The sequence below is a fragment of the Cupriavidus sp. GW821-FHT07C08 genome (assembly GCF_059419025.1).
Map to the genome: position 1 here is coordinate 1 of NZ_JBWKQZ010000019.1, position 56,535 is coordinate 56,535.

50 protein-coding genes (1 of these 50 only partly in view) are annotated in these 56,535 nt (G+C 67.2%); 21 read left to right on the forward strand and 29 right to left on the reverse strand.

The window, feature by feature from the left end; genetic code table 11:
• Positions 1-80 precede the first annotated feature (80 nt).
• Complete coding sequence (locus AC07UK_RS22525; RefSeq protein WP_114136464.1) at positions 81-554, reverse strand: Lrp/AsnC family transcriptional regulator; 474 nt, start codon at positions 552-554, stop codon at positions 81-83.
• A 231-nt stretch (positions 555-785) separates the two neighbouring features.
• Between AC07UK_RS22525 and hppD the strand changes: the two genes are divergently transcribed.
• The 8 genes from hppD (at position 786) to AC07UK_RS22565 (ending at position 10,931) form a co-directional block, all read left to right on the forward strand.
• On the forward strand, positions 786-1,865 hold the full coding sequence (hppD, locus tag AC07UK_RS22530; RefSeq protein ID WP_013952717.1) for a 4-hydroxyphenylpyruvate dioxygenase: 1,080 nt from the start codon (positions 786-788) through the stop codon (positions 1,863-1,865).
• 187 nt (positions 1,866-2,052) lie between these two features.
• Complete coding sequence (locus AC07UK_RS22535; RefSeq protein ID WP_013952716.1) at positions 2,053-3,447, forward strand: amino acid permease; 1,395 nt, start codon at positions 2,053-2,055, stop codon at positions 3,445-3,447.
• Positions 3,448-3,555: 108 nt separating this feature from the next.
• The gene (locus AC07UK_RS22540; protein ID WP_436223624.1) at positions 3,556-4,752 is read left to right on the forward strand and encodes an amino acid aminotransferase; all 1,197 of its coding nucleotides are present in this window, start codon (positions 3,556-3,558) and stop codon (positions 4,750-4,752) included.
• 239 nt (positions 4,753-4,991) lie between these two features.
• A complete protein-coding gene (locus AC07UK_RS22545) occupies positions 4,992-5,564 on the forward strand; it encodes a 2Fe-2S iron-sulfur cluster-binding protein (RefSeq protein WP_436223625.1) in 573 nt (190 codons plus the stop codon).
• Positions 5,565-5,573: 9 nt separating this feature from the next.
• The gene (locus AC07UK_RS22550; protein WP_436223626.1) at positions 5,574-6,572 is read left to right on the forward strand and encodes an FAD binding domain-containing protein; all 999 of its coding nucleotides are present in this window, start codon (positions 5,574-5,576) and stop codon (positions 6,570-6,572) included.
• Positions 6,569-8,782, forward strand: a complete 2,214-nt coding sequence (locus AC07UK_RS22555; RefSeq protein WP_494686299.1) for a xanthine dehydrogenase family protein molybdopterin-binding subunit — start codon at positions 6,569-6,571, stop codon at positions 8,780-8,782. The genes AC07UK_RS22550 and AC07UK_RS22555 overlap by 4 nt, the downstream gene beginning before the upstream one ends.
• Positions 8,783-8,860: 78 nt before the next feature.
• Positions 8,861-9,754, forward strand: coding sequence for a MipA/OmpV family protein (locus tag AC07UK_RS22560; RefSeq protein ID WP_436225312.1), 894 nt, complete (start codon positions 8,861-8,863; stop codon positions 9,752-9,754).
• A gap of 175 nt (positions 9,755-9,929) precedes the next feature.
• Entirely contained in the window at positions 9,930-10,931 is a 1,002-nt protein-coding gene (locus tag AC07UK_RS22565; RefSeq protein WP_436223628.1) for a Bug family tripartite tricarboxylate transporter substrate binding protein, read from the forward strand.
• 129 nt (positions 10,932-11,060) lie between these two features.
• Here the strand turns inward: AC07UK_RS22565 and AC07UK_RS22570 are convergent, their stop codons facing one another.
• The 4 genes from AC07UK_RS22570 to AC07UK_RS22585 form a co-directional block, all read right to left on the reverse strand.
• Complete coding sequence (locus AC07UK_RS22570) at positions 11,061-11,855, reverse strand: SDR family oxidoreductase (protein ID WP_494686300.1); 795 nt, start codon at positions 11,853-11,855, stop codon at positions 11,061-11,063.
• A gap of 229 nt (positions 11,856-12,084) precedes the next feature.
• Positions 12,085-13,227: a 3-deoxy-7-phosphoheptulonate synthase gene (locus tag AC07UK_RS22575; RefSeq protein WP_436223631.1), complete on the reverse strand. Its 1,143-nt coding sequence runs from the start codon at positions 13,225-13,227 to the stop codon at positions 12,085-12,087.
• A 502-nt stretch (positions 13,228-13,729) separates the two neighbouring features.
• Positions 13,730-14,500 (reverse strand): SDR family NAD(P)-dependent oxidoreductase, encoded by a 771-nt coding sequence (locus AC07UK_RS22580; protein WP_436223632.1) that lies wholly within the window; start codon positions 14,498-14,500, stop codon positions 13,730-13,732.
• A 424-nt stretch (positions 14,501-14,924) separates the two neighbouring features.
• The gene (locus AC07UK_RS22585) at positions 14,925-15,299 is read right to left on the reverse strand and encodes a heavy metal-responsive transcriptional regulator (protein ID WP_436223633.1); all 375 of its coding nucleotides are present in this window, start codon (positions 15,297-15,299) and stop codon (positions 14,925-14,927) included.
• Positions 15,300-15,398: 99 nt separating this feature from the next.
• On the opposite strand from AC07UK_RS22585, the gene AC07UK_RS22590 reads away from it, so the two are divergent.
• Together AC07UK_RS22590 and AC07UK_RS22595 are read left to right on the forward strand one after the other, a co-directional pair.
• Entirely contained in the window at positions 15,399-16,226 is an 828-nt protein-coding gene (locus AC07UK_RS22590) for an SDR family NAD(P)-dependent oxidoreductase (protein ID WP_494686301.1), read from the forward strand.
• 471 nt (positions 16,227-16,697) lie between these two features.
• Positions 16,698-17,027 carry a DUF1484 domain-containing protein gene (locus tag AC07UK_RS22595; protein ID WP_436223635.1) on the forward strand — a complete coding sequence of 110 codons (330 nt, stop codon included), beginning with the start codon at positions 16,698-16,700 and terminating at the stop codon, positions 17,025-17,027.
• A 244-nt stretch (positions 17,028-17,271) separates the two neighbouring features.
• On the opposite strand, the gene AC07UK_RS22600 is transcribed toward AC07UK_RS22595, so the two are convergent.
• The 6 genes from AC07UK_RS22600 to imuA form a co-directional block, all read right to left on the reverse strand.
• Positions 17,272-19,452 (reverse strand): phosphocholine-specific phospholipase C, encoded by a 2,181-nt coding sequence (locus AC07UK_RS22600; protein WP_436223636.1) that lies wholly within the window; start codon positions 19,450-19,452, stop codon positions 17,272-17,274.
• Positions 19,453-19,500: 48 nt separating this feature from the next.
• Positions 19,501-19,686 (reverse strand): hypothetical protein, encoded by a 186-nt coding sequence (locus AC07UK_RS22605; RefSeq protein ID WP_436223637.1) that lies wholly within the window; start codon positions 19,684-19,686, stop codon positions 19,501-19,503.
• Between the two features lie 228 nt (positions 19,687-19,914).
• Positions 19,915-20,874 carry a MurR/RpiR family transcriptional regulator gene (locus tag AC07UK_RS22610; RefSeq protein WP_494686302.1) on the reverse strand — a complete coding sequence of 320 codons (960 nt, stop codon included), beginning with the start codon at positions 20,872-20,874 and terminating at the stop codon, positions 19,915-19,917.
• A gap of 238 nt (positions 20,875-21,112) precedes the next feature.
• Complete coding sequence (locus tag AC07UK_RS22615; protein ID WP_436223639.1) at positions 21,113-24,523, reverse strand: error-prone DNA polymerase; 3,411 nt, start codon at positions 24,521-24,523, stop codon at positions 21,113-21,115.
• Positions 24,520-26,091 carry a Y-family DNA polymerase gene (locus AC07UK_RS22620; RefSeq protein ID WP_436223640.1) on the reverse strand — a complete coding sequence of 524 codons (1,572 nt, stop codon included), beginning with the start codon at positions 26,089-26,091 and terminating at the stop codon, positions 24,520-24,522. The genes AC07UK_RS22615 and AC07UK_RS22620 overlap by 4 nt, the downstream gene beginning before the upstream one ends.
• Complete coding sequence (gene imuA, locus AC07UK_RS22625; RefSeq protein WP_436223641.1) at positions 26,024-26,923, reverse strand: translesion DNA synthesis-associated protein ImuA; 900 nt, start codon at positions 26,921-26,923, stop codon at positions 26,024-26,026. The genes AC07UK_RS22620 and imuA overlap by 68 nt, the downstream gene beginning before the upstream one ends.
• A gap of 346 nt (positions 26,924-27,269) precedes the next feature.
• On the opposite strand from imuA, the gene AC07UK_RS22630 reads away from it, so the two are divergent.
• Positions 27,270-27,530: a helix-turn-helix domain-containing protein gene (locus AC07UK_RS22630; RefSeq protein WP_013952696.1), complete on the forward strand. Its 261-nt coding sequence runs from the start codon at positions 27,270-27,272 to the stop codon at positions 27,528-27,530.
• Complete coding sequence (locus AC07UK_RS22635; protein ID WP_436223642.1) at positions 27,527-28,846, forward strand: type II toxin-antitoxin system HipA family toxin; 1,320 nt, start codon at positions 27,527-27,529, stop codon at positions 28,844-28,846. Before AC07UK_RS22630 ends, AC07UK_RS22635 begins: the two co-directional genes overlap by 4 nt.
• 18 nt (positions 28,847-28,864) lie before the next feature.
• Here AC07UK_RS22635 and AC07UK_RS22640 read toward each other — a convergent pair whose 3' ends face one another.
• On the reverse strand, positions 28,865-29,773 hold the full coding sequence (locus AC07UK_RS22640; RefSeq protein ID WP_436223643.1) for a substrate-binding periplasmic protein: 909 nt from the start codon (positions 29,771-29,773) through the stop codon (positions 28,865-28,867).
• Positions 29,774-29,855: 82 nt separating this feature from the next.
• Positions 29,856-30,335, reverse strand: coding sequence for a cytochrome c-550 PedF (gene pedF / locus AC07UK_RS22645; protein ID WP_436223644.1), 480 nt, complete (start codon positions 30,333-30,335; stop codon positions 29,856-29,858).
• A gap of 276 nt (positions 30,336-30,611) precedes the next feature.
• Here pedF and AC07UK_RS22650 point away from each other — a divergent pair, with 276 nt between their 5' ends.
• Positions 30,612-32,600 carry a sigma-54-dependent Fis family transcriptional regulator gene (locus AC07UK_RS22650; protein ID WP_436223645.1) on the forward strand — a complete coding sequence of 663 codons (1,989 nt, stop codon included), beginning with the start codon at positions 30,612-30,614 and terminating at the stop codon, positions 32,598-32,600.
• A gap of 30 nt (positions 32,601-32,630) precedes the next feature.
• Here AC07UK_RS22650 and AC07UK_RS22655 read toward each other — a convergent pair whose 3' ends face one another.
• Together AC07UK_RS22655 and AC07UK_RS22660 are read right to left on the reverse strand one after the other, a co-directional pair.
• Complete coding sequence (locus AC07UK_RS22655) at positions 32,631-33,593, reverse strand: MBL fold metallo-hydrolase (RefSeq protein WP_436223646.1); 963 nt, start codon at positions 33,591-33,593, stop codon at positions 32,631-32,633.
• On the reverse strand, positions 33,593-34,552 hold the full coding sequence (locus AC07UK_RS22660; RefSeq protein WP_436223647.1) for an alpha/beta fold hydrolase: 960 nt from the start codon (positions 34,550-34,552) through the stop codon (positions 33,593-33,595). The genes AC07UK_RS22655 and AC07UK_RS22660 overlap by 1 nt, the downstream gene beginning before the upstream one ends.
• 92 nt (positions 34,553-34,644) lie before the next feature.
• On the opposite strand from AC07UK_RS22660, the gene pqqA reads away from it, so the two are divergent.
• From pqqA to pqqE, 5 genes are all read left to right on the forward strand, one after another.
• Positions 34,645-34,719: a pyrroloquinoline quinone precursor peptide PqqA gene (gene pqqA, locus AC07UK_RS22665; protein WP_010809778.1), complete on the forward strand. Its 75-nt coding sequence runs from the start codon at positions 34,645-34,647 to the stop codon at positions 34,717-34,719.
• 132 nt (positions 34,720-34,851) lie between these two features.
• Positions 34,852-35,769, forward strand: coding sequence for a pyrroloquinoline quinone biosynthesis protein PqqB (gene pqqB, locus AC07UK_RS22670; protein WP_436223648.1), 918 nt, complete (start codon positions 34,852-34,854; stop codon positions 35,767-35,769).
• Positions 35,766-36,476 (forward strand): pyrroloquinoline-quinone synthase PqqC, encoded by a 711-nt coding sequence (pqqC, locus tag AC07UK_RS22675; protein ID WP_436223649.1) that lies wholly within the window; start codon positions 35,766-35,768, stop codon positions 36,474-36,476. Before pqqB ends, pqqC begins: the two co-directional genes overlap by 4 nt.
• Positions 36,473-36,745, forward strand: coding sequence for a pyrroloquinoline quinone biosynthesis peptide chaperone PqqD (gene pqqD, locus AC07UK_RS22680; protein ID WP_436223650.1), 273 nt, complete (start codon positions 36,473-36,475; stop codon positions 36,743-36,745). The genes pqqC and pqqD overlap by 4 nt, the downstream gene beginning before the upstream one ends.
• Positions 36,717-37,868: a pyrroloquinoline quinone biosynthesis protein PqqE gene (pqqE, locus tag AC07UK_RS22685; protein WP_436225313.1), complete on the forward strand. Its 1,152-nt coding sequence runs from the start codon at positions 36,717-36,719 to the stop codon at positions 37,866-37,868. Before pqqD ends, pqqE begins: the two co-directional genes overlap by 29 nt.
• A gap of 80 nt (positions 37,869-37,948) precedes the next feature.
• Here pqqE and AC07UK_RS22690 read toward each other — a convergent pair whose 3' ends face one another.
• From AC07UK_RS22690 to AC07UK_RS22730, 9 genes are all read right to left on the reverse strand, one after another.
• A complete protein-coding gene (locus AC07UK_RS22690) occupies positions 37,949-38,272 on the reverse strand; it encodes a c-type cytochrome (RefSeq protein ID WP_013952685.1) in 324 nt (107 codons plus the stop codon).
• A gap of 120 nt (positions 38,273-38,392) precedes the next feature.
• On the reverse strand, positions 38,393-40,135 hold the full coding sequence (locus AC07UK_RS22695) for a PQQ-dependent methanol/ethanol family dehydrogenase (protein WP_436223651.1): 1,743 nt from the start codon (positions 40,133-40,135) through the stop codon (positions 38,393-38,395).
• 201 nt (positions 40,136-40,336) lie between these two features.
• The gene (locus AC07UK_RS22700; RefSeq protein ID WP_436223652.1) at positions 40,337-41,308 is read right to left on the reverse strand and encodes a quinoprotein relay system zinc metallohydrolase 1; all 972 of its coding nucleotides are present in this window, start codon (positions 41,306-41,308) and stop codon (positions 40,337-40,339) included.
• Positions 41,305-42,084, reverse strand: coding sequence for a quinoprotein dehydrogenase-associated SoxYZ-like carrier (locus AC07UK_RS22705; protein ID WP_436223653.1), 780 nt, complete (start codon positions 42,082-42,084; stop codon positions 41,305-41,307). Before AC07UK_RS22705 ends, AC07UK_RS22700 begins: the two co-directional genes overlap by 4 nt.
• 17 nt (positions 42,085-42,101) lie before the next feature.
• Positions 42,102-42,914 (reverse strand): ABC transporter permease, encoded by an 813-nt coding sequence (locus AC07UK_RS22710; RefSeq protein WP_436223654.1) that lies wholly within the window; start codon positions 42,912-42,914, stop codon positions 42,102-42,104.
• A gap of 7 nt (positions 42,915-42,921) precedes the next feature.
• Positions 42,922-44,127 (reverse strand): type 1 periplasmic-binding domain-containing protein, encoded by a 1,206-nt coding sequence (locus AC07UK_RS22715; protein ID WP_436223655.1) that lies wholly within the window; start codon positions 44,125-44,127, stop codon positions 42,922-42,924.
• Complete coding sequence (locus AC07UK_RS22720) at positions 44,120-45,148, reverse strand: PQQ-dependent catabolism-associated beta-propeller protein (protein ID WP_436223656.1); 1,029 nt, start codon at positions 45,146-45,148, stop codon at positions 44,120-44,122. Before AC07UK_RS22720 ends, AC07UK_RS22715 begins: the two co-directional genes overlap by 8 nt.
• Entirely contained in the window at positions 45,145-45,921 is a 777-nt protein-coding gene (locus AC07UK_RS22725; protein ID WP_436223657.1) for an ABC transporter ATP-binding protein, read from the reverse strand. Before AC07UK_RS22725 ends, AC07UK_RS22720 begins: the two co-directional genes overlap by 4 nt.
• Entirely contained in the window at positions 45,921-46,916 is a 996-nt protein-coding gene (locus tag AC07UK_RS22730) for a tripartite tricarboxylate transporter substrate binding protein (protein WP_436223658.1), read from the reverse strand. Before AC07UK_RS22730 ends, AC07UK_RS22725 begins: the two co-directional genes overlap by 1 nt.
• Before the next feature lie 374 nt (positions 46,917-47,290).
• Here AC07UK_RS22730 and AC07UK_RS22735 point away from each other — a divergent pair, with 374 nt between their 5' ends.
• Positions 47,291-49,735 (forward strand): TonB-dependent receptor, encoded by a 2,445-nt coding sequence (locus AC07UK_RS22735; RefSeq protein WP_436223659.1) that lies wholly within the window; start codon positions 47,291-47,293, stop codon positions 49,733-49,735.
• A gap of 138 nt (positions 49,736-49,873) precedes the next feature.
• Positions 49,874-50,206, forward strand: a complete 333-nt coding sequence (locus AC07UK_RS22740; RefSeq protein WP_436223660.1) for a hypothetical protein — start codon at positions 49,874-49,876, stop codon at positions 50,204-50,206.
• Positions 50,207-50,243: 37 nt separating this feature from the next.
• Here AC07UK_RS22740 and AC07UK_RS22745 read toward each other — a convergent pair whose 3' ends face one another.
• Both AC07UK_RS22745 and AC07UK_RS22750 read right to left on the reverse strand, forming a co-directional pair.
• The gene (locus tag AC07UK_RS22745) at positions 50,244-51,017 is read right to left on the reverse strand and encodes a GntR family transcriptional regulator (RefSeq protein ID WP_436223661.1); all 774 of its coding nucleotides are present in this window, start codon (positions 51,015-51,017) and stop codon (positions 50,244-50,246) included.
• 179 nt (positions 51,018-51,196) lie between these two features.
• Entirely contained in the window at positions 51,197-52,222 is a 1,026-nt protein-coding gene (locus tag AC07UK_RS22750) for an AraC family transcriptional regulator (RefSeq protein ID WP_436223662.1), read from the reverse strand.
• Between the two features lie 127 nt (positions 52,223-52,349).
• On the opposite strand from AC07UK_RS22750, the gene AC07UK_RS22755 reads away from it, so the two are divergent.
• On the forward strand, positions 52,350-53,261 hold the full coding sequence (locus tag AC07UK_RS22755; protein WP_436223663.1) for a TauD/TfdA dioxygenase family protein: 912 nt from the start codon (positions 52,350-52,352) through the stop codon (positions 53,259-53,261).
• A 159-nt stretch (positions 53,262-53,420) separates the two neighbouring features.
• Here AC07UK_RS22755 and AC07UK_RS22760 read toward each other — a convergent pair whose 3' ends face one another.
• The 3 genes from AC07UK_RS22760 to AC07UK_RS22770 form a co-directional block, all read right to left on the reverse strand.
• Positions 53,421-54,416 carry a Bug family tripartite tricarboxylate transporter substrate binding protein gene (locus AC07UK_RS22760; RefSeq protein WP_494686303.1) on the reverse strand — a complete coding sequence of 332 codons (996 nt, stop codon included), beginning with the start codon at positions 54,414-54,416 and terminating at the stop codon, positions 53,421-53,423.
• 258 nt (positions 54,417-54,674) lie between these two features.
• A complete protein-coding gene (locus AC07UK_RS22765) occupies positions 54,675-55,736 on the reverse strand; it encodes a beta-keto acid cleavage family enzyme (RefSeq protein WP_010809758.1) in 1,062 nt (353 codons plus the stop codon).
• Positions 55,737-55,807: 71 nt separating this feature from the next.
• Positions 55,808-56,535, reverse strand: the 3' portion of a protein-coding gene (locus tag AC07UK_RS22770; protein WP_436223665.1) for a quinone oxidoreductase family protein. 253 nt of this gene lie beyond the right edge of the window; only the last 728 of its 981 coding nucleotides appear in the window; the start codon falls outside the window, past its right edge; its stop codon occupies positions 55,808-55,810.

The following is a 56,535-nucleotide window of genomic DNA, read 5'->3' on the forward strand; positions in this document are numbered from 1 at the left end:
TTCGAAAAACGGGTTATCCGAATCCTCGTTTTACTCCAGGGGCTTACTTGGGCCAGCCCTTCCATAGTATCTAAGCCCGCTCAGGCCTCCAGCGGCACCGCGCTGGTGCACTTGATCTCATCCAGGCACACGCTGGACTTCACGCCGCTGACACCCGGGATACGCATCAGCGTATCGAGCAGGAAGTCAGACAGCGACTTCAGGTCCTTGGCGACCACCTTGAGCACGTAGTCGATATCCCCGGTCACCGAGAAGCATTCCTGGATCTGTGCCAGCTCCGCCACCAGGCGCTTGAAGTTGGACAGGTCGCGGATATGCCCGCGCTCCATCGTCACATGGATAAAGGCCACCACGCCAAAGCCCAGCGCCGCCGCGTCCAGCCGCGCCTCGTAGCGCTTGACCAGCCCGGCCTCTTCCAGGCGGCGGTGGCGCCGCATAGTCTGCGCCGGCGACAGGGCAATGGCCTCGGCCAGCTCCAGGTTGGAAGCCCGCCCCTGCTCCTGCAACACCCCCAGCAAGCGGCGATCGGTACGGTCCAGTTCGATCGTTTGCACTTTGATTTCCCCATATCAGCCAAGTACGAAACAAGATTTCATAATCTAGGGTTTCCCTGCGTGTTTTACGAAATCCAATTTTGTCGTCCGGAATATACACTGCATCCCAAGCAAGCGCACTCCTGGCCCATCTCGCAAAAGGTTTCCGCCGAGCCGACCCAGCTCCGGCGCGACCCCGCCGCCAAGTGCCGCCGCCACAATATTATTTCCCGCCCCTTTAGTGAGAAAGCCATGGCCGACCTGTTTGACAACCCGATGCAGCTGATGGGCTTCGAATTCGTGGAATTCGCCTCGCCCACCCCCAACGTGCTTGAGCCGCTGTTCGAGCAGATGGGCTTTACGCTGGTGGCAAAGCACCGCTCCAAGGACGTGGTGCTGTACCGCCAGGGCGAAGTGAACTTCATCGTCAACCGCGAGCCGCACAGCCACGCCGCCTACTTTGCCGCCGAGCACGGCCCGAGCGCCTGCGGCATGGCTTTTCGCGTCAAGGATTCGCACAAGGCCTACGCCCGCGCGCTGGAACTGGGTGCACAGCCGGTGGAGATCCCGACCGGCCCGATGGAACTGCGCCTGCCCGCGATCAAGGGCATCGGCGGCGCGCCGCTGTACCTGATCGACCGTTTCGAGGAAGGCAAGTCGATCTATGACATCGACTTCGAGTTCATCGAAGGCGTCGACCGCCATCCGGTCGGCCACGGCCTCAAGCTGATCGACCACCTGACCCACAACGTCTACCGTGGCCGCATGGCTTATTGGGCCAATTTCTACGAAAAGCTGTTCAATTTCCGCGAAATCCGCTACTTCGACATCCAGGGCGAATACACCGGCCTGACCTCAAAGGCCATGACCGCGCCGGATGGTAAAATCCGCATCCCGCTGAACGAGGAATCGTCCAAGGGCGCCGGCCAGATCGAGGAGTTCCTGATGGCCTTCAACGGCGAGGGCATCCAGCACATCGCCTTCCTGACCGACAATCTGATCGAGGTCATCGACCGCCTGCAACTGGCAGGCGTGCCGCTGATGACCGCGCCGAACGACTACTACTACGAGGCACTGGACAAGCGCCTGCCCGGCCACGGCCAGCCTGTGGAGCAACTGAAGTCGCGCGGCATCCTGCTGGACGGCACCACCGAAGGCGGCAAGCCTCGCCTGCTGCTGCAGATCTTCTCCAAGACCGCGCTCGGCCCGGTGTTCTTCGAGTTCATCCAGCGCCGCGGCGACGAAGGCTTCGGCGAAGGCAACTTCAAGGCCCTGTTCGAGTCGCTGGAACGCGACCAGATCGAACGCGGCACGCTCAAGGTCGAGGCCTGACCGGCATCGGCCTTCCCTGACCGGCGGCCCTTGACGGGCACAGCCGGGTCCGGAAACGCGCACACCACCTTCGCGGCAGTCACCCTGCCGCGCGGGTGGTGACGTCCCCCAGGCCCAAGCGTTCGACTCGATACAAGCCAGAAACGCGGGCCCGCATTCCATGAGAATGGGTAGAGGAAACAACTGAATGCATGCAAGCAGCAATGACGGCACGCTCAAGCGCGGCCTGAAGAACCGGCATATCCAGCTGATCGCGCTGGGTGGCGCCATCGGCACCGGCCTTTTCCTGGGCATCGCCCAGACCATCAAGATGGCGGGCCCCTCGGTCCTGCTGGGTTATGCGATCGCCGGCATCGTGGCGTTCTTCATCATGCGCCAGCTGGGCGAGATGGTGGTGGACGAGCCCGTCGCCGGCTCGTTCAGCTACTTCGCCGACAAATATTGCGGCCACTTCGCCGGCTTCCTGTCGGGCTGGAACTACTGGGTGCTGTACATCCTGGTGAGCATGGCCGAGCTTTCGGCCGTCGGCATCTACGTGCAGTACTGGTGGCCCGAGATCCCGACCTGGGTCTCGGCGCTGGCCTTCTTCGTGATCATCAACGCGATCAACCTGTCGAGCGTGAAGTCCTTCGGCGAGATGGAGTTCTGGTTCTCGATCATCAAGGTCGCGGCCATCATCGGCATGATCGGCTTCGGCGGCTACCTGCTGGTGTCCGGCAATGCCGGCCCGCAAGCGAGCGTGGCCAACCTGTGGCAACACGGCGGCTTCTTCCCCAACGGCATGGGCGGCCTGGTGATGGCCATGGCGGTGATCATGTTCTCGTTCGGCGGGCTGGAACTGGTGGGCATCACCGCGGCCGAGGCGGATTCGCCCGAGAAGACCATCCCCAAGGCCACCAACCAGGTGATCTACCGCATCCTGATCTTCTACGTGGGCGCGCTGGCAGTGCTGCTGTCGCTGTACCCGTGGGAGAACGTGGTCACCGGCGGCAGCCCGTTCGTGCTGATCTTCCACGCGCTGAACAGCAACTGGGTAGCCAATGTGCTGAACGTGGTGGTGCTGACCGCGGCGCTGTCGGTCTACAACAGCGGCGTGTACTGCAACAGCCGCATGCTGTACGGCCTGGCCCAGCAAGGCAACGCCCCCAAGGCGCTGCTCAAGGTCAACCAGCGCGGCATTCCGCTGACGGCACTGGCGTTCTCGGCCGTGGCCACCGCGGCCTGCGTTGTGATCAATTACTTCATGCCCGGCAAGGCGTTTGAGATGCTGATGGGCCTGGTGGTGTCGGCGCTGATCATCAACTGGGCGATGATCAGCCTGATCCACCTGAAGTTCCGCGCCGACAAGCGCCGCGCCGGCCAGGCCACGAAGTTCCAGAGCTGGGGCTATCCGCTGACCAACTACCTGTGCCTGGTGTTCCTGGCCGGCATCCTGGTGGTGATGTACCTGACGCCTGGCCTGCGCCTCTCGGTCTACCTGATCCCGGTGTGGCTGGTGGTGCTCGGCGTGAGCTACCTGGTGCGCCAGAAGAACGCGGCCGCCGCGCTGCAAAGCGGCGTGGCCGCCCAGCAACTGCGCTGAGCGGCAAGGCGGCGCCTGCAGGCTGCGGGCGCCGCCGGTTAGAATTCAGGCTGCGCGACGCCCCCTGCGCCGCGGCAGCTGCCCCCCGACCCAATTCCATCGCACCCCATGTTTGCACACATCGAGGCATTTCCCGGCGATCCGATCCTCTCGCTCAACGAGGACTTCCAGCGCGACCCGCGTACCGACAAGGTCAACCTGAGCATCGGCATCTACTTTGACGACGAGGGCCGCCTGCCGGTGATGCAGGCCGTGGCCAAGGCCGAAGCCGCGCTGCTGGCCGACATGGGTCCGCGCCCCTACCTGCCGATGTCGGGCCTGGTGGCCTACCGCAACGCGGTGCAGGCGCTGGTGTTCGGCGAGGACTCGCCGGCGCGCGCCGCCGGCCGCATCGCCACGCTGCAGACGCTGGGCGGCTCGGGCGCGCTGCGCGTGGGCGCCGATTTCCTCAAGCGCTACTACCCGCAGGCGCAGGTGTGGATCAGCGATCCCAGCTGGGAAAACCACCGCGTGGTGTTCGAGCGCGCCGGCTTCACCGTCAATACCTACCCGTACTATGACGACGCCACCGGCGGCCTGAAGTTCGACGCGATGATGGACGCGCTGCGTACCATCCCCGCGGGCAGCATCGTGCTGCTGCACGCCTGCTGCCACAACCCCACCGGCGTGGACCTGAACCAGGACCAGTGGCGCCAGCTGATCGCGCTGCTCAAGGCCAACCAGCTGCTGCCGTTTGTCGACATGGCCTACCAGGGCTTCGGCGCCGGCCTGGAAGACGACGCCTTCGCCATCCGCGAGCTGGTGGCGCAGGACGTGCCCTGCCTGGTGGCCAACTCGTTCTCGAAGAACTTCTCACTGTACGGCGAGCGCTGCGGCGGCCTGAGCGTGTTCTGCAACACCGCCGGCGAAGCCGCCAACGTGCTGGGCCAGCTGACCGGCGCGGTGCGCGCCAACTACAGCAACCCGCCCACGCACGGCGCGCGCGTGGTGGCCAAGGTGCTGACCACGCCCGAGCTGCGCCAGCTGTGGGAAGAAGAACTGGCCCAGATGTGCAACCGCATCGCGCGCATGCGCGAGGCGATCCACCACAACCTGCGTGACCATGTCAGCGGCGAGGCCCTGTCGCGCTATCTGACCCAGCGCGGCATGTTCACCTACACCGGCCTCACCGCCGACCAGGCCGAGCGCCTGCGCGAGCAGCACGGCGTGTACCTGCTGCGCTCGGGCCGCATGTGCGTGGCCGGGCTGAACGAGCGCAATGTCGGCATCGTGGCCAAGGCTATCGGGAGTGTGCTGCAGGGCTAAACCTGACGGCCGACGGCATCACCAGGCGGCGCCTTCGGGCGCCGTTTTTTATTTTGCGGCGCATGGGACGCGTCAGCGTAATTTCTACAAATGCCGTGGAGTTTTGACTTTCCAGCCACGGCTTCCCCTGGCTTTCCTCAGGCCCATCGCCACGGCCATCCCCGGCACTGAACTTGCAGCCTTCCTGCATCCCAGGCACCGTCCCCCACCGTGCCGGAGTCCCCACAGAAGGCCCGCAAATGTCCGAAGACAAGGCCCCCGCCCAGTGCAGCACCGCCCTGCCCCCCGGCGCCGCTGCCCGCCCTGTCACGCTGCATATCAACGGCAAGCCCTGCACGCTGCAGCTGGAGCCCCGCTGCACGCTGCTTGACGCGCTGCGCGAAGTGATCCACCTGACTGGCGCCAAGAAGGGCTGTGACCGCGGCCAGTGCGGCGCCTGCACGGTGCTGGTCGACGGGCGGCGCATCAACGCCTGCCTGACGCTGGCGGTGATGCAGGAAGGCCGCCAGATCACCACCATCGAGGGCCTGGCCAGCGGCGACACGCTGCATCCGATGCAGGCTGCCTTCATCGCGCACGACGCGCTGCAGTGCGGCTTCTGCACGCCCGGCCAGATCTGCTCTGCGGTGGGCATGCTGGCCGAGGCGCAGGCCGGTGAGGCGAGCGCGGTCCAGCCGCTGCGCCCGGCGGCCCTGCCGCTCAGCGACGATGAAATCCGCGAGCGCATGAGCGGCAACCTGTGCCGCTGCGGCGCCTACCCCAATATCGTTGCCGCGGTCCGTGAGGTCTGCAGCCAGCACGGCAGCCGCTGAGGACCGGGCATGAATCCTTTTTCCTATGAACGGCCCGAGTCCGTCGATGACGCCGTGCGCCTGGGCGGCCAGCCGGGCGCGCGCTATGTCGCCGGTGGCACCAACCTGCTCGACCTGGTCAAGGCCGGCGTGGAAGCGCCACGGCTGCTGGTAGATGTCAGCCGGCTGCCGCTGGCCCAGGTGGCAGCGCTGCCCGACGGCGGCCTGCGCATCGGCGCGATGGTCAGCAACACCGATGCGGCCAACCACCCGCTGGTGCGCGAACGCTATCCGCTGCTGGCGCAAGCGCTGCTGGCGGGTGCCAGCGGGCAACTGCGCAATATGGCCACGGTGGGCGGCAACCTGCTGCAGCGCACGCGCTGCCACTACTTCTACGATCCCGGCTTCCCCGCCTGCAACAAGCGCAAGCCCGGCTCCGGCTGCGGCGCGCGCGATGGCATCAACCGCATCCACGCCATCCTGGGCGCAAGCGAGCAATGCATCGCCGTGCATCCGTCCGATATGTGCGTGGCACTGGCCGCGCTGGAAGCCGTGGTCGTGGTACGCGCCACCACCGGCGAGCGCCGCATCCCCATCGGCGACTTCCACCGGCTGCCTGGCGACACGCCGCAGTGCGACACCATGCTGGCGCCGGGCGAGCTGATCGTCGCCATCGACCTGCCGCCTTCGCCCTATGCCGCCCATGCCCACTACCTGAAGGTGCGCGACCGCGCCAGCTTTGCCTTTGCGCTGGTCTCGGTGGCCGCGGCGCTGGAAATCGACAGCAACACCGTGCGCAGCGCCCGGCTGGCGCTGGGCGGCGTGGCGCACAAGCCCTGGCGCGTGCCGGCGGCGGAGCGGGCCCTGGCGGGCCGTCCGCTGAGCGCGCACAGCGCCGCCGAAGCCGCGCGGCTGCTGCTTGATGGCGCGCATCCCTATGCCCACAACGCTTTCAAGGTGGGACTGGCGCAACGTGCCGTGCTGCGCGCGCTGCAGGTCGCCAGCCGGCCGCAAGGAGCCTCAGCATGAGCGTGACCGGCGCCCCCCTCGACCGTGTCGACGGCATCCCAAAGGTCACCGGCCGCGCCCGCTATACCGCCGACCATCCGTTGCAAGGCCTGGCCCATGCGGTGATGGTGACCAGCACCATCCCCTGCGGCGAGATCACGTCGATGGACACCGCCGCCTGTGAGCGCATGCCGGGCGTGCGGCTGGTGATGACACCCTTCAATGCACCGCACCTGCCCAAGGGCGGCAAGGCCGCCGCGGACATTGCCACGGCCGGGCACGTCATGAACCTGCTGCAGGACACCGCCATCCACTACAACAACCAGCCCATCGCCGTGGTCGTGGCCGACACTCTGGAGCAAGCGCGCGACGCCGCCCGCTGCCTGCCGGTGCAATACCGGCGCGCCGACGCCGTGCTGGACTTTGCGCTGGCCCGCACACAGGCAGGCAAACCCGACGAGGACGAGGACGGATCGGCCGACAGCCATCGCGGCGACCCTAACGCCGGCCTGCGCAGCGCCGCCGCCGTGGTCGATGCGGTCTACACCACGCCGATGGAAAACCACAACCCGATGGAGCCGCACGCGACCATCGCCGTCTGGGACGGCGGCGAGTTGACGCTGTACGACGCGACGCAATACGTCACCGGCGTCCGCAAGGTCGCATCGGCCACGTTCGGCATTCCCATGGAGAAAGTTCGCGTGATCTGCCCATACGTAGGCGGCGGCTTCGGCTGCAAGGGCTCGGTATGGTCGCACGTGATGCTGGCCGCGATGGCGGCGCGGCAGGCGGGCTGCCCGGTGAAGCTGGTAGTGGACCGGACGCAGATGTTCGGCACCGTAGGCGCGCGGCCCCTGACTGAGCAGCACCTGGTCGCTGCCGCGGCACAGGACGGCGCGCTGAGCGCAATCCGCCACGATGTGACTTCCTGCACCTCGATGATCGAAAACTGGCTTGAATCCGCGGCGCTGATCACGCGCAGGCTCTATGCCTGCCCCAACCAGCAGACCAGCCAGCGGCTGGTCAAGCTGAACATCGGCACCCCTACTTTCATGCGGGCGCCGGGCGAAGCTACTGGCAGCTTTGCGCTGGAATGCGCGCTGGACGAGCTGGCGGAACAGCTCGGCATCGACCCGGTCGCGCTGCGCCTGCGCAACCACGCCGATACCGACCCTGAGAAGCAGCTGCCGTTCTCCAGTAAATCGCTGCGTGAATGCTATCGGGATGCCGCCGAGCGCTTCGACTGGGCGCGCCGCAACCCCGAACCGCGTTCGATGCACGCCGACGGCAAGCTGGTGGGCCTGGGCATGGCCACCGCGACCTATCCCACCTACCGTTCGGGCGCAAGCGCCATGGTGCGCCTGCTGCCGGACGGCACCGCGCTGGTACGCTCCGGCTCGCAAGACCTCGGCACGGGCACCTATACGGTCATGACGCAAGTCGCAGCCGACGCACTGGGGCTGCCGCCCGAGCGCGTGCGCTTTGAACTGGGCGACACGGCCTTCCCCGAGGCCCCGGTGTCGGGGGGCTCGCAGTCGGTCGCCAGCGTCGCGCCTGCCGTGCAGCAAGCGGCCGCGGCCGCGCGCCAGCAACTGATCCGGCAAGCCGTGGCGGACCCGGCCTCGCCGCTGTCGGGCGTGCCGGCGAAAGACGTGGAGATTGCCGACGGCTGGCTGCAACGCCGCTCCGATCCGACGCAGCGCGAACCCGTGTCCGCGCCGATCACCCGCGCAGGTGGCCACGCGATCGAAGCGCGGGCCAGCGCCAAGCCCGGCAAGGAGCGGAAGCAATACGCAATGCACGCCTTTGGCGCGGTCTTTGCAGAGGTCCATGTCGATCCAGACCTGGGCGAGATCCGCGTCCACCGCATCGTCGCCAGCTACGGCGTGGGCCGGCTGCTGAACCGCAAGACCGCGCACAGCCAGCTCAAGGGCGGCATTATCTGGGGCATCGGCATGGCGCTGCATGAGAAGACCGAGCTGGATCCCGTCACCGGGCGCGTTGCCAATGCCAACCTGGCCGAGTACCACGTGCCGGTCAATGCCGACGTCGGCACCATCGACGTGACGGTGGTGGACGAGGACGATCCGCATATCAACCCACTGGGCACCAAGGGCATCGGCGAGATCGGCATCGTCGGCGTGGCCGCGGCCATCGCCAATGCCGTGTACCATGCCACCGGCCGGCGCGTACGGGACCTGCCGATTACGCTGGACAAGCTGCTGGACTGAGACCCGCCCAGGCCCCGGGTGGTTGCGCCGGCCGCCATCCAATGGAAAGATGTGGCCCACGGGCCCCGCGCCCGCAACCTGACTGCCCGCCTGGCGGGCGTGGAGGCTGCCGTGACCGAGCTCTACCCCAAGCGTCCGTCCTCGTGCATTGCCCTGCTGCTGGCCGCCGGCGCCGTCCTGGCCCCGGGCCTGGCCAGCGCCCAGACCCCGGCACCGCTGGCCGAATGGCAGTTCTCCGCCGGCATCCCGCTCCAGAAGCTGTTTGAAGACACCATCCCCGACTGGCAAGTCCGGCTCGGCGCCGCGGCCATGGTGCGGCCGCGCTACGACGGCTCGTCGGAATACATCGTCATCGGCGGACCCAGCATTGATATCCGCTACCGCGACCTGGCCTTTGCCTCGATCGGCGAAGGGCTGGGCGTGAACCTGCTGCGGGGCAAGAACTGGCGCGCCGGGATCGCGCTGACCTACAACCTTGGACGGCGCGCAAAAGAGGATTCGCCGCACTTGGACGGCATGGGCAATATCAACCCGGCGCCGGAAGGCAAGCTGTTCGCGGAATACGCGGTCTCGAAGGAATTCCCGCTGGTGCTGCGCATCGACGCGCGCCGCAGCCTGGGCGGCAGCGACGGCTGGGTCGGCGATATCGGCGCCTATATGCCGCTGCCGGGCAGCTCCGAGAAATTCTTCTGGTTTGCCGGCCCCACCGTGACGCTGGCCGACTCGCGCTACATGAACGCCTGGTACGGCGTCAGCGACTCGCAGGCCCGCGCCGGGCGGCCCGCCTACCATGCGCGCGGCGGCATCAAGTCCTACGGCTTCGGCGTCAGCGCGGTGTGGTATTTCAACAAGCACTGGTTTGCCACCAGCGACATCGCGATCTCGCAGCTGGCCGGCGATGCGGCGGACAGCCCGATCACGCGCAAGTCGACCAACGGGGTCTTCGACCTCTCGATCAACTACGAATTCTGAGCCGGATCGTCGGCCGCGCCGTGCGGCTATCGCACAGTGGATGGCTGGCGTCCGCGATTTGGGCGGTATTGCCCCGGAACCTCAATACTGCGTCCCGCATAATTGGCCGACCGGAATATCCGGCCGCAGCATCCCCGCCAGGGGATAGTCGAAGAAGCCAAGGAAGGAGATGTAGTTGAAGTCCAGCATCAAGCATCGCGTATCGCGCAGCGCGCGTTTCGCCGCCATGGCCGTTGCCGGCCTGGCCGCCGCCCACACCGCCCCCAATGCCCTCGCCGCCGAAACGTGGCCGGCCAAGCCGATCAAGGTGATCGTGCCTTACACACCGGGCGGCTCCACCGACACCGTCTCGCGCGTCGTGTTCGAAAGAGTCTCGCAGCGGCTGGGCCAGCCGATCATCATCGAGAACAAACCCGGCGCCAACAGCACCCTGGGCGTCGGCGTGGCCGCGCGCTCGGCGCCGGACGGCTACACCTTCGTCTCGGTGCTGGCCGCCTACAGCGCGAATATGTCGTTGTATTCCAAGCTCAGCTACAAGCCCACGGACCTGGTGCCAGTGGCGGAAATGGCCGAACTGCCGCTGTTCCTGTTCTCCAGCAAGAAGCTGCCGGTCAAGACCGTCGCCGAACTGGTCGACTACGGCAAGAAGCACCCCGACACGCTGACCTTCGGCTCCAGCGGCGTCGGCAGCTCCGCGCACCTGACGGGCGAGCGCCTGGCGATGGAATCGAAGCTCAAGCTGACCCACGTGCCGTACAACGGCAGCGCGCCGATCCTGCCCGCGCTGGTGTCCGGCGAAGTCTCCGTGGCCTTCGACCCGCTGCTGGTGCCGATGCCGCATGTGAAGTCGGGCAAGATCAATGTGCTGGCCGTGGCCTCCGCCAAGCGCTGGCCCGGCGAGCCCAACATCCCGACCATGGAGGAAGCAGGTTTCCCCGGCTTCGTGATGAGTTCGTGGACCGGGCTGATGGCGCCTGCCGGCACGCCGCAACCGATCGTGGCCCGCATGGCCAGGGAAATCGCCGCGGCCACGCACAGCCCGGAGGTCACGAAGAAGCTGACCGACCTGGGATTTGTGCCGGTGGGCGGTACGCCTGAGGAGTTCCGCAAGCTGATCGAGCGCGATACTACGCGCTATGCGGAGATTGTTAAGGCGGGGAAGATTACCCTGGATTGAGGTTGCAGACCGCGAGGTATGAACGTGGCGAGCTACCAGGCTCGCCACGTTTTTTTTGGATGGTGAATTCCGAGGTAAACGAAGGTCTCTTGTCGACTGAAAAGGAACGCTGCTTCGCTGGTGTAATACTCAATAGGCTCTCGTGAACCCGCCATCGTGCAGCAGGTTCACGCCAGTCATGTGATCGGAGAAGGGGGATAACAAGACTTCGACCGCCAGGGCGACCTCCTCAGGCCTTCCATACTTTCGCAAGGGGATGTTCAATGTTTCCTCGGCTAACCGTTCAGAGAAGGTCACGCCAGCCTTGGTGGCGCGCAAGTCGATCGATGCCACATAGTCTGGGGTCAGGGTGCCACCGAGGGAGAGGGTATTGACGTGAATTCCTCGTTCGCCCATCGCGAAAGCGAGCGTCTTGGCCTGAGCCAGCCAGGCACAACGCAGGACATTGCTGGTGGCGTAGTTTCCAAGGGCTTGCACTGAGGTGATGGCAGAAATGATGACAATTTTTGCCCGGCGTCCTTGGGAAGGATCTGGCCGCATTGTGGAGATCGCGCTCTTAAGGAGTTCGAGGGGGCCGATAAAGTTGCTCTGGAACAATTGTCGCCACATGTCCGCCGGAGGCTGGCAATCGCCGGTGGGCCGCATTTGCGGGGGCATCAATACGACGCCGTCGAGAACGGTTCCGTCCGTCGCGAGCTCATGGGAAAAAGATGCAATAGAGGCATCACTGGACATGTCGACGGAGATCCGGCGATGTGACGGGAGGCCCGGCCTCTCCAGCGCCGCGCAAGCGGCTTGCAGCTTGCTAATGTCGCGCGCGGCAAGAATCAGCGAATAGCCTGAGTTCGCCAGCCGTAAGCAGACGGCGCTCCCGATGCCTCCGGTAGCACCCGTCACCAGGACTACCTTGCTTGTCTCGGACATGTCGCTCTCCTTCGGTAGCCTGGTGACAGGCTTGCCATGCCCACGCAGCACGCCAGACAGGCCGATTGGCAGACATTCTGCAGGACATTCCGAGCTGGACGGGCAGGCCCGTCCCCGACTGTGTCCGTTAGTTATAGTGGACGCGGCGTGTCGCCGGCGGAAGTACCTCCAACGGAGCTGTCAGCAGCCCTTCCGGATACTGGAGGCATGCAGTGCCCTTACGTCTTTCCTACGGCTGCGAATCCCGCCCACGGCGCAGGTTGACTGCCTCGCTAAGCATGTCCAGCACCGCCACCGAGTCGTCCCACCCGATGCACGCGTCGGTGATGCTCTGTCCATATGACAACGCGGACGGACTGTGCACGCCTGGGGTGAACTTCTGTGCGCCAGGGAACAGATGGCTCTCGACCATTACCCCGAAGATGGATTCACTGCCGCTGCTTATCTGTTGCGCCACGTCCCGCGCGACATCGACCTGCCGCAGGTGTTGCTTGCTGCTGTTGGCGTGGCTGCAATCCACCATCAGCGAGTTGCCGAGCCCGGCCGCTTCCAGTTCCCTGCAGGCGGCCGCCACGGAATCTGCATCGTAGTTCGGGGCCTTGCCGCCACGGAGAATGACGTGGCAGTCCGGGTTGCCCTTGGTATGCACCGTCGCCACCTGCCCGTTCTTGTGCACGCCCAGGAAGTGATGCGGACGCGATGCGGCCTGGATAGCGTCGATGGCAATCCTGATGTTCCCGTCAGTGCCATTCTTGAAGCCAATCGGTGCTGAAACGCCCGAAGCCAGCTCGCGGTGCACCTGGCTCTCGGTGGTGCGGGCACCAATCGCGCCCCAGCAGATCAGGTCGCCTATGTACTGGGGCGAGATCACGTCCAGGAACTCGCCGGCCGCCGGCAACCCGAGGCGACTGATATCAACCAGCAGGCTGCGCGCGATGCGCAGGCCCTCGTCGATGCGATAGCTTTCGTCCAGATACGGGTCGTTGATCAGTCCTTTCCAGCCCACCGTGGTACGCGGCTTCTCGAAGTACACACGCATCACGATCTCCAGGGTCCCGGCGTAGCGCTGGCGCTGCTCCATCAGCCGCCGTGCGTACTCGAGTGCCGCCTGCGGGTCGTGGATCGAGCAAGGCCCCATGATCACAAGCAGCCGGTCATCCTTGCCATGCAGAATGCGCGAGATACGCTGGCGCGTCTGGGTGACCAGGGATTCGACCGGCGTGCCCCGGATGGGGAAGAAACGGATCAGGTGTTCAGGCGGAGGCAGCGGAATGATGTCTTCGACGCGGGCGTCGTCAGTCACGCTGGTGCGGTCCGGCGGCGCCTGCCAACCCTCGGCAATGGTCAACGGAGATTTCTGTGGATCATTCATGGCTAGCTCCTGGAGAACTGGGACAGGAAGACCGCCGGCGGGTGCCAGTCAGGCGCAGCAGCGGAATCCCGAATATGTCGTTGCGATGCGGCAGGTAGCGACGGCGACGGATCCTGAGGGACGGCCAAGGCGCGCTGGTGCGCGTCAGCAAACGCCGCATCCAGCCAGGACTTGGCTATTCTCACCCCCTCAGCCCTTATCGTCATGCATCCTCCCGTGGCCACTGTCGTGATTATCAGCCCGGCGCTGCGCAAAGCCAACCATGGCGATTGGCAAACCAGCCAATCAGCGGTCCCGGCTTTTGCGGGGAAACTACGATGTCAGGCCGCCCGCCGAATGCCCATCGCCAGAGCAAGACGGCAGCCGTGCGCGCCACGAAACTTGGCTGGAAAGCCGTCTGTGTCGCGTGCTGCGATTCGGGGAAGATCAAGCCGTTGACGCCCGGGTCGGAGTGGATTATCGAATCGATCTCACGGCATGCCAACCGAAGATCCGCACTTCCTTAAAATCGCGCTCGCCCACCGGACATGTCAAAGACAGCGCCTGCGTTAAAGCGGCTGGCGTCCGAACATAGCCACGCTACCAGGTGCGCAGCCTCGGCCGGATCACCCAGGCGCCCGGCCGGGCTATCACCAACCATGGCCGCCACCTCGTGGCTGCCGAGCGCGTGAATCATGTCGGTATCCATGGGCCCGGGCGCCACGCAATTAACGTAGATGTTGCGCTTCACCAGTTCGCGGCCGATTGCTTTGGTCAGAACGACCACGCCGCCGCTGGCCGCGGAGTATGCAGCCAGCCCCGCCAGCCCCTCCTTGCCGGCCAGCGAGCCCATATTGATGATACGGCCACCTCCCCAGCGCAACATGTGCGGCAACATCGCCTGCACGACGTACATGGTCCCCAGGAGATTCACGGCGATGATGCGATGCCATTGTGAGGCCTCGTGATTCTCGAACGGCTGCATCGGGCCAAGGTAGCCGGCAGCGTTGACCAGGATGTCGAAGCGATATCCCGCATCGACCAGTCGCGCCAGCGCCAGCCCCACCAGCCCGGCATCGGAGACATCGACGACCTCAGTGCTGGCACCTTCCATCTGGAACGGCACGATATCCCAAGCATGCACACGCGCACCACTGTCGATCAGTTGCGCAACGATCGCCCGACCGAGCCCCTTTGCACCGCCGGTCACCAGCGCTGCCTTCCCCGAAAGATCATAGAAATTTGACACGGCATCCCCAGCGCGCCATGGCTGCGTAGAAGCGGTAGCGCGCACGGCAGACGCCGCCCCCGCTTTATGACGCAGGCAACTGCCCTGAGCCTTGCCTCGTCGCGTCATCGGCGACAGGACTTGCCATGCAGCCCACCCGCCGATCCCTACGGTACTAGCCCTCGTCGGGCATGCTCTGTTCGCTTCCAGACAAATACGTGCGTGGTCGAAGGCGGCCACACAGACATGGTGTTCGCCGGCTGTCAGATGTCAGCGGAGTCCCTCTCGCGTTCGTCAATCTGCGCCACCGCTCCCACATCAGTGCCTTTCGAGTCTCGGTGTAGTAGATCCTGCGCCTTTGCTTCATTTGCAACACCTCCACTGCTCACGCAGCGTCTAGCGTGTTGCATTGACAGGTTGAATCCACAACCCAAAGCGGCCATTGACGTTTCCCGTTCGAGGCAGCATGACACTGCACGGCCGCGACTCATCACGCTATGTCTTCTTCGACACAATCGCCGCCAACTTTGGCCAACGCATTCAGCAACCCTGTTCGCAGCGTGGTCAACGCAAGACTCTTTGCGTCGAGTTCGGCGAGTTTTGCTTGCAGGCACGCGACCTTTTGGTCAACGCCGAACGTCGGACTTTCCCATACATGGACAACGTCGCCAATTTCCGCCAGCGTGAAGCCCAACTCCTTCGCGTGGACGATCAGCCGTATCCGCTGTAACGAAAGCTCGGAATAGCGCTTGTAAGTGTTCGTCGCGTTAGGTTGTGTTGGTTTGTCCAGCAGACCCATACGTTCGTAGTAACGGACGGTGTCGCGCGATACACCCGCCCTCTTGCATAGCTCGCCAATGCGCATGCTGCCTCCAATCAATGTCGTGGAACGACATTTACGCTTGACCGTTGCCTATAGTCAACGGTTTAGAGTGCAACTCCCGTTCCACTCCAGCAGCAAGCCATGAGCAAATCTTTCAATTTTGGCGGAAAAACAGCACTCGTCACCGGTGCATCGTCGGGTATCGGGCGCGCGTTTTCCTATGCGTTGGCCGAACGCGGTGCGAGACTCCTGCTGGTCGCACGCTCTCACGACAAGCTGCGCGATCTGGCCGCAGAACTGCGACGCGACTATGCGTGCGACGCCGATTTTCTGACGGTCGACCTGAGCGCGGCCGACGCCGTCAACACGATCGATCGTCATCTGAGGGAGACCGGCACGTTCGTCGATGTGCTAATCAACAATGCGGGCTTCGCAGCTTACGGGCGCTTTGAAACGATTCCGTTGACGCGCCAGCGCGATGAAGTTCTGGTGAACTGCATCGCCGCGATCGAGCTGACTCATCTTCTGCTGCCGGGGATGCAAGCGCGATCCGATGGCGCAGTCATCAACGTCGCGTCAACCGCGGCATTCCAGCCCGATCCGTATATGGCCGTCTACGGCGCGACGAAGGCCTTTCTCCTGTCATTTTCGGAAGCTGTTTGGGCTGAGAACCGGCATCGGGGCATCCGGGTCGTCGCGCTATGTCCTGGCGCGACGCAAACGGCCTTTTTCGACGTTGTTGGCGCGAAGGAGGCTGCTGTCGGCGTGCCGATGCCGGTCGCGAACGTGGTGCAGGATGCCTTGAGGGCGCTCGATCGCAATCTGAGCTATTGGGTTGTGGGGGGGCGAAATCGACTGCTGGCGAACTTGCAGAGACTACTGAGCCGCCAGATGTCGGCTCGGCTCGTTGAAAAAATCCTTCGGCCAAGAGAAGTTCGGGATCTCGCGGCAACAGATCTCAAGGCGTAGGGCTGCGCCGTTTCCAGATGGTAGTCTCGACGTCGCGATCCGCAGATCGTCTTCGGCGGATAGCGAACGGCTGCAACCGGCCGACAAGCGACCTCCACCGGAACACTGGTTCGGCAACGTTCCGGACAAACTTGCGGTCGCCCTCTGACCTGCATACCTGGCCAGTATGTCAAAATTCGTTTCCGATCGGCCGGCTTCGTTGACCGGTCATGTGCGAGCGTTTGAGAATAGTTTGTCGCCCAGACAACGGCGACCAGGTTTAGCAGCCTGCTCGGACACTCGGTGAAGAAGGCTTGCACAAAGCCCTCTTCTAAACGCCTTCGCACGCCCTTGCTCAATGGGCGAGCCTTGGCTGGGGAGCCTTTGGGCTCGCCGGGTTTCTCCGAGTGCCCGGTCTGCTAACCCTGCCCTGTGCTCGCCCACCCGGTTAGCAGCGGACAGCGAGCCTCCATCACTCACTTGGAGGTAATCATGCAAAGCAACACCCCGGCTCCCCAAGAGCCCACCCTCGCCCAAAAGCAAGCCCAACTGGCCGAGAACCTGGCCAAAATCGGCCGCGCCCAGGCCCGTCGCCACGCCAAAGCCGCTCCGCCCCCGCCCAGCAAGGCCGTCACCCTGGAGGACCACATCCTCGAAGCCACTGACGACATCCTGCGCGTCAGCGCCGGCCTTCAGTCCTTCCTGACCCTGCTGGACCTGCAGAGCGACACCATGCCCCAGGGCATCGGCCTCCACGCCCTGCTCTTGCCGCTCAAGCAACAACTGGACGAGAGCGCCAACCGCCTGCAGGCGCTGGTCTGACGAGGGAGCGCTGCTGACCCGCGCAACGGATGAGCAGGGCTGAAAAGCAAACGGCGTGAGCCAGCCGGTCTCGCGCCGTTTGCATCTTCCCGATGGTCGAGGGCAGCCTCAAAGAGGCTGGGCGGCCTACCAGTGGTGCAAGCTGCAGATCCGCATCGAGATCCGGAGCTTCGAGGCGATATGCCGTCACCGCGCAAAACCGCGGTCCGGCACGCATTCCGGCCGGACCGCGGCGACCGTACGTTCAGCCCAGCCCGGTTGCCATCGCCGGGTCCGTCACGCCATGCTGGCCGGTCTCCAGGCGACCTGCGAAGCGCCGTTCGAATCCGCTTTCGGCTTCCGTGACCGTGAAGTCGTACCAGTTGCCGCTCTCCTGCAGCGGCCAGTGGTGCTCCACCTCGGCGCCGGCCGTGATATGAAGTTGCCACGGACCGTCGTTACGATAAGCGTTGGGCGTCACCACCAGCGTCAGCGGCTTGCCGCCACCGTTGACCGCGCCCTTGCCGTCGTTGCGCGCCGACAGGTAGACACTGCCCTTGTCCAGGTCGTAGCAGACGCGGACCTCAGGGGCATCGGCCATGGCGTCCGCAGGCAGCTGACCCTTGAACATGCGCACGAAGCCGTTAGGCCCGTAGACCGCCAGGTCATAGCGCCCGTTGTCCGTGGTGCGCGCATCCCATTCATCGTCCAGCATCTTGCCGGGCTCGACCGTGTAGCGGCGCGGAATCTGCTCCAGATGGAGCCGGTCGTAGACATGGAAGACCGCGCCCTGCTCCCCCGTATTGCTGAAGATCAGCTTCAGCTTGCCAATGGTGGGCTCGGCCAGCGCACTCGCATGGAGGACATAGGGCAGCGCGCGCGAATACTTGGTGCCAGTCTCCTGGAACAGCGACGCCGGCACGGCCGGTGCCGCCGCCTTGGGTTTCGCCAGCTGCTCGGCGATCACCTGCTGGTAGTTGCTGGTATCCGGCAGCGTCGGAAACACCTGGTCGTTCGGTGTCCGGAAATCGAAGACGGAGGTCAGGTCGCCGGCCACCGCGCGGTGCCACGGGCTGATCGCGGGCACCGTGATGCCGAAGCGCTGTTCCAGGAAGCGCCCCATCGAGGTGTGGTCGAACACCTGCGAGTTGATCCAGCCGCCGCGCGTCCACGGCGAGATCACATACATAGGCACGCGCGGGCCGAACCCGTACGGGCGCAGGCGGATGGTCTCGCCGCTGGTGGTGGTGCCGTCGAGCGCCGTATTGCCGGCGGTGTCGAAGTATTCGCCGGTGACGTCGACAGTCGACTTGCCGTGCAGGACACCATTGGCGTCGTAGGACGGCACCGCGGCCGGCGGCATATGGTCGAAGAAGCCGTCGTTCTCATCGAAGGTGATGAAGAACACGGTCTTGCTCCAGACCTCCGGGTTGGCGGTCAGCGCCGTCAGCACTGTGTTGATGAAGGCCGCGCCTTCGGTCGCGCTCGACGGGCCGCCCGGATGTTCGGACTGCGCCGGCGTCGGCAGGATCCAGCTCACGGCCGGCAGCGTGTCGTCCCGCACATGCGCGGCCAGCTGCTCAATGGTCCAGCTGCTCATGCCGTTGTCGTAGAGCGGATTGCCCGGCTGCGATTCACGGAAGCTCTTGAAGGCGAGCCCGCCATGCAGCAGGCCGCCCCAGTTGGCGTTGGGGTTCTGGTAGATGCGCCAGCTGACGCCCTTTGCCTGCAGCAGTTCCGGCAGCGTGGCCCACTGGAAGGCGGAACCCTTGTATGTGTAGCCCGGCGTGGGCAGCTTGCCGCCCACGCTGCAGCGCAGGTTGTTGACCTCTGCATCGTCAAGCGTGCAGTTGCGCCCCGCCTCGCGCAGCGCGGGGTTGTAGTTGGAGCCCGACATGAAGGTGATGCGGTTCGGGTCGGTGCCGCCGGCGTGGCTGCAGTGGTAGGCGTCGCAAAGCGTGAAGGCCTCGGCCAGCGCGTACTGGAACGGAATGTCTTCACGACGGTAGTAGCCCATCGAATGGTCGTTCTTGTACTTGGCCCAGAAGCCGAAACGGCCCTGGTTCCACGCATTCTGCGCATCCATGAAGCTGTGCGGCGTGCCGGAGACGCGCAGCGCGTTGACGGTCGCGCTGTCGAGGTGGAACGGCGTGATCTCGCGCGTGCCGTTCGACTCATACCACACCGGCTTGCCTGACGGCACCGGCACCGGGAAGCGGTCGCCGAAGCCGCGCACGCCGCGCATGGCGCCGAAGTAATGGTCCAGGGCGCGGTTTTCCTGCATCAGGATCACCACATGCTGCACGTCCTGGATCGTGCCGGTATTGACCGCAGCGGGAACGGCGAGTGCGCGCGCGATACTGGGCGGCAGCATCGACAGAACCGAAGCAGCGGCCGCGCTTTTGACGGCGCCGGTGAGGAAGGTGCGTCGATCGATTTTGGTCATGATCGGGGAATGGTAGGAGCGGACAATGGGAGGAGGATCGCGGGCGTGTCAGGGTGCGCAGTGCATGCCCTTCTTCGACGCTGCCGCGTCGTCGGCTGCTGCCGCCTGCATGGTTGTCTTGACGGCCTGGGGAGCGATGCTGCTGCTATCTTCACCGCCACCGCATGCGGTGAGGGCAAGGGACAAGAGCGCCGCGAGCAGCGCGGCGCGGCCATACCACAACGGGTTGTTCATGAGGAATCCTTATGTTCGAGGGCCAGGGGGACGGGACTGACGCGACTCGAAGACTAGGTTCCCCATGTGACATACAAATGAATATTGCTCAATTAATCTATTTGCACATTTGAATTATCCTCATTCCTTGGACGTGGAACAGCACCCGCTCCCGCCACTGACGGGAGCAAGGCTGGACGACAACTGCGGCAGGAGAAAGTCAGGATGCCGGCGCGGGCCGGCTGGGGCTCAATATCGCTTGAGCGATAGGACGTCGAACGTACGCCGCAGCGCTTCGACGGAGGTGTCGTAGTCGGTAAGCGCGAGGCAGGCGATCAGCACATCGATGATCGCCAGTTGCGCCAGGCGGCTGGTCATCGCCTCGGTCCGGAAGCGGGTCTCGCGCGCCATCGTGAACAGCACGACATCGGCGAAGGCCTGGATCGGCGACTTACCGAAATTGGTGATGCAGATGGTGCTGGCACCGCTCTCCCGGGCTAGCCGCGTGGCCGTCACGGTTTCATGCGTGCTGCCCGAATGCGAGATGGTCAGCGTGGCAACCCTGGGGCCCGCGAGCGATGCGCTGATGGCCTGGATATGCGAATCCACGACCGCCTTTACGTTGAGCCCGATCCGCAGCATGCGGTACTGCGCATCCTCGGCGATCGGCGCCGCGCTGCCAATGCCATAGATCTCGATGCGTTCGGCCGCCCTGAGCAATGCAACCGCGCGCTCGATCGCGGCCACGTCGAGCACGGCGCTGGTGTCATGCAGCGTCTGGACGTTGCTCTGGAAGATCTTGCGCATGACCGCCGGGCAGGTGTCGCCGGGCTCGAGGTCTTCGTGGATGATCTGGACCCCCTGCACCAGTTCCTGCGCCAGCAGGATCTTCAGTTGCTGGAAGCCCGTCGCGCCCAGGCTCTTGCAGAAACCGACCACGCTGCCCTCGCTCGCATTGGTGCGCTCGGCCACTTCGCTGACCGACATATGGATCACGGTCTGCGGATACCGGGTCACGAAATCGGCAATGCGCTGCCCGGCCGGCCCCAGCGAGTCCCGCATGCTGTAAATGCGCGCGAGCATCGCCGACGTGGTGGGCGACGGCGGCGCTGGCTCGGCGGTCTGCGCGGCCTCCGTTCTGGCCGATGACGCCTGCGACGACGATTTCCGGGCCGGCGCTGCGCCCGCGCCGCGGCGGCCCTTTACCATGGGCCCCGCCCGCCCACGGACTGACGGTACGGCGCGAAGCCAGGGTGGCAAGACGGAATCGGCATCAATCGACCTGCAAAAGTGTATGGTGAATTCTGTGTTCCGGATGAAACCGGCAAGGCACGGCACGATGATAACTGTTTGCGTTGACGGTACCGTTTTCCGTTGCCCCTGCCACGAAACTGGTCGCGAGCGCCCGGCTTCCATGCAGAGTGTTGCATCCGGTCCGCTGTCCGTCTCAATGAAAATCCCGGCTCCCCACCATCAACCGCCCCAGCATCGGGCTTAGATCCACCAGTTCCTTGGCCACCAGGTGGCGCACGTCGCCCTGGCGCTGCCAGGTGCCGACCACGCCCAGCAGCGTGGCGCCCAGCACCTCCTTGCGCTGGCGCTCGACCAGGTCGGGCCACAGGATCAGGTTGACGGAGCCGGTTTCGTCCTCGATGGTGGCGAAGATGGTGCCGCTGGCCGTGGATGGGCGCTGGCGCACGGTGACGATACCGCAGGCGCGCACGCGGCGGCCGTTGGCGCAGCGCGCGAGCTGGCTGGCGGTGGCAAAGCGCATGGCCGCCAGCTTGTGCCGCAGCAACGCCAGCGGGTGCGACTTGAGCGACAGGCCCAGGCTGGCATAGTCCGCCGTCACGTCTTCGCCGAGCCGGGGCGCGGGCAGCGCCAGCGCGGCTTCGGCGGGCGGCGCTTCGTACAGCAGGTCGCGGTGCGCGGCATGCGCGGCGGCGGCGCGCGCCTGCCAGCGGGCCTGGCGGCGGTTGCCGGCCAGCGGTGCCAGTGCATCGGCGGCGGCCAGCACGTCGATGTCGTGCCGGTCCAGGCCGGCGCGCAGTGCCAGGTCTTCAACGCTGTCGAACGGACGCTGGGTGCGCGCGGCCTCGATGCGCAGCGCTGCCGCTTCACGCATGCCCTTGACGCGACCCAGGCCCAGGCGCACGCGCGGATGCTGCGGCCTGGTGCGGGCCTGCGCGTCGGCGACATCGGCCTCCACCGGCTCCAGCGTGCTGTCCCAGCGGCTGATGGTGACATCCACCGGCAGCACCTGCACGCCATTGCGGCCGGCGTCCTGCACCAGTTGCGACGGCGAGTAGAACCCCATCGGCTGGCTGTTCAGCAGCGCGCACAGGAAGGCGGCCGGATAATGGCACTTGAGCCAGGCGCTGACATAGACCAGCTTGGCGAAGCTGGCCGCGTGGCTCTCGGGGAAGCCATACTCGCCAAACCCCTCGATCTGCTTGCAGATCGCCAGCGCGAAGGACTCCGGGTAGCCGTTGCCGGTCAGCGCGCGCACCAGCGCGTCCTGGTGCTGGCGCAGGTCGCCGCGCCGCCGCCAGGCCGCCATCGATCGGCGCAGCTGGTCGGCCTGCCCTGGTGAAAAACCGGCCGCGTCGATGGCCAGCTGCATCACCTGCTCCTGGAAGATCGGCACGCCCAGCGTGCGGCCCAATACCTTTTCGATGACCGGGTTGAAGTAAGTGGGAGGCTTGCCGGTGTGGCGGAAGGCCTCGCGCCGCTTCAGGTAGGGATGCACCATGCCGCCCTGGATCGGGCCGGGCCGCACGATGGCGACTTCCACCACCAGGTCGTAGTACTTGCGCGGCTGCAGCCGCGGCAGCATCGATTGCTGCGCGCGCGATTCGATCTGGAATACGCCGATGGTCTCGGCCTTGCAGATCATGTCGTAGGTGTCCGGGTCTTCCTTGGGGATGTCTTCCATGCGCGCCGGCAGCCCCGCTCGCGCCGGGTCCGGGTTGGGGATCATCTGCAGCGCGCGCCGGATCGCCGACAGCATGCCCAGCGCCAGCACATCGACCTTGAGCAGGCCCAGCGACTCCAGGTCGTCCTTGTCCCACTGGATCACGCTGCGGTCGGCCATGGCCGCGTTCTCGATCGGCACCAGCCGCGACAGCTTGTGCCGCGCGATCACGAAACCGCCCACATGCTGCGACAGGTGGCGCGGAAAGCCGCGCAGCTGCGCGGTCAGGCTGGCCCACTGCTGCACCGCCGGCGATTCGGGATCGAGCCCGTAGCGGGCGATCTTCTCGACAAAGCCGCGGCCGCCGTCCCACCAGGCCTGGCCCTTGACCACCTGCTCCACCACGCTGGCATCGATGCCCAGCGCGCGGCCCACGTCGCGCAATGCGCTGCGCGAGCGGTAGGTGATCAGCGACGCCGCCAGCGCGGCGCGGTGGCGGCCGTATTTCTTGTAGATGTACTGGATCACCTCTTCGCGCCGCTGGTGCTCGAAGTCCACGTCGATATCGGGCGGCTCATCGCGCTCGCGCGACAGGAAGCGGCCGAACAGCAGGTTGGCCTGCTCGGGGCTGACCTCGGTCACATACAGGCAGAAGCACACCAGCGAATTGGCGGCCGAGCCGCGCCCCTGGCACAGGATGCCCTCCCCGCGCGCAAAGCGCACGATGTCGTGCACGGTCAGGAAGAAGGGTTCGTAATGCTTTTCCTCGATCAGCTGCAGTTCTTCTTCGAGCTGTTTCTCCCACTCCGGCTTCAGACCGTTGGGAAAGCGCTCCAGCTTGCCGCGCGCGACCTCCTTGCGCAGGTAGGAGATCGGCGTCTCGCCGGCCGGCACCAGTTCCTCGGGGTATTCATAGCGCAGCATCCCCAGCGAGAAATCGCAGGACTCGGCGATCTTCAGCGTCTGCGCCAGCGCCTCGCGCGGGTACAGGCGCGACAGCACCTGGCGCATGCGCAGGTGCTGCTCGGCATTGGGCGCCAACGCCATGCCGCATTCGGCCAGCGGCTGGCCCAGCCGGATCGCGGCCAGCACATCGGACAGCGGCTTGCGCGAGCGCACGTGCATGGTGACCGCGCCGGCCGCCGCCAGCGGCACCCCGGTCTGTGCCGATACCGCTTCCAGGCGCGCGCGGTGCAGCGCATCGGCATGGCCCTGCAGCTGCTCCAGCGCGATCCATGCGCGCTCGCCGAAGACCGCGCGGCACCACTCGGCCTGCTCGCGCAGCAGTTCAGGCTCGGCGCAATAGTCGGGCAGCAGCAGCGCCACGCAGCCGGGCATGCCGCGCAGGTGCGCTTCGTCAGCGGCGGGCGCGGCCAGGTCCTCGGGATGCAGCCGGTAGGTGCCCTTCTGCGCGCGCCGGCGGCCCAGCGTGATCAGCTCGCTCAGGTTGCCGAAGCCCTCGCGGTGCTGGGCAATCAGCACCAGCCGCAGCGGTGCGCGCACCGAGCCATCGGCCGGGGTCAGGCTGAAGCGGCTGCCGATCAGCAGCGCGAAGGCATCGGCGGCCCGGGCCAGCGCCTGCAGCCGCTGGTGGCGGCTGGCTTGGACGTGGGGATCGTCATCGCCGGCGTCAGGCTCTTCGTCATTGTCCAGCAGCGGCTCATCCACGCCCTCCTCCCCGCGTGCCGCGCTGCGCGCCACCGCGTCGTGCAGGCGCTTGCGCAGGGTCTCGATGGCATCGTGCGCGCGCGCGGTGCCGGCCACCGAGCATTCATCGGTCAGCGCCAGCCCGCTGTAGCCCAGGCGAAAGGCGCGCTCGATCAGCTCGCCCGGGTGCGAGGCGCCGGTCAGGAAGGTGAAGTTGGAGATGCAGTGCAGCTCCACGTAATCCGGCAGCGCCGGCAGCAAACCCGGCAACGAGGCAGGCAAGGACAGCGCGCTCATGCGAACAACCCATGCAGGAACCAGCGGTACTCGCCGCCATCGTCCTGCGCCGCATGGCCCGGACGTTCGCGGAAGATCCAGCAGCGCAGGCCGTCGGCGCGCTCGGCGATAAAGTAGTCGCGCGTGGCCAGCGCGCCGTCCCACCAGCCGGCCTCGATGCGCTCAGGGCGGCTCAGCAGCGCCAGCGGGCCGCCGTGGCAGGGCCGGTGGCGCTGCACCGGCAGCGGCAGCGGTTGCGGCAGCAGCCACAGCGGGCGCTCCGGCTGCGGGCCCGGCAGGCTGGCGGCCTTGTTGGCGCCGGGCTCGTCGACCGGGCACCAGCAGTTGGCGCGCTCGGGCCGGTGATCGGCCAGCGGCCGCGGCTGCAGCACGTTGTCGCGGCCCAGCCGCGCCATCAGCGTATCGAGCAGGCGGCCCAGGTCTTCCGGCGTGCCGCCGGGCTCGGGGAACAGCGCATCGCTTTGCGGCACGCATGCGGCCATCGCCTCCACGCGCAGCGCCAGGCCGGTCACCGGGGCGTGGAAGTTGAGCTTGTCGAGCTTCTCGCGCAGCAGCCGCGACAGGTGCGCGGGGTCGCGGCTGGGCTGGGCCAGGCCCACCGGCACCTCGGTGCCGTCGGTGTCCACGCCGCGCCGGTAGCGCTCATGCTCCAGCACCAGCACGCAGCGCGTGACGCCAGCCTGCTGCACCGCCAGCCAGCCCGCCAGCGCCAGCAGCAGGCGCTGCGCGCCGGCCAGCACGCCCTCGGTGGATTCGATGCGGCCCGGCAGGTCCATGCGCTGCGCAAACGCGGGCGGTGCCACAAACCAGACGAAGCGCGCCGGCGTGTCGCCATAGGCCTGGTCCAGCCGCGCCAGCAGCGCCGGCCCCAGCCGGCGCGTCAGGCCCGCGCGCGGCAGGCGCCGCACCTCGCCCAGCGTGCGGCAGCCGATGCCGTCCAGCCAGGCCGGATCGGCCAGCGTGTGCAGCGCCTCTACCGGCAGGCGGTCCAGCAGCCGGTGCAGGCGTGCTATGCCCACGGCGCGGCGCCCGGGCCGCACCACGCCGCGCCGCGTGCGCCGCAGCGGCTGGCGCGCCAGCCACGCGGCGCCGTGCGCGGTCGGGCCGGAGCCCACCTGGGCAAAGGTGCCAAGCTGGCGCACGCAGGCGCGCACCGCGCGGCACAGCGCGCGGTGGCCGCCAAACAGGCGCAGGCTGGCGGTGACGTCCAGCATCACCGTGGCCGACTCTGGTTCCTCGTCGACGGTCACGCCCGGCGTGAAATGCAGCAGCGCCAGCGCCACCGCCTCCATCAACGAAGCTTCCGCGGCGAGGTCGCGCTCCAGCTGCACGATGTCGGCCGACAGCGCCTGCACGCCGCCGCGGCGCATGCCGTAGCGCACGCCGAGCTGCATCGCCGGGCCGTTGGCCAGCACCACCTGCTCGCGCGCCATCACCGCCACCGGCAGCGCATGGTGCAGCGTGGCGGTGGCGGCAGGCGGGCTCACGGCGGGCGCCAGCTCAGGCCAGTTGGGCTGCAGGGCGTCCAGGGGCAGGCGCGGCAGGTGCACCGCGATCCAGTACGGCATCGGAAGAAGATGGAGAAGACGATTCAGACAAGGCAGGCGCACCTGCCGGGACAGGCCAGGCGGCTGTGCGCGTGGCCGCTGCCATCCCGTCCAGGCGCAGCAGCAGCGGCGTGTCCCGCACCGGCCCGCGCCGCTTGTGGAAGGTGATCGACAGCACATTGCCGGGCAGCGGCGCCAGCAGCAGCCGCAGCACCGCCGGCGACGACTCGCGCAGCGCCGTGGCCGGGCGCAGCGCCCATGCCACCGCGTCGCCGGCCTGCGCCAGCACCTGCAGGCGGCGCAGCGCCTCGGGGCGGGCCGCGGGCAGCCAGACCAGCACGCCGCCAAAGGCCTGGCTGCGCAGCACCTGCTCGGCCGCCCACAGCATGTCGGCCTGCTGCGCGGCCTTGCCGGCGCCGGCCGCTGGCCGCATCCAGTAGAGCTGGCGCGCCGGCAGCCCGGCCGCGGCCAGCCCCATCGCATTGGGCAGGTAAGGCGGCGCCACCAGCGCAATACGGCGCCCGGCCCCGGCCAGCGCGCGCAGCGCCGGCAGCAGCAGGCGCAGCTCGCCCGCGCCACCCTGCGCCGTCAGCAGCTCCGTCAGCCCGCCCGCCGGCCAGCCGCCGCCGGGCAGCTCCGCCGACAGTGCGTCATATCCGGTCGGGCATACCGCCGCACCGCCGGCACGGCCCAGCTGGCCGGCCCGCCACAGCCCGGGATAGCGCTGCTCGAGCGCCGACAGCGCCTGCTGGCGCGAGGCCGGGGCAGACGGGGCAGGCTCCGGGGGCGCCGGCGCAGGGAACAGCAGGCCCTCCGCCGCCATGGGCGGGGCTGCGTGCGATTGCGCAGTCATGTGGAGTTGGCGTCGCTCGCCGGGGCAGCGAGGAACTAGTATGTTTACGATAACTGTATATTTATACAGTATCTGGTGCCAGCGCAAGGGGTCGCGGCGAGGGGTGGCCTGGGGGACACCGGGAAAGTGAGACGGGCGGGCGGTGGCCCGTCTTCATGTGCTCCCCAGCCGGCTTCATCCCGGGCGGTGGTCCGCAATAGAAAAAATAATTCTATAGCATTATCTTTCTAAAATATGGCTACTATCGAATGATATGTGCCTGGCTATCGGCGCGCCGATGTATCATACTAAGATATGCATAGATCAGTGAAATAATGCTATGTCATTAGTTTCTCAGTGCCGCGACATGCGTAAAGCGAGAGGCAAGACCCTGACCGATCTCGGGCGGGTGCTGGGCATGGCAAGCCAGAACCTGTCGGCGATCCTGCTGGGGAAGAAGGACAGCCGCGCATCGACCCTCGAAGCCCTGGCCGCCGCGCTGGACGCGGAATGGGTCCTGGTGCCCAACGAGCGGGCACAGGAAGTCAGGCAAGTCCTGGAAGGCAAAGGCAGCGGGCCCGACCGCAGCGCCCGCAGCGCAGTCGACATCTTCCTGGACCAGGAATGAGCTACGAACTGCATCCGCGCTTTCTTGAGGTCCGGCTGTACGACCAGCTATGCGGCTACCTGTGCGAGGCCAGCGGCAATGTCCGGTTCGTGCCATCCGAAGCCTTCCGGGGCGACACGCGCCGCCCCACGCTGAGCCTGTCGATCAGCGTCCCGACAGAGGCCGGCCGCAAGGCCACCGCCGAGGTGCTGGACAACCCCTTTCATCCTGCCGTCTACAGCACTGGTCATGAACTGCCGCCCTACTTTGCCGGCCTGCTGCCCGAAGGCGAACTGCGCAAGCGGCTCGAGGCAACGCGGAGCAATCCCGATGACAAGGACGATTTCGGCATCCTGGCATCGGCCGGCAATGATCTCCCCGGGGCCGTCGTCATCGTGCCCGCGGACATCGGCGCCTTGCCGGAGTATGCGCGGACGTATGGCGTGACCGGCGGCGCGGACAACCTGGAAATTGCCGTGGTGGAGGGGGCCACGCAGGGCGCGGCCTCGGTGTCCGGCGTGCAGAACAAGCTGGCCCTGTCGACCGTGCTGCAGGACAAGCGCTACACCCTGCCAGCCAAAGGCAGGCTGTCCGACATCATCGCCAAGCTTCCTGCCCGGAACGATGATTCGCAGGTATTCAACGAATCGATCTCGATGCAGCTCGCGGCCGCCGCCGGCGTCCATGTTGCTCCGACGAGAGTGCTGCCAGTCTCGACCATCGAGGTCGAGGGACTGGTTGAATCGCTGGGCGAAAACCTGCACTACCTTGCGGTGGACAGGTTTGACCGCACCCCGGCCGGGCGTGTGCACGCCGAAGACGGCTGCCAGATGCTGGGCAGGATGCCAGCGAAAAAGTACGCCGGCATCGAGAGCTACATTCAGCTCGTTGCCACCCTGTATCGCCTGAGTCCGAGCGGGGTCGAGCATGCCCGGCAGTTCTTCCTGCGCCAGGCGGTCAACACGCTGATCGGCAACAGCGATGCGCACCTGAAGAACTTCTCGGTGACCTATCACAATGGGGTCTTGCCAGAACTGTCACCGGCGTATGACATCGTCTGCGTGGCCGCCCTTCCCGGCTTTGCGACCTATGGCCAGAACGTTGCCATCGACAAGCGGCAGCGTGAAGAAACCCTGGCAACGTATGAGACCATCGCGGAAAAGGCCGGCGTCCCGCGGCGCATTGCGACCGCCGCCGTCAGGGAAGCCGTCGCGCTGGCACATGCCAACTGGCCGCGCATGCTGGACGACCTGAGCGCGCCGCAGGCGATCCGCAATGTCGTTGCCGAGCGACTGCAGATGCTGCCGCTTGCGCGGGCCGGCAGGCCGGCCAGGTGAGGCGCCCGCCAGCCACCCTCACGGCGCCTGCATCGACACCCCATAGCCGGCAAAGATGCGCGCCAGCTCGCCATTGCTGCGCAGCGCGCTCAACGCCTTTTCCAGCGCTTCGGCCAGTTCCCGCTCGTCTGCCTTGACCGCCAAGCCGACGGCCCACCCGCGCTGCGGCAGCAGCGGCGCGCTGGGTTCCGTCGCGGCAAAGCGCGCCCCGGATTGGCCCGCGGCCTTGAGCGCGCTCTCGTATTGGGCCCGCGTCACCATCGCCGCCGCGATCTCGCCGGAGAACAGTGCGCGCAATGCAGCATCGGCTTCGGGGTAGATCCTGACCTTGTCGCGCAAGGCGCCGCCCGCGCCGGACAGCAGCGCATTGGCCCCGGCCGAACCGGCTGCGGCGCCGGTCGGCTGTCCGGCCAGGTCTTCCAGGCCGCGCACCGCCGGCACGCGCTCGCGGTCCTGCACCAGCACGAAGGTCTCGCGGTAATACGGCGCGAAGATCAGCGCCTTGTCGTTCTCGCGCATGAAGGCGCGGTCGACCGGCACGTGCAGCATCACGTCGGCCGGTCCGTAGCCAAGGTAATGGCCGCGCCAGACCATGGCACGCAAGTCGTCAGCCATGCTTTCATCGGCATCGAACGGCATCAGCGCCACTGACAGGCCCAGTTCCTTGCCCAGTGCCCTGGCCAGGGCCACGTCAATGCCCGCGACCTGGCTGCCCGCGATCGCGGAGAACGGCGGCAAGCCTTTGTAGACCGCCACCTTGAGGGTGCCGGCCTGGCGGATCCTGGCCAGGTCGGCCTGGGCCGGTTGCGCGCAGAAGAGCGCGGCGGCAGCCAGCATGGCGCCGCACAGCCAGCGCACGGCGCCGGCCGGCGCCGCCGGCATGGGGGACACGGAAAGCCTAGGGCCGCGGACAGGGCTGGCAGGCATGGGATGGCTCCTGGAAGATGCGTTGACCCGGCACTGCGGGCCGGGGCTGGACAACGGGAAGGATTGCCGGCGCAGCCGCCCCTTACTCGCGGCGCGACTCCAGGTAGGTCTTGATGGCCCACACCGCTTCCTGGCTCAGCACGCCGTCGAACGGCGGCATGTAGACGCGGCCGTCGCGCGTGCGGCCCTTGCGCACGGTGGTGGTGTAGAACTGCGAGATCTCGCTCATGCACGCCTCTTTCTTCTTTGCATCCGCCAGTGAGACGCAGTCGCCGTCAAGCTTGCGCAGGTCCGGCGCGATGCCCCCTGACACCGCTTCCAGGCCATGGCAGCGCGCGCAGTTCTGGTTGTAGGCCGAGGTGCCGATGCGCAGCGCCTCCTTGTGCGCATCGCCGCTGCGGTAGGGATTGTCCGGGCGCCATTCGTCGCCCAGCTGTGGTAAGGCTTTGGTATCGACGGCTTGGGGCGTGACGTCGCCATGGGCCAGCACAGAGCTGGCCGGGATGGCGGTCAGGGACGCGCAAAGCGCGAGCAAGGCAAGCAGGCGGCGCTGCGTTTTCATGGATGTCTCCTACAGTGGATGGGTCTTGGTTGTTTGCCCCATTTCCGCAAGAGCCATACCAGCCAGCCGGACCAGGCCCGGAAGCGCCTGAAGGCAGGCTTCGCCTGCGCCGCCATCGTTCTGTGCAACGCAGCATCGCGGCACTGGTGTCCCGGATTGCCACACCTGGCAAGTGTTTTGCTTCATGACGCAACACTGTCGACCATGCGCCCGGCGAAGGCGCCGACAGCGACCCGCGCAAAGATCGCGGGCGGACTTTCCACAGGAGACAGCGAAATGACCTTCCAGCCGGAACCGGCCCGCCCCGCGGCGGGCGCCCCGGGTGACACGGGGCAGCCCGAGCGCGCCGAACTGATTGCCCAGGCCCACCAGCGTTCCGAGTCCTATGGCCTGCGTCCCTATGAATCGCCCGACTTCTGCCCGGTGCTGCAGAGCGAGCTGAAAACGCGGATCGAGCGTAGCCAGTCACTGTTCGCCTATGCGCTGCCGGTGATGGAAACGCTCTACGACCAGATCGTGAATACGCAGAGCATGGTCATCCTGACCGACGCCGATGGCCTGATCCTGCACTCGATGGGCGATGACGACTTTCTGGCCCGGGCCAACCAGGTCGCGCTGCGCCCGGGCGCGGAGTGGTCGGAAGCGCGCCGCGGCACCAACGCCATCGGCACGGCCCTGGCCGAGAACCGGGCCACGCTGGTACACGGCGCCGACCACTTCCTGGAGGCCAACCAGTTCCTGACCTGCTCGTGCATGACCATCCTCGACCCTTACGGCAAGACCGTGGGGGCGCTGGATGTGACCGGCGACCAGCGCGGTTTCCACAAGCACACCATGGCGCTGGTGCGGATGTCGGCGCAGATGATCGAGAACCAGCTGTTCGGCAACGCCTTCCGCGACATGGTGTGCATCCGCTTCCATTCGCGCGCGGAGTTCCTGGGCACGCTGGTGGAGGGCATTGTCTCCTTCACGCCCGGCGGGCGCTTCCTGTCAGCCAACCGCAGCGGGCAGTTCCAGCTTGGCCTGTCCAATGGCGCCCTGCATGCGCACACCTTTTCCTCGCTGTTCGGGCTGTCGATGTCGCAGCTGTTCGACGCGGTGCGCGCGGCCCATGCGGGCATCGTCCAGCTGCACCTGCCCAGCGGCGTCAAGGTCAGCGCCCGGGTCGAATGGAAGTCACCCGCCGCATCCCTGCCAGGCAACACCGATGCCGGCCACGCAGCCCAGGCCGGCACCGCCGCCGCACCGCGCAGCCTGGCCGCAGGCCCGGCCCGCTCGCCCGGGCTGGACGACCTGGACACGGGCGACGCGCAGATCCGCGCGGTCATCGGCAAGCTGCGCAAGGTCATCGGCAAGGATATTCCGGTGATGGTGCTGGGCGAGACCGGCACCGGCAAGGAACTGATGGCGCGCGCCATCCACGCCGACAGCCCGCGCCATGCCGGGCCGTTCATTGCCGTGAACTGCGCCTCTATCCCGGAAAACCTGATCGAGTCCGAGCTGTTCGGCTATGAAGAAGGCGCCTTCACCGGCGCCCGCAAGAAGGGCGGCATCGGCAAGATGCTGCTGGCCAACGGCGGCACGCTGTTCCTGGACGAGATCGGGGACATGCCGCTGCATCTGCAAGGGCGGCTGCTGCGCGCGCTGCAGGAACGCGCGGTGTCGCCGCTGGGCAGCAGCAAGGTCATCCATGTCGACGTCTCGGTGGTGTGCGCCACCAACCGCAACCTGCGTGATCTGGTCGCCAACGGCCAGTTCCGCGAAGACCTCTACTACCGCCTCAACGGGCTGGTGGTGCGGCTGCCGGCCCTGCGCGAGCGCGGCGACCTCGACACGGTGGCCGCCAGGCTGCTGCGCCAGGAGCAGGCGGGTGTGCAACCCGGCGAGCCGCCCCGCATCCGCGAGTCGGTGATGGAGATGTTCCGCCGCTACCACTGGCCGGGCAATATCCGCCAGCTGTGCAACCTGCTGCGCACCGCGCGGCTGATGGCCGAAGGCGAAGCCGAGATCACCGAGGACCACCTGCCCGACGACTTCCTCGATGACCTGCGCGAGCGCCAGGGGCATGCGGCGGTGCCCGCGGCCCATGTGCTGCCGGGCGCGCAGCCAACGCGGCTGGCCGATGTCGAGGCCATGGCCATTGTCGCCACGGTCAAGGCGCACAACGGGAATATCTCTGCGGCGGCCAAGGCGCTGGGAATCTCGCGCAATACGGTCTACCGGAAAATGGAAGAGGCCCGCGGGCTGCCCCACCAGGCCGGCTGATCCCGGCCACGCACCTGGGCAGCTGCGCGCTCAGGCCAGCGGCTCGCCCTGCATCCACAGGTCTTCCAGCTCGCGCCAGGCGCGCTGCACGTTCAGCGGGTGGCGCGACTGGAAATGGCGCCAATGCCGGAACGGCTGCGCCGCCACGGCGTCGCTGGCGCGCGAGGCATCGCTGCCCGCGGCCAGCGCGGCGCCGATTCCGTCCGCCAGCGCATCCAGGTAGGCCAGCGTCGGCGCCAGCGTCTGGGCGGGCGTGCCTGGCGCGGTGCCCACCACCGTGCGCGCCGGCAGCTCCTGCAGCCGACGCAGCGCACGGCGCCACCCCTGCAGGGAGGCCTCCTGCATCTCCGGCACGCGCTCGCGGTAAGCCAGGCCGCCCGCACACAGCAGCTGCAGCTGCGGCGCGTACAGCACCGTATCCGAGGCACTGTGCGCGTTCGCGTAAACCTGCACCTGCCAGGCGGTAGCGCCGGTGTGCAGCCAGCCATCGGGCTGCAGCGCGGGCTCCGGCAGCACGATCGCGGCGCCGCGCATGACACCGTTGCCGAGCAGCGTGGCCATGCGGGCCAGGCAGGCCGCGCAGCGTTGCCGCATCAGCGCAGCCGTGGCGGCGGAGGCCAGGAACACGGGCCGGGGCCGCAGCCGTGCGAACGCGGCATTGGCCAGCACGTTCTCCGGGTGGGCGTGCGTATTGACCACCCAACGCACGGGCTGCGGCGTCAGCGCCCGGATGGCGCCGAGCAGCGCACCGCCCCACGCCGCCTGCGGCCCGGGGTCCACCACCAGCACGCCCGCGCCGCTCAGATGGACCAGGGTCGGCACCACTTCGGCGGCGTTGGCGCGCGCCACTTCGGCATTGCCGGCGCGGGCCACATATACGCCTGGCTGCAGCCGCTCCAGCGTGACCCGCGTGCCGGCAGCGGCCGCCGGGGGACAGCCGTTCATGGCCAGCGCAAGCGTGGCGCCAAGAAAGCCGCGCCGCGTCGTGGGCATCACCGCTGCCAGCCAGCGGCGCGGATCGCGGCCACCAGCGCGTCGCGCATGGCCCCGGCCGCCAGGTGTCCGCCGTCCACCCAGGCCAGCCTTGCGCCCGGCATGGCGGCCTGCAGGCGCAGCGCGTTGGCGGGACGGCAGACCTTGTCGGCGCGGCCATGCAGCAGCGTCACCGGCAGGCCATGCGCGCCGATGACCCGCGCCGCGCTGAGCAGGGCCGGCTTGCCCAGTCCGGCCCGGTTGCGCAGGTAGTGCGCCTGGATGCGGTATTTGTTCACCGCGGCCATGCGCTCGCGCCGCGGCTGCCGGCGCGAAGGCGACGCAGGGGAAAGACCCAGCAACGCCTGTTCGCTCGCCTGCCACGCCGCGGCAGTGTCCCGTTTTTGAACAGGCGTACCACTTTGCAACAGCCGTGACACAGTTAGCAGCCGCGCGCGCGCATCGGGCAAGCGCTCGCCCCATGCCTTGACGCAATGCAGCATGCGGCGGCCCCCATGGCGCGGTGAAAACAGCGCGAGCACATCGTCGCGGCCAGTCAGGAAGGTGCCGCGCAGGACCAGCGCCGCCACGGCGTGCGGGCATTGCGCCGCGTACGCCAGGGCAAGTGCCGCCCCCCATGATCCGCCCACCACGCCCCAGCGCTCGATGCCCAGCGCGCGGCGCAGCTGCTCCAGGTCGGCCAGCAGCGCGCCCACGGTATTGCGGCGCAGGCAGCCCGCCGGCCTGGAGCGGCCGGCGCCGCGCTGGTCCGGCATCACCACGCGGTGTCGCCGCGGGTCGAACCATTGCGCCATGGCGGCAGAGCAGCCGCTGCCCGGCCCTCCATGCAGCACCAGCCACGGCTCGCCGTCCGCGGCGCCGGCCAGCCGCACATGCACGCGCTGGGCGTCGGGCGTACGCAGGTGGAATGTGGTGGCCGTGCCGGAAAAGCCGGCGGATATCGTGGATGCGTCGGGCATGGATGTTGCCTTTAGGGGATGCGGCTGTCGGGCGGCAGCCAGGCGCCGCGGCAAGACGATATTCACTAACCATGCCACCCAAGGAGAGAGACATGCGCTGGACCACCCCCGCCTACACCGAGCTGCGGCTTGGCTTTGAAATCACGATGTACATCGCCAACCGCTGAACGTGCCGCGGCGCCTGCGACCGGCGGTGCGCCGACAGGCAACCCGCGGACCGCAAGCACAACCAACGCAGGCAGGCGCCAGGGCTGGCGCCTGCTCCGTGAAGCCATGACCCAACACCAAGCGCTCACGCCATGACAAGCATCCGGGTACTGGGGTCGGCCGCCGGCGGCGGCTTTCCGCAGTGGAACTGCAACTGCCACAACTGCGACGGCGTGCGCCGCGGCACGGTGCGCGCCACGCCGCGCACGCAATCCTCGATCGCGCTGACGGGCGACGGGCCTGATGCCATCCTGGTCAATGCCTCGCCCGATATCCTGCAGCAGCTGCGCCAGGCGCCCGCGCTGCAGCCGGCGCGCGCGCCGCGCGACACCGCCATCGCCGCGGTGGTGCTGATGGATGCGCAGATCGACCACGTCACCGGCCTGCTGATGCTGCGCGAACACCGCCAGGCGCTGCCGGTCTATGCCACCGCCGCCGTCCTCGACGATCTGGGCGCTGCCTTCCCGCTGACGCGCATCCTGTCGCACTACTGCGGGCTGCAGACGCACGCCCTGCCCTGCGACGGCACCGCGTTTTCAGTCCCGCCGCTGGACGGCGTGACACTGACGGCGATACCGCTGGAGAGCAAGGCCCCGCCCTACTCGCCCAACCGCCACGCGCCGCGCACGGGCGACAACATCGGCCTGCGCATCGAAGACCGCCGCAGCGGCCGCCGCGCCTTCTATGCGCCCGGCCTGGGCCGCATCGACGACCACGTCTTTGCGGAGCTGCACAGCGCCGACATCGTGCTGGTCGACGGCACCTTCTGGCGCGACGACGAGATGCAGGCGCCGGGCTTCTCCGGCAAGAGCGCCGCCGACATGGGCCACCTGGCCCTGTCCGGACCCGGCGGCATGATCCAGGTCCTGGAGCGGCTGCCCGCCAGCCGCAAGATCCTTATCCATATCAACAATACCAACCCGGTGCTGGTGGAAGACTCGCCCGAGCGCGCAGTGCTGGCGCGGCACGGCATCGAGGTGGCGTACGACGGCATGGAAATCGCGCTATGACATCTGCCATCTCCCCCATCCCCCCCATCGCCTGGACCGAGGCCGAGTTCGAGGCCCGCCTGCGCGCCAGGGAAAGCGGCTACCACATCCACCATCCTTTCAACCAGCGCATGGCGGCGGGCCAGTGTTCGCCCGCGCAGATCCGCGCATGGGTGGCCAACCGCTTCTACTACCAGGACAACATCCCGCTGAAGGACGCCGCCATCCTGTCCAACTGCCCCGAGCGCGACACCCGCCGCGAGTGGGTGGTGCGCATCCTTGACCACGACGGCACCGACACCCAGCCCGGCGGCATCGAGGCCTGGCTGCGCCTGGGCCAGGCGGTGGGCCTGGAGCGCGAAGCGCTGCTGAGCCACCGGCACGTGCTGCCCGGGGTGCGCTTTGCCGTCGATGCCTACGTCAACTTTGCGCGCCGCGCGCCGTGGCAGGAAGCCGTGTGCTCGTCGCTGACGGAGATGTTCGCGCCCGCAATCCACAAGGAACGCCTGGCCGGCTGGCCCACGCATTACCCGTGGATCGAGGCCGCCGGGCTGGACTACTTCCGCTCTCGCATTCCGCTCGCGCAGCGCGACGTGGACCATGGCCTGCGCGTGACGCTGGGCCACTTCCGCAGCGCGGCGCAACAGCAGCGTGCCCTCGACATCCTGCAGTTCAAGCTCGACGTGCTCTGGTCGATGCTCGACGCCATCCAGCAAGCCAACCCATGACAGCCAGCACGCAAGACCTCGCCAGACCGACCCTGCACCGGACCTTTCGCCTGCAATGGGAAGAGTCCCAGCAAAGCTGGGTGCTGCTGTACCCGGAAGGCATGGTCACCCTCAACGACAGCGCCGCCGCGATCCTGCAGCGCTGCGACGGCAGCCACACGCTGGACATGCTGATCGATGACCTGCAGGCCGCGTTTGGCGTGCAGGGCATCGCCCCGGAGGTACATGCCTTTGTCAAACATGCCATCGAACGCGGCTGGCTGGTCTGAGGTCGCGCCCGGCCCGCCGCTATGGCTGCTGGCCGAGCTGACCTACCGCTGCCCGCTGCATTGCGCCTTCTGCTCCAACCCGGTGGACTACGCCCGGCACACGGCCGAGCTGGGCACCGCGCAATGGTGCGACGTGTTCAGCCAGGCGCGGGCGCTGGGCGCGGTGCAGCTCGGGCTGTCCGGCGGCGAGCCGCTGCTGCGCAAGGACCTGGAGACACTGGTCCGGCATGCGCATGGCCTGGGCTTCTACACCAACCTCATCACCTCGGGCGTGGGCCTGACCGACGCCCGCCTTGCCGCCCTGCGCGACGCCGGCCTGGACCATATCCAGCTGTCGTTCCAGGACTCCACCCGCGAGCTCAACGACTTCCTGTCCAGCACCCGCACGTTTGACCTGAAGCAGCGCGTGGCGCGCATGATCAAGGCGCACGGCTACCCGATGGTGATGAACTGCGTGCTGCACCGGCATAACCTGCCGCATGTCGGCACCATCATCGAAATGGCCCTGCAGATGGGCGCCGAATACCTGGAACTGGCCAACACGCAGTACTACGGCTGGGCCTGGGAGAACCGGCTGGCGCTGCTGCCCACCCATGAGCAGCTGCGCGAGGCCGAGGCCGTGGTCCGGCAGTACCGCGCGCGCATCGGCAGGCAATGCCAGATCCTGTTCGTCGTGCCTGACTACTTCGAGGCGCGGCCCAAGAAGTGCATGAACGGCTGGGGCACCACCTTCCTTGGCGTGGCGCCGGACGGCACCGCGCTGCCCTGCCACGCGGCGCGCATGCTGCCCGGCCTGGCACTGCCCAATGTCACCACGCAGGGGCTGCGCGAGATCTGGACCGAAAGCGATGCCTTCCGCCGTTTCCGCGGCACGCAGTGGATGCAGGAGCCCTGCCGTTCCTGCGACCAGCGCGAGCAGGACTACGGCGGCTGTCGCTGCCAGGCGTTCCTTGTCACCGGCGACGCCGCCGCGACAGACCCGGTGTGCGAGCGCTCCGGCGCGCACGACAAGGTCAGCGAGATCGTGCTGCAGGGCCGGCTGGCTTTGGCGCAGGCGCGCGAGCAAGCGATGGTATTTCGCAGCGATGGCAACTCGCTGCGGCTGAGCAGCGGCCAGCGGTAAGAAAGAAAAGACCCCGGCATGGCAGGCGCCAGCCGGGGTACCTTGCCGGCAAGCCGGCATCGTCAAGACAGTCGCCGGCCTCAGCTGGCACTCAACACCCACTCCGCCAGCTTCTTCGCGTCATCCTCGCCAAGGCTGCCATGCGGCGGCATCGGAATCCGCCCCCACACGCCCTTGCCGCCTTCGCGGATCTTCTTTGCCAGCCGCTCCGCCGCCTGGCTGTCGCCCTTGTACTTGGCGGCCACCTCGGCAAACCCTGGCCCCACCAGCTTTGACTGCATGCCATGGCAGGAAAAGCAGCCGCTCTTGTCGGCCAGGGCCTGCATGTCGGCTGCCGTGCCGGCCAGTGCCGCGCCCGGCAGCAGCGCCGAAACCACCGCCAGCGCCATCCATTCCTTCTTCATACCTGTGTCCCTCTTCGTCCCATTTCGACCCGTTTCGTCCTGTTGCAACCGCGCCCGGCGCACGCCGCGCACCCATGATGCGATGCGCGCGTGCGCCGGACCGTGTCACCTCCCGCCGGCTCAGCTCTTGTGCAGCTTGAACACCCACACCGAGCCGCCCTGCTCCAGGAAGTTCACACGCTTGGCCACCTCGCCGCCCCACAGCGGCACCGCGCCGCCCCAGCCGGACACCACGGCCACGTACTGCTCGCCGTTCTCTTCCCAGGTGACCGGGGGCGCCACCACGCCGCTGCCGGTCTGGAACTGCCACAGCTCCTTGCCGGTCCTGGCGTCGGCCGCCTTCAGGTAGCCTTCCGGCGTGCCCCAGAACACCAGCCCGCCGGCGGTGGTCATCACCCCGCCCCACAGCGGCGCGCTGTTCTTGACCTCCCACATGATCTTGCCGCTCTTGGGGTTGATGGCCCGCAGCGTGCCGATATAGTCCTCGTTCAGCGGACGGATGGTGAAGCCCGCGCCCAGGAAGGCAGCACCCTTCTTGTAGCTGATGGGCTCGTTCCAGATATCCATGCCCCACTCGTTGGCGGGCACGTAGAACAGGCCGGTCTGCGGGCTGTAGGCCATCGGCTGCTGGTTCTTGCCGCCAAGGAAGCCCGGCGCGGCAAACACGGACTTGCCCTTCTTCTCGTCGCTGCCGGCGGCGGGGTCACCGGGGCGGCCTTCGGCGATGTAGTTGGGGCGGCCGCTCTTCAGGTCGATGCCGGTGGCCCAGGTGATTTTCTTGACGAAGGGGAAGGCGTTGACCAGCTTGCCGCTGGCCGCGTCGTTGACATAGAAGAAGCCATTGCGGTCGGCCTTGCCGCCCATGCGCTTGCCGTCCAGGTCGAAGGTCACGAACTCATTGACGCCATCGAAATCCCAGCCGTCGTTCGGGGTGTTCTGGTAGTGCCAGACGATCTTGCCGGTGGCGGGATCCAGCGCCACCGTCGAGGCCGAGTAGAGGTTGTCGCCCTTGCGGATATGGCTGTTCCAGGGGCCCGGATTGCCGGTGCCGAAGTACACCAGCCCGGTGGCCGGATCATAGGTGCCGCCCAGCCAGGTGGCGGCGCCGCCGGTCTTCCAGGTCTCGCCCGGCCAGCTCGCGTTGGTGGTGCCGGTCACGCCGTTCTCGGTCTTGTTGCCGTCCTTGTCGTACTTGTAGCCCATATGGCCTTCCACCACCGGCCGCGACCACACCAGCTGCCCGGTTTTGGCATCGCGCGCCTCGACCCGGCCCACCACGCCGAACTCGCCGCCCGAGATGCCGGTCAGCACCATGCCCTTGACGATCATGGGCGCCGCCGTGTACGAATAGCCGGCGGCGTAGTCCTCCAGCTTCTCCTTCCACACCACCTTGCCGGTCTTCTGGTCCAGCGCCACCAGCTGCGCATCGAGCGTGCCGAAGATCACCAGGTTGTCGTAGAGTGCCGCACCGCGGTTCACCACGTCGCAGCACGGCATGATGCCTTCGGGCAGCCGGTGCTCATACTTCCAGAGCTTGCGTCCGGTCTTCAGGTCCAGCGCGTAGATGCGCGAATACGAGGCCGTCACGAACATCTTGCCGTCATGGATCAGCGGCTGCGATTCCTGCCCGCGCTGCTTCTCGCCGCCAAACGAGAACGACCACGCCGGCACCAGCTGCCCGACGTTCTTCGTATTGATGCGCGACAGCGTGGAATAGCGCTGGCCTTGCGGGCCCATGCCCCACGACAACACATCGCCGGGGCTCTTTGCGTCGTTCTCGATCATGGCATCGGTCACTGCCGCCTGCGCGGCCAGACTGGCCGCGGCAGCCGCAACCGCCATCACTACTCGTAACGTCCTCATTGCCATCTCCTCTCTTGTTTTGGGTTTCCCTGGTGCGCCACTGCGCCACACACCAGACATGCCTTTGGCAATTCCCATGCCAGTCGCATCCCCGCACCAGCACGCCGGTTGCGGCCCCGCTGCGTGATGGCAGCCGTGCCAGCGCGCAACACTGCGTTGCAGCTGCTCCAGAATTGAACAGCCCGCCACGGCTGGCCGGCGTCAGTGCCCAAGCGCGGCTTCCTCGCGCGCCGGGTAGAGATGGCCGACGTTGCGCAGGTACTCCGCGGGCATCGCGGCCCAGTGCGCGTAGGGCTGCGGCACCGGCATCGCCATGACCTCGGCCAGGTCCCGCCCCTGCGCCGCGGCCTCGCGCAGGCGCGTGTCCAGCCATTGCAGGTAGCCGCGCGTCTGCGCGATGGCCTCTGCGCCGCCGCCGGCCGCAGGCACTGGCCCGTGGCTGGGGACCAGCACGCGCGCCCCGCTGTCGGCCAGCAGCGCCTGCAGCCGGTCCAGGCTGGCCAGCCAGCGGCCGATATCCGCGTGCGGCGTGGTCGGAATGCGTTGCCGGAACACCAGCCCGCCGGCAAAGACCACGCCCGCGCTGTGGTCCAGCACCACCAGGTCGTCGCCGGTATGGCCGTCCAGGCGCACCAGCTCCAGCGTATGGCGCCCGATCGTGCGGCGGCCCGGCGCCAGCGCGTGGGCAGCCGGCGCGGGCTCGGTGCCGCGCATCCAGTCGCCGCACAGGCGGTAGAGGTTGTCGGCATAAGCGGCGCCCTCGCGCCGCGCCCCGTCGATGGTGCCGGCCAGGGCGCTGCCGCCAACATCGGCATAGGCCTGGTTGCCGAAGAAATAGTCGGGATGCAGGTTCAGGTTCAGCACCAGCCGCACCGGGGCGGCCGTGACCGATGCAATCGCCTTGCGCTGCTGCTCGCCATACAGCCGCGACGGGCCGGTGTTGATCACCACCACCCCGTCGCCGGTGTCGATAAACGCCGTATTGATGATGTTGCAGCCGTTGCCGGGCGCGAAGTCGGCATTGGCGCCTTCCAGCAGCCACACGCCCGCGGCGATCTCGCGCGGGGCCAGGCGGTAGTCAGGAGGCTGCAGCGCGGCCTGCTGGGCGAATGCCGCCGGCACGGGCTGGCCCGCCAGGCATAGCAGCAACCACAGTAGCAATCGTCGCTTCATGGCGATACCCGCGCCGCGATGCGGTTGCCGTTGTTGTCGTGGCCGGCCACCGTCATGCCCGGCGGCACGGCATCGCGCAGGTCGAAGGAGAAAATCGGGTTCTCGGCAACCGGCTCATGCAGCGTCAGTCGCAGCAGCGGCTGCCGGGCCGCGTCGGCCAGGACCAGGGTCTCGATATGGAACGCCGGGATGCCCGCCGCCAGGCCGGTATCCATCGGATGCATCACGCGCAGCCGCACGCGTGCCGCGGCCCCGCCGAAGCCCGGGAACACGCGCGCGTCCACGCGGTTGAGCGTGCGGCTCCAGCTGCCGTCGCGGCGCGTGGCGCCGGGCACCGTGCAGCCCCCGCCGCCGGCATCGACCAGCACGCTGCCGACATGCCAAGTGCCGTCGCGCGTGCGCGCCGCCACCCGCACCGGCGATGCCTGTTCCAGCTTGAAGCGGAACGACAGCGAAGGGCGCACCCGCAGCGGTTCGAACGCCAGCACCTCGCGGATCGGGTTGCGGTCCACCGCCACCACGATGCGATCCACTTCGCCCAGCGCCGAGGCATCGAAGGCGATCGGCACGCGCATGGGGTCTTCCGCAAACGCCGGCCCGGTCACGCTGACGCGGCTGTCGAACACCACCGGCCCCATCTGCAGCAGCTCCTTGTGGATCCAGTCCCATTGCGGCGACTGCAGCGGATCGCTGTGCGCGATGACGGCGCCCGCTGCCCCGGCAGCCGCTACCGCCGGGCTGGCCATGCCCAGTGCGGCCGCCATCAGCAGGACCATGCCCCGCGTCCGGCGCCTCATGCCTGCTGCCCCCGGCGCGCCATGCCGCGCTGCGGGTCGTAGCCCTGCAGCGCCAGCGCGAAGAACACCACCGCGCTGCCCGCCACCACCGCCAGGCTCAGCGGCGCCACCTGCCCGTACAGCGCAAAGCGGATCGCCTCGACCGCGTGGGTGAAGGGATTGAAGCGGGCCAGCTGGTACACCACCTCCGCGCCCGACTCCTGCAGCTTCCACAGCGGATACAGCGCCGAGCTGATGAAGAACATCGGGAAGATCACGAAGTTCATGGTGCCGGCAAAGTTCTCGAGCTGGCGCACATGGACCGACAGCAGCAGGCCCAGCGCGCCCAGCATCAGCGCGGCCAGCGCCATGGCGCCTGTCGCCGCCAGCAGGTGCAGGGACTCGAAGCGGATGCCGAAGGCCATCGCCACCAGCAGGAACGCGGCCATCTGCAGCAGCGACAGCACCGTGCCCGCCGCCAGCTTGCAGGCCAGCAGCCAGCCCCGCGGCAGCGGCGCGGTCAGCAGCAGCCGCATCACGCCCATCTCGCGGTCGTACACCATGGCCAGCGACGACTGCATGCCGTTGAACAGCGCGATCATGCCCAGCAGTCCGGGCGCCACGTAGACCTTGTATTCGATGTAGGTGTCGTAGGGCGGCGCGATGGCGACGCCCAGCGCGTTCTGAAAGCCCGCGGCAAACACGAGCAGCCACAGCAGCGGGCGCACCAGCGACGACAGCAGGCGCCCGGGCTGGCGCAGGTACTTGCGCAGCTCGCGCCCGCAAACCGCGCGCAGCGCGCGCCAGCGATGGATCAGGATGGAGGCCATGGGTGTGCTACGCGGATGGGGCCCGGCACGCCGTGTCGGCTTCATCGGCGCCCAGGGTGTCGAGGTTGTTCTTCGGATGCAGCACGCCTTCCACCGGGGCCATGCCGACCACGCCGTCAGGGTGGGCCAGCAACACCGGCTGGCGCAGCTGGCGGTCCCAGCGGCGGAACGACAGTGGCGGCCCCTTGAAGCCGTCCACCACCACCTGCCCGGCGGCAAGCGCCTGCGCCTGTCCGGCAAACCCGGCCCTGGGCAGGCGCGCCACGCTCTCGGCGATGGCCTTGACCGCCACCCAGGCAGCCCAGTCGTAGCCGGTCATCGGACGGCCCGCCGCGCGCATGAAGCGCCGGTTGAGCTGCGGCCCGCCATTGCGCTCCCAGGCCCAGTGCCACGCCTGCGCGCCCAGCCCGCTGGCGCCCACCACCGGGCGCGGCAGCAGCGTGGCGTAGGGCACGCCGCGGGCGAACTCGCCGTCGGCATCGGCCACCACCACCACGTCATAGTCCACGCCGCCGGTCAGCAGGCCGAGGTTGGCCTGGTCGCGCTCACGCGGGTCGTTGGACAGCCTGAAGGCGCGCTGCGCCGACCAGGCAATGCCAAAGCGCCGCGCCGACGTCACCAGCGCGTCGCGCTGCGCCGCATCGGCCGCGGACGGGCCGCTCAGCAGCAAGGCGCGGAGCCATTTGCGCAATACCAGGTACTGCATCAGCGCATCCGCGCGCATGCGCAGGCTGGGCAGCGTGTGCAGCAGCACCGGCGCGCAGCCGGCGCCGCGCAACGCGTCGTCATCGGCCGACACATTGAACAACAAGGCCTCGCCCGGCCTGACCGCGCCCGCGGCCGCCCTGACCGACGCCGACGGCAGGTCCAGCAGGATATAGCGCGTGCCCTGCCGCGCCAGCGCCGCGACCAGCGGGGCCACCTCGGCTTCAGTGCGGGCTTCCTGGGCTTCCAGCCTGAGCGACTGACCCGCGGCCTCGAGCGCCACGCGCGCTTCCGCGGCCGCCACCTGGGCGCCGTCGAGCGCACGGCCCTGCGGCTGGCCGGGATAGCGCTGCGCCAGGCGCCGGGGCGCATAGCGCGCGTCGTCGGCCTGCGACACGACCGCCACGCGCACCTCGGCAGCGTGCACCGCGGCAGGCAGCCACGCCAGCGCCATGGCACCCAACCCGGCACGCCACCACTGCCACCACGCACGCGAGCGCTCAGTCATCGATCGCCACCGAATGCGGCACCCGGCCCGCCTTGAGCGTGGCCACCGCCTTGCGGCTGGCGGTGTCCACCACGCTGACATCGTCGGACAGGCCGTTGGCGACATAAAGCCGCGCGTTGTCGCGGCTCAGCGCCAGCCCCCATGCGCGGCGGCCGACCAGCACATAGTCCTGCACCCGGCGCGACGCCACCTCGACCACCGCGACATGGTTGGCGCGGCCCAGACCGATATAGGCGCGCGTGCCGTCGCCGCTGGCCGCCATGCCCACCGGGGTCACGTCCTCGGCGCGAAAGCCCCGGGGCGCGAAGGCGATGGTCTGGGCCACCTCGAAGGTATCGGTACGGATCACGCTGACGCTGGCCGACAGTTCGTTGGACACCCACAGCTCCTTGCCGTCGCGCACCAGCAGCAGCCGCCGCGGCCGGTTGCCGACCTGGATATTGCGGATCACCTTGCGCGTGGCCACGTCGATGACATGGACCAGGTTGGCCACCTCCGAGGTCACGTACACATGCCTGCCGTCGGCGCTGACCCTGACGCCCTCCGGCTCCTCGCCCACCCTGACCGCGAACACGCGCTTGCCTGAAGCCGTGTCGTAGGCCGACAGCAGCCCGTCCTCTTCATTCGAGACATAGAGCGTGCGGCCGTCCTGGCTGAGATCGAACAACTCCGGATCGTCCCCCACCGGCAGCGATGCCACGGTCTTGCGGCTGGCCACATCGACCACATCCACCCGGTTGTCGTCGCTACAGGCCACGTACAGGCGCGTGCGGTCGGGTGACAGCTGCAGGTGGCGCGGCCGCTTGCACTGCCGCCATACCGCGACCAGCTGCCGGCTGCGGGCATCGAAGACGGCGAGGGCATCGTCCTTCTCGCTCGAGACAAAGACCTGGTTGGTAGCCTGGCCGACGGGGGGCGCGGCGCCGCCCTGCGCGCCTTCGGCCAGGCCGGCGGCAACCAGCAGCGTCGTAACCAGCAGCAAGGCAAAGGCAAACCAGACGGGGGATGGCATCTTGTTCATGCGGGTACGCGCCTCGCGGACAGGTCAGTGACAGGGGCCGGCGGCGTCATGGCCAGGAAGGCGCCCTCCAGGGTGTCGCACGCCGCGGCGCCGCGCAGTGCGGCCGGGGTGCCGTCGAAACGCACCATGCCGCGGTCCAGCACGATCACGCGGTCGGCGTGCTCCACCTCCTGCACCAGGTGGGTGGCCCAAAGCACGCCAGCCTGCGCCCGCGCCGTCAGGCGCCGCGCATCGGCCACCAGCTGCGCGCGCGAGGCCGGGTCCAGCCCCACCGTCGGCTCGTCCAGCAGCAGCATGGCCGGTTCATGCAGCAGCGCGCGCGCCAGTTCCACCTTGCGCCGGTTGCCGCCAGAAAGCTCGCGCACCGGTGCGCGCGCACGCGCCGCCAGCCCGAAGTCATCGAGCAGCCGGGCGATGCGCGGCGCCGCCACTCGGCGCGGCAGCCCGTGCAGGTCCGCGTGAAAGCGCAGGTTGGCCAGCACCGGCAGGTCCAGGTCGATGGCCGGCTGCTGGAACACGATGCCCAGCCGTGCCAGCGCGCGCACCGGATCGCGCCGCATGTCGCTGCCCATGACCGTGACCTGCCCCGCATCGGCCACGAACAGGCCGCTGAGGATCTGGAACAGCGTGGTCTTGCCCGCCCCGTTGGGCCCGAGCAGTGCCACGAACTCGCCGCGCCGCACGCTGAGCGAGACCCCGTCCAGGGCCACGCGGCTGCCGAAGGCCTTGCGCACGGCGTCGCAGCACAGCGCCGGTGGTGCCTGCATGGCCATCACAGCTGCCCCCGGGGCCGCGCCGTGCCCACGCGCCCGGCAAAGGTCCGCTCGGTCTCCCACGCATGGCGCAGGAAGGCATCGTATTGCGCGGTATTCAGGTAAGTCAGCTCCTGGTCGTACCGGGCCAGTTCCGCAACGTGGCGCGGCTGCTGCATCGCGGCGCGGAACGCGTCATGCAGGCGGCCGACGATTGCCGGATCGGTGCCACGCGGCACGCCGATGCCGTAGGGCGAGTTATGAACCGCATCGGCAAAGCCCAGCTCGCTTACCGTCGGCACCTCAGGCCAGCGCGGTGAGCGCTGCGCGCTGAACACGGCCAGCAGGCGCAGCTTGCCGGTCTCAACGAAGGGCGCGAAGCCGGTGGAATTGACCCCCGCCATCAGCGAACCGTTGGCCACCGCCAGCATCTGGTCAGCGGTGCCGTGATACGGCACGTGGATATAGCGCACGCCGCTGCGCCCGAGCACGTCCTCCATCGCCAGATGGGCGGTGGTGCCGATGCCGGTGGAACCCACGGTCAGCTCGCCCGGATGCGCGCGGCCCCAGGCAATCAGGTCGCGCAGCGAGCGCAACGGGCTGTCTGCGGGCACCACGATGCCGAAGGTATAGCCCGAGATCATCAGCACCGGCTGGATGTCGCGCAGCGGCTGCCAGGCGGTCTTCTGCTGATGCGGGAAGCGATACACCGTCAGCGGCAGCTGGCCGATGGTGTAGCCGTCTGGGCGCGCCGCGGCAAGCAAGCCGCCCACCAGCGTGCCCCCGGCGCCCGGCCGGTTCTCCACCACGATCGGCTGCCCCAGCTCACGCCCGGCCAGCTCCGCCAGGATGCGCATGGAGATATCGGTGGCGCCGCCCGCTGGCCAGGGCACCACCAGCGTGATCGGCCGCGACGGATACCCGTGCGCGCCCTCGGCCAGCGCGGCGCCCGCATGGACCAGGCCGAGGCACGGCAACAGCAGGCAGGCAAGGCAGCGACCGAGGCGGCGGAACATGGCTGGGCACCAGGCAGAGTGTTGATGCGGGTGAACAGAGCAAGGCCGATACCATGTGCAGCGCAGCATGGGGCCGCGCTCCATGCCAGGCGTTGCCTGGCCGCGCCGGACGCACTCCCGGACGCTGCGGCCAGGCCGTGCCTTGTGCGGTGCGCCGCGCACGACTGTCCCATGGTGGAGCACCGGCCCGCTGCTCGTGCCCGCAGCTGTCCTGTTTTGTGACAGGCGCAGTCCCACCACGCCGCGGCGCATGCGAACGCGCCGTAGCGGCATCCCGATCCGCCGGTGCGAGGCCCAAGGTATGAAACCTGCTCAGCTCCGGGCAAGCGCTACCCAATGCAGGTATCGCACCGCTTATCCGGAGGAGACGGAACATGCCAGCCAACCCGCGCCCCGCACCGCCAGGGCAGGCGCCGCGCGACACCGTGGCTTGCCGCGGCAGGGCCAGCCGCGGCGCCGCCACCGCGATTGCCGTGGCGGTCGCCCTGATGATGGCCCAGCGGCCCGCTGTTGCGCAGCAGGACACCGCTGTCCCAAACCAGGACAGCGCCACGCTGCCGGAAGTCCTGGTGGTGGCCGCCGCGCCGCTGCCAGGCATCGGCGTGGACAGCGACCTGGTGCCCTACACCGTGCAGACCGTGCGCGGCGACGACCTGGACCGGTCGCGCGCCGGCAACCTGGCCGAGTACCTGTCCCGCAACCTGGCCGGCGTCAACGTCAACGACATCCAGGGCAGCCCGTTCCAGACCGACATCACCTACCGCGGCTTCCGTGCCTCGTCCATTCCGGGCGTGCCGCAGGGCCTGTCGGTCTACCTGGACGGCATCCGCGTCAACGAGCCCTTCGGCGACGTGGTCAGCTGGGACATGATCCCGGAAGCCGCGCTGGCGAGCGTGTCGCTGGTGTCCAGCGCCAACCCGGCCTACGGCCTCAATACCCTGGGCGGCGCGCTGGCCATGACCACCCGTTCCGGGCTGGACTCGCCCGGCTTCACGGCCGACCTGTCCTACGGCAGCGGCGCCCGCAAGCGCGCCGACCTGTCCGGCGGCATGCGCAGCGACAGCGGCTGGCACGCATTCGCGGCCGGCACCCTGTTCCAGGAGCATGGCTGGCGCGACCAGTCGGGCGGCCGGCTTGGCAACGTCTTCGCCAAGGCTGGCTATGCGGGCGACACTGACAGCTGGGACGTGTCCGTGCTGCACGGCCGCAGCACGCTAACCGGCAACGGGCTGGTGCCCAGCTTCCGCGCCAGCGGCAATGGCACGCTGCCAGACCTCTACCAGGCCAACCGCCGCGCCGTGTACACCTACCCCGACCAGACCCGCAACCAGTTGACCCAGGTCGCGGTCAACGGCCGCCACTGGTTCGACGACAAGACCAGCGCCGCCGCGCTGGCCTACGTGCGCACCAGCCGCCGTGACACCACCAACGGCGATGTCAACCCCGCCTACGAGGCCTATGCCGAAGACTGCGAGGACGGCTTTGCGCCCGACGGCAGCCCGCGCGGCGACGCCTGCGGCATGACCCGGGCCGAAGGCGCCGCGCTGCATCCCGCCATGATCAACACCACCCATATGTGGCAGCAGACCGTCGGCATGGCGCTGAGCATGGCCAGGGAGACCGACCACCACCTGCTCAACGCGGGCCTGACCCTGGACCGCAGCCGCCTGACCTACTCGCAGTACGCCCAGCCCGGCACCTTCACCGACGACCGCGGCGCCGTGGCCGACCCGGACGCCCCCAACGCCCTGTTCTCAGGCGTCGGCGGCAGCTCGCGCATGCTCGGCCTGTACCTGTCCGACACCTGGTCGCTGACCCCCAGCACCTTCCTGACAGCCTCGGCCAGGTGGAACCACGTCGCGGTAAGCAACACCCTGCGCAACAGCGACGGCAGCGAACAGCCGCGCGAGAGCTTTACCTACCGCCGCCTCAACCCGGCGCTGGGGCTCTCGCAGAAGCTGGGCGGCGGCGTCACCGTGTTCGGCGGCTACGCCCAGAACAACCGTGTGCCCACCGTCCTCGAACTCGGCTGCGCCGACCCGGAGCGGCCCTGCCGCCTGCCGGCCGGCCTGCAGGCCGACCCCTACCTGAAGCAGGTGGTCTCACATTCCTACGAAGCAGGCGTGCGCTGGCACCGCGGCAAGGACACCGAAGTCACCGCGTCGCTCTACCGCATCGACAATCACGACGACATCCTCTTCCTGCGCGCGCCGAACACCCAGCTCGGCTATTTCGCCAACTTCGACCGCACCCGCAACCAGGGCCTGGACCTCACCGCCCGCCAGCGCGTGGGCGATGTCACGCTGCGGCTTGCCTACAGCTATCTCCAGGCCACCTACCAGGCCGCCGGCCAGCTTGCCGCCGGCGAACGCACCATCGACATCCGGCCCGGCATGCGCATGGCTGGCCTGCCCCGCCATACGCTCAAGCTGGGCCTCGACTGGCAGGCACTGGCCGGCCTGACGCTTGGCGCCGACCTGGTGGCGGTGTCAAGCACCGTCTCCAGCGGCAACGAAGACGGCCTGCGCAGCAACCCGCAACCGGGCGCGCCGCCGAAGACCGCCGACTGGCATGTGCCCGGCTACGCCACCCTCAACCTGCGCGCGGCGTACAAGGTGAACAAGCGGTTTGAGATCTATGCGCGCGTGGCCAATGTCTTTGACCGGCGCTACGAGACCTATGGGCAGATCGCGAATGATGTGTTCCCCGGCGGCAGCCTGGTGCGCCCGCATGTGGCACCGGGGGATGCCGCCAGCGCGCTGTTCGTGGCACCGGGCGCGCCGCGGAGCTTCTGGCTGGGGGTGGTGTTCCGGATGTAGCAAGCCAGGCAGGTTCCGCCGAGCAATGCGGCGCGGGCCGGCATGCAGTGAACCTGTCGGCCCGCACCCCGGGGCGCGCTACTATTCGCCTGACGCGGCGTCTTTGCCTCGAGCGTCAGCCCTCCCCCCCAACCCGTCATGACCCGCATTGTCCGCATCGCCCTCCGCACCCTGGCATCCGCAGGCCTCATATTCCTGAGCAGCGCGCATGCCACCGACATCGACTGCGATCCGTCGGCCACGCCTGCCAGCGCCACGCAGGCGCAGCGCCTGATCTGCGAATCCGCGCTGTTTTCCATGGGCTACCAGCGCATCTACGCCGACCAGCAGCGTCTGCTCAAGGCGCGGGCAATCACTGAGGCGGACATTGCAGCGTTCCGCAAGAAGCGGGACCGTTGCGATTCGGCGTCCTGCCTGGACACGGTCTTCCGGGAATGGAATGCGTTCGCCAGCCGGGCGCGGGTCCCTTGACCGGAGAGCCATAGCGGGCAGTCCCGCCCGCGCGGACTCAGAAAGCGCTGGCTGGCACAGCGCCGTGGCCGGCAGGGCCGGCCTTGCCTTTCTGGACGCCGGATGCCAGGGCACGGATGGCGGCTTCGCGGGAGTTTCCGATGCGCTTGTGCGCGGTCTCCAGGACCGCATCGATATCCCGCCTGGTTACGGCGCGCTGCAGGGCACGCCAGGTCTTGAAGGAATTCTCCAGCGACCCGGGACGGGAGGCGAGCCCCAGCCGCACATAGCGCAGGACCCGCAGCGAGATGGAGTTCAGCAGCTCCCCGACCAGCCGGTTGCTCGACAGGTCTGCCATGGCCATGTTCGCCAGGAAGGTCACGCTGATATAGGCGTCCACGGATTCCTCGACGGCCTTGCCGAGCCGCGGCATGAATTGCTCGAACAGCGCATCAAGCGCGTCCGCGCGCTCTTCCATCAGCTGCCTGAGCAGAATGGCAAACAGTGCATCCCGCACGACGTAGATATCCCGCAGATCCTGGGCATTGGGCTCGGTGACAATGGCGCCGCGCCGCGCGCGGAACTCGATCAGCCGCTCCCGCTCCAGGATGCGCAAGGCCTCGCGCACTGGGGCACGGCTGACCTCCAGGACCTCGCTGATGTCCTTCTCAAGCAGGCGTTGTCCCGCGTGGATCACGTCGATCGTAATCAGTCCCGCCAGCCGCACCGCAATCTGGTCAGCAACGGATGCCGACCAGTCGCGTCCATGCATAAGCGCCTGCTCGACCGCCAGCGTGACCGGATTCTGCGGTGTTTGCGGCGCAAGCAGCAACTGCAGTTCTGGCGTGTTGGTAGTCTTGAGTCTGCCCATGAGGGGTAAATCCTTCCGATTATTGGGGAACCGGTCGGGTGTTGCCCTCGATCGGCGCTGCACCGCTCGCAGCGTCCAAGATCTTACCTTACGTGGCGTATCGGGCGGATGGCCGGGCGTGGCATTGCGGCCGGTGCAGGCTAAGCAGTCGTCTTTCGGCGCACTGTGCCGCGTGTGGCCCGGCTCTCCTTGGGGCTGCAGCCAAATTGCGCGTGATACCAGCGCGAAAATCCGCTCGGCGCGGAAAAACCGAGTAGCGTCGCCACCTCGGTCAACGGGCGATCGCTTTCGATGACATGACGCGCGGCGAGTTCCGTGCGGATGTCGTTGACGATCGACGAGAAGCTCTGCCCCTCTTCCGCCAGCCGGCGCTGGACCGTGCGGCACACCACGCCCAGGTGGTCCGCCACCTGCTCGATGCTGCAACGTCCGCTGGGCAACAGCAGCAGGACAATGCGCCGCACGTCCTCAAGCATGGTCGCCTGCTGCGACATGACAGACGCGTCTATCAGCTGCTGCGCGTAGCGCGCCATGGCCGGATCGGCAGACGGGTTGCGTGCATCGAGATCGGCCTTCGCGCAGATGATGCAGTTGAAGTCATAGTCGAACTCGACGCAAGGGCCAAAAAACCGATGGTGCGTGCTAAGGTCGCGCGGCGCCGGGTGCTCGAAGCATACGCGCCGCGGCTCCCAGTCGGGCTTGAGAAGCTGGCGTATCAGCCGCACCATTACCCCCAGCGCCAGTTCAACCCTTTGGCGCGTGGGCTGATGTGCACTGCCAGCGATGACCGCCTCGCGAATAATGACCAGTTCGCCGCACTCCTCTACCGCCAGTGACAGCGCACCGTTGAGCAACGCCTGATAGCGCATCAGCATGCGAAGCGAGTCGCGCAGCGTTGCCTGGTCGCGGATCAGCAATCCTACGGCCCCAAGATTCGACAACAGCCGCGACTCGGCCATGCACAGTCCGAAACTCTCGTTGCCAGACAGGGTTGCTGACGCCTGCAGCAGCCGTCCGACACGCTCCACCGGAATCATGAGGTCCGGCTCGTGCAGCACGCTCGGACTTAACCCCGCGTCAAGGAGCATCCGCACCGGGTCCAGTCCGGCGGCTCGAGCGACCTCGCTGTAGTTGGTGAGGGCCGCAGCGCGGACTAGTGACGACATTGGCGGTCAGAGTAGAACATTGACATGGAATGATAAATCCCAGTCATGTACTGTCAAGCGGGAGAAACCCGTCACATCCAGACTCGCAAGCATCCATCGGCGTAATCGACAATAGGAGACAGCGTTCATGATTCAGCGCCTCAAAGCGGCACCCGCAGTGGTCCGCGCAACCTCTCTGGGCAATTCGATCCAGGTCGAGCAAGTCACTTGCACGATCGGTGCGGAGCTCAGCAACGTCAACCTCGGTGCGGCTGCCGAAGACGACCAACAGATGGCGGAAATCCGTGCCCTGCTCCTGAAGCATCGCGTGCTGTTCTTCCGCGACCAGGACATCACGCGCGCGCAGCACGTGGCCTTTGCACGCCGCTTTGGCGAGCTGGAGGACCATCCGGTGGTGGGCAGCCATCCCGATTACCCGGGACTGGTTCAGATTTACAAGACCCCGGACAGCCCTCCCGATCGCAACGAGAATTCCTGGCATACCGATGCCACCTGGCGCGAAAAGCCACCGCTAGGCTGCGTGCTGCGCTGTATCGAGTGCCCGCCCGTGGGCGGCGACACGATGTGGGTCAACATGGTCGAGGCCTATAACCAGTTGCCCGAGGAGATCAAGACGAAGATCGCCGCATTGCGCGCGCGCCACGGCATCGAGGCCAGCTTCGGTGCCGCCATGCCGATCGAAAAGCGTCTTGCACTGAAGGCTCAGTACCCGGATGCCGAGCACCCGGTTGTGCGCACCCATCCTGAAACCGGAGAGAAGATCCTGTTCGTCAACGGAAGCTTTACGACGCACTTCACCAATTACAACGTGCCCGACAACGTCCGCTTCGGGCTGGACAAGGCGCCGGGTGCCAGCAATTTGCTGAACTACCTGGTCAGCCAGGCCACCATCCCCGAATACCAGGTGCGTTTCCGCTGGAAGAAGAACAGCGTTGCGTTCTGGGACAACCGTTCAACCCAGCACTACGCAGTGATGGATTACCCACCGTGCCACCGGAAGATGGAGCGCACCGCCATCATCGGTGACGCGACTTACTGAAAGATCGACGTGATCGGTCGGGCATCTGAACCCCGCTTCTGGCTATGGCGAGTGGCCGCGGGCCGAAGCGTTCATGCGCAAACGCTCGTGATCGGGCTTGACCAGGGCCTGCCGCAACGGTAGTCACCCAGCCAGCTGCGCGGCCAGGTGACTGCCGTATTACTCTGGCTGGTAGTTAATGGACTTCAGCAACGCGGCCTGTTGCTGGTATGCCTGCTTCAGCTCCGCCATCATCTCTTCCGAGGTGACGGCATTCCCCTGCTCCATGCCCATATCCTTGACGCGGTTCTGCACTGCGGGTTGCTTGAAGTACGCCAGCGTCGCCTCGCGGATTTTTTGCTGGACTGCCGGAGCGACATCCGGGCGCGACCACACGGCGAACCAGCCTGCCTGCGCCAGCTGCGGGTAGCCGAGCTCCTTGAACGTAGGCACATCCGCCAATGCGGAAATTCGGCTTGGATAGGCCACCGCAATCGCTTTGATCTTGCCCGCCTTGATCAACGGCAATGAGGTAGTCACGCCATCGAACATCAGCGGCACGTGGCCGCCCATCAGGTCGTTCAATGCCGGAGGCGAGCCCTTGTAGCCAACATGCCGCATTGGCACATGGGTGAGTTGCCCGAGCAGAATGCCCGAGGTGTGGCCCCTCAACCCCGCAGCGTAAGACGCGAAAACCAGGCCGTCCTTCTGCGATTTGCCGTAGTCCACCAACTGCTTCAGGTTGGAGACAGGCACATCCTTGTTGGCAACCAGCACCAACCCCGTGCGGCTGACCTGGGCCAGGGGCTTCAGGTCGGCAAAGGGCTTGTAATGGACCTTGTAGGCCAACGGCGCTTCGCTCACCACGCCGCCCTGGATGACCAGAAGGGTATGACCATCCTTGCCGGTGGCCTGCAAATCGCTGATCGCCAGCGCACCGGCGGCACCAGGCTTGTTTTCTACGATAACCGGCTTGCTCCATGCCTTCTGCAGGCCTTCCGCCAGCAGCCGCGCCAAAGCGTCGGCGCTGCCGCCGGCAGGCCCTCCCACCACCAGGCGGATCGGCTTGCTTGGCCAATCCTCCTGGGCCTGGGCCACGGGCATCCCGCCGACGACACCAACTCCGATCGCCAAGGCGTATCCGCGCCACCATAAGTTTTTGGTCCGCTTCCTCATGTCTGTACCTCTTGATTGCCGTCTTTTCTCCATTCTCGGATCGCTCCACGTCAACCGGCTTGACCGATCACGACAAGTTGTTGTCGATTCGCGCAAACAGAGGGAAAACCCTGCTCGCAGTATCGGCCACACGGCAATCGAGGTCTTGAGGGTCCACGGCAGCAAGGCGAAAACGGGACGCATACCGTCGCGGGTCCCGCCTTCGGCACTTACCTGGTGGGTCCAGGCTGCCCGGCCGTCAGTTCCGCCAAGGGCTCTTTACATGCATTCGGCCTTGCGCAGGAAGCCCTGGTGGCCACCGTTACGATTGGGTGCGAAGCCATTCTTCTGAAGCGTCTCTTCCACCGTGTCATAGAAGACCCCAAGCTGCAAGATCTCCCGGGTCTGCTGCGCCGTCGCGATGGGGCGACCAAATTCGCCGGCGATACGCACCAGTTGCTTGATCTGCTCGACGGTGCTCATCTTTCCCGTGCGGGTCTGGTTCCAGAGTACGTCCTCGATGCCACACCGCACATGCAGGCCCAAGGCCATGCCGATCATATTGATGGGAAGCACATTCAGCACCGAACTCTCCACCGTTACCACGGCTCCGTCCGGCACAGCTCGCAGGATGTTTGCCAGGTTGTAGATGTTCGCCTGATCCATGCCTCCGCTGATCGCCACCCAGTTCATCACCAGCGGGCCCTTGTAGACGCCGCGGCGAATCATCCGCTCAATCGTTTCAAAGCTGTTGATGTTGTAGCACTGAAACTCACTCTGGATTCCGGCGGCGGTCAGACGTCGAACGTGCTCCTCGAACCAGCTGGGATTCGAGGGCACGACCATGTCCTTGTAGGTATCGTAGAGGTGCGCGAACCCTCGCGACAGTCCCTTGAAATCATCCACACCAGCATGCTCCGTCACATTCATCTGCGAGGTGTTGACGGTCACCGTGACCTGGTCGGGCTTGGGATCGAGTTCGGCCAGCATATGCCGCGTGTCATCGCTAAGCCATTTGGCGCCCTGGCCCTCTTCAGGCGCGAAGCTGATAGAGCCTCCCACCTGGATGACCATTTCCGGACAGGCCTTGCGCACGCCGGCGATCAGCTCATTGAACTTGGACAGGCGCTTGCTGCCCTTGCCGTCCTCTTCGCGCACGTGCAGATGCAGCACTCTCGCACCGGCTTCGTAGCAATCCACCGCCTTCTGGATCTGATCCGCCATGGTGACAGGGATATCTTCCGGAAAATCTGACGGGATCCAGCCCGGCGCATAGGGAGCGGCGGTGATGATCAGAGGCTGCTGGTTCTCGGGATACAGGTGGCCGTCAAGGAAGTTCATGTTGATGGATCTCCGGGTTGAGATGCGAATCTTGAGAATGTCGAATTGGATGAGAGCGCTGCTTCGTGCTGTCAGATCACGAAAATCGACGAGCCGGTGGTCTTTCGAGACTCCAGGTCCCGGTGTGCCTGCACTGCATCCTCCAGGGCATAGCGCTGATTGATCCCGATGCGGATGCGGCCGGCCGCCACGTGGCCGAACAGCTCGCCGACCAGTTCCGCCTTCTCGGCAGGATCGGCGATATAGTCGGCCAGGCCCGGGCGCGTCAGGAATGCCGAGCCTTTGCGGGCCAGAATTGCCGGATCGAACCCGTTGACCGGGCCGGAGGCGAAACCCACGCACACCAGCAGGCCGCGGCGCTTGAGGGAGTCCAGCGAGGACATGAAGGTGTCCTTGCCCACGCTGTCGAAGACCACGTTTACGCCCACGCCGTCCGTCAGTTCCCGCACGCGCTTGGCCACGTCCTCATGGCTGTAGTTGATGGTGTGGTCACAGCCGTGGGCGCGCGCCACTTCGGCCTTGGCATCGGTGGAAACCGTGCCGATCACCGTCAGCCCCAGCAATTTGGCCCACTGCGAAACAATCAGGCCAACACCACCTGCCGCGGCATGCAGCAGGATGGAGTCGCCCGCCTTGAAGGGGTAGATTCGGCGCATCAGGTAGGCCGCTGACAAGCCCCGCATGGTCATGGCCGCGGCGACTTCGCAACTGATGGCCTCAGGCAGCTTGATCAGCGGATCGGCAGAGATCAGCCGGTCCGTGCTGTAGGCGCCCAGCGTGTTGGTAAATCCCGTATAGG

What these genes read in the sequence shown, in the direction of transcription:
- hppD (WP_013952717.1), top strand. Translation starts at nt 786, where the DNA reads ATGGCCGACCTGTTTGACAACCCGATGCAGCTGATGGGCTTCGAATTC.
- AC07UK_RS22535 (WP_013952716.1), top strand. Translation starts at nt 2,053, where the DNA reads ATGCATGCAAGCAGCAATGACGGCACGCTCAAGCGCGGCCTGAAGAAC.
- AC07UK_RS22540 (WP_436223624.1), top strand. Translation starts at nt 3,556, where the DNA reads ATGTTTGCACACATCGAGGCATTTCCCGGCGATCCGATCCTCTCGCTC.
- AC07UK_RS22545 (WP_436223625.1), top strand. Translation starts at nt 4,992, where the DNA reads ATGTCCGAAGACAAGGCCCCCGCCCAGTGCAGCACCGCCCTGCCCCCC.
- AC07UK_RS22550 (WP_436223626.1), top strand. Translation starts at nt 5,574, where the DNA reads ATGAATCCTTTTTCCTATGAACGGCCCGAGTCCGTCGATGACGCCGTG.
- AC07UK_RS22555 (WP_494686299.1), top strand. Translation starts at nt 6,569, where the DNA reads ATGAGCGTGACCGGCGCCCCCCTCGACCGTGTCGACGGCATCCCAAAG.
- AC07UK_RS22570 (WP_494686300.1), bottom strand. Translation starts at nt 11,855, where the DNA reads ATGTCCGAGACAAGCAAGGTAGTCCTGGTGACGGGTGCTACCGGAGGC.
- AC07UK_RS22575 (WP_436223631.1), bottom strand. Translation starts at nt 13,227, where the DNA reads ATGAATGATCCACAGAAATCTCCGTTGACCATTGCCGAGGGTTGGCAG.
- AC07UK_RS22585 (WP_436223633.1), bottom strand. Translation starts at nt 15,299, where the DNA reads ATGCGCATTGGCGAGCTATGCAAGAGGGCGGGTGTATCGCGCGACACC.
- AC07UK_RS22590 (WP_494686301.1), top strand. Translation starts at nt 15,399, where the DNA reads ATGAGCAAATCTTTCAATTTTGGCGGAAAAACAGCACTCGTCACCGGT.
- AC07UK_RS22595 (WP_436223635.1), top strand. Translation starts at nt 16,698, where the DNA reads ATGCAAAGCAACACCCCGGCTCCCCAAGAGCCCACCCTCGCCCAAAAG.
- AC07UK_RS22600 (WP_436223636.1), bottom strand. Translation starts at nt 19,452, where the DNA reads ATGACCAAAATCGATCGACGCACCTTCCTCACCGGCGCCGTCAAAAGC.
- AC07UK_RS22605 (WP_436223637.1), bottom strand. Translation starts at nt 19,686, where the DNA reads ATGAACAACCCGTTGTGGTATGGCCGCGCCGCGCTGCTCGCGGCGCTC.
- AC07UK_RS22610 (WP_494686302.1), bottom strand. Translation starts at nt 20,874, where the DNA reads ATGGTAAAGGGCCGCCGCGGCGCGGGCGCAGCGCCGGCCCGGAAATCG.
- AC07UK_RS22615 (WP_436223639.1), bottom strand. Translation starts at nt 24,523, where the DNA reads ATGAGCGCGCTGTCCTTGCCTGCCTCGTTGCCGGGTTTGCTGCCGGCG.
- AC07UK_RS22620 (WP_436223640.1), bottom strand. Translation starts at nt 26,091, where the DNA reads ATGCCGTACTGGATCGCGGTGCACCTGCCGCGCCTGCCCCTGGACGCC.
- imuA (WP_436223641.1), bottom strand. Translation starts at nt 26,923, where the DNA reads ATGACTGCGCAATCGCACGCAGCCCCGCCCATGGCGGCGGAGGGCCTG.
- AC07UK_RS22630 (WP_013952696.1), top strand. Translation starts at nt 27,270, where the DNA reads ATGCGTAAAGCGAGAGGCAAGACCCTGACCGATCTCGGGCGGGTGCTG.
- AC07UK_RS22635 (WP_436223642.1), top strand. Translation starts at nt 27,527, where the DNA reads ATGAGCTACGAACTGCATCCGCGCTTTCTTGAGGTCCGGCTGTACGAC.
- AC07UK_RS22640 (WP_436223643.1), bottom strand. Translation starts at nt 29,773, where the DNA reads ATGCCTGCCAGCCCTGTCCGCGGCCCTAGGCTTTCCGTGTCCCCCATG.
- pedF (WP_436223644.1), bottom strand. Translation starts at nt 30,335, where the DNA reads ATGAAAACGCAGCGCCGCCTGCTTGCCTTGCTCGCGCTTTGCGCGTCC.
- AC07UK_RS22650 (WP_436223645.1), top strand. Translation starts at nt 30,612, where the DNA reads ATGACCTTCCAGCCGGAACCGGCCCGCCCCGCGGCGGGCGCCCCGGGT.
- AC07UK_RS22655 (WP_436223646.1), bottom strand. Translation starts at nt 33,593, where the DNA reads ATGCCCACGACGCGGCGCGGCTTTCTTGGCGCCACGCTTGCGCTGGCC.
- AC07UK_RS22660 (WP_436223647.1), bottom strand. Translation starts at nt 34,552, where the DNA reads ATGCCCGACGCATCCACGATATCCGCCGGCTTTTCCGGCACGGCCACC.
- pqqB (WP_436223648.1), top strand. Translation starts at nt 34,852, where the DNA reads ATGACAAGCATCCGGGTACTGGGGTCGGCCGCCGGCGGCGGCTTTCCG.
- pqqC (WP_436223649.1), top strand. Translation starts at nt 35,766, where the DNA reads ATGACATCTGCCATCTCCCCCATCCCCCCCATCGCCTGGACCGAGGCC.
- pqqD (WP_436223650.1), top strand. Translation starts at nt 36,473, where the DNA reads ATGACAGCCAGCACGCAAGACCTCGCCAGACCGACCCTGCACCGGACC.
- pqqE (WP_436225313.1), top strand. Translation starts at nt 36,717, where the DNA reads ATGCCATCGAACGCGGCTGGCTGGTCTGAGGTCGCGCCCGGCCCGCCG.
- AC07UK_RS22690 (WP_013952685.1), bottom strand. Translation starts at nt 38,272, where the DNA reads ATGAAGAAGGAATGGATGGCGCTGGCGGTGGTTTCGGCGCTGCTGCCG.
- AC07UK_RS22695 (WP_436223651.1), bottom strand. Translation starts at nt 40,135, where the DNA reads ATGAGGACGTTACGAGTAGTGATGGCGGTTGCGGCTGCCGCGGCCAGT.
- AC07UK_RS22700 (WP_436223652.1), bottom strand. Translation starts at nt 41,308, where the DNA reads ATGAAGCGACGATTGCTACTGTGGTTGCTGCTATGCCTGGCGGGCCAG.
- AC07UK_RS22705 (WP_436223653.1), bottom strand. Translation starts at nt 42,084, where the DNA reads ATGGTCCTGCTGATGGCGGCCGCACTGGGCATGGCCAGCCCGGCGGTA.
- AC07UK_RS22710 (WP_436223654.1), bottom strand. Translation starts at nt 42,914, where the DNA reads ATGGCCTCCATCCTGATCCATCGCTGGCGCGCGCTGCGCGCGGTTTGC.
- AC07UK_RS22715 (WP_436223655.1), bottom strand. Translation starts at nt 44,127, where the DNA reads ATGACTGAGCGCTCGCGTGCGTGGTGGCAGTGGTGGCGTGCCGGGTTG.
- AC07UK_RS22720 (WP_436223656.1), bottom strand. Translation starts at nt 45,148, where the DNA reads ATGAACAAGATGCCATCCCCCGTCTGGTTTGCCTTTGCCTTGCTGCTG.
- AC07UK_RS22725 (WP_436223657.1), bottom strand. Translation starts at nt 45,921, where the DNA reads ATGGCCATGCAGGCACCACCGGCGCTGTGCTGCGACGCCGTGCGCAAG.
- AC07UK_RS22730 (WP_436223658.1), bottom strand. Translation starts at nt 46,916, where the DNA reads ATGTTCCGCCGCCTCGGTCGCTGCCTTGCCTGCCTGCTGTTGCCGTGC.
- AC07UK_RS22735 (WP_436223659.1), top strand. Translation starts at nt 47,291, where the DNA reads ATGCCAGCCAACCCGCGCCCCGCACCGCCAGGGCAGGCGCCGCGCGAC.
- AC07UK_RS22740 (WP_436223660.1), top strand. Translation starts at nt 49,874, where the DNA reads ATGACCCGCATTGTCCGCATCGCCCTCCGCACCCTGGCATCCGCAGGC.
- AC07UK_RS22750 (WP_436223662.1), bottom strand. Translation starts at nt 52,222, where the DNA reads ATGTCGTCACTAGTCCGCGCTGCGGCCCTCACCAACTACAGCGAGGTC.
- AC07UK_RS22755 (WP_436223663.1), top strand. Translation starts at nt 52,350, where the DNA reads ATGATTCAGCGCCTCAAAGCGGCACCCGCAGTGGTCCGCGCAACCTCT.
- AC07UK_RS22760 (WP_494686303.1), bottom strand. Translation starts at nt 54,416, where the DNA reads ATGAGGAAGCGGACCAAAAACTTATGGTGGCGCGGATACGCCTTGGCG.
- AC07UK_RS22765 (WP_010809758.1), bottom strand. Translation starts at nt 55,736, where the DNA reads ATGAACTTCCTTGACGGCCACCTGTATCCCGAGAACCAGCAGCCTCTG.